The following is a 55166-nucleotide window of genomic DNA, read 5'->3' as shown; positions in this document are numbered from 1 at the left end:
AGGTGTGAGCCGGTGCGCGCCATAGGCAACGGGCGCTGTCACGCGCAGCACGCCTTGCGGCATGGCGCGCAGCGACTCGGCCACGCCGTCGGCCGTGTGCACGCTCGCGAGCACGTCGCGGCAGCGCTCCAGGTAGGCGGCGCCGATTTCCGTGAGCGCGTGGCGCCGCGTGGTGCGCTCAAGCAGGCGAGCGCCGAGCTGATCTTCAAGTGCGCGGATGTGCTTGCCGACCATTACGGCCGAGAGATCGAGCGCCTCGGCCGCTGCGGCAAAGCTGCCCGCGTCCACCGTGGCGACGAAGACTTCCATTGCGCGCAGCTTGTCCATATTAAGAACCCAAAGTTTCGAATTGCCTAACCGGATGGCAATTTATCAAACTATCGATTCGCAAAACAATGGAGCCTTCCTGATTCATTTGGCGAGGTTTTCATGAAGGTTCTTGTTGTGGGCGCGACGGGTGCGGTGGGCAGTGCCGTGGCACAGGCGCTGGCCAATCGCGGGCACGAGGTGGTGCGTGCTGGCCGCACGCGCGGCGACCGGCAGGTCGACATCACGAGCGACGCGAGCGTCGAGGCGCTGTATGCCGCAGTAGGGCGCGTCGATGCGATCGTCTCGGCGGCTGGCGGGCTGTTCTTCGGGCCGCTGGCCGAAATGCGGCCGGCCGACTTCAACATCGGCCTGCAGGACAAGCTGCTCGGCCAGGTGCGCCTCGCGCTGCTGGGCCAGCACCTTTTGGCAGATGGCGGCTCGATCACGCTGACCACGGGCGTGGCGGCCGACGATCCGGTTCGCGGCGGAGCCAATGCGGCGGCAGTGAATGCGGCGGTCGAGGGTTTCGTGAAAGGCGCAGCCATCGAGCTGACGCGCGGCCTGCGCATCAATGCGGTCAGTCCGACGCTGCTGACCGAATCGTCGGAAGCATATGGCGCGCTCTTTCCGGGCGTCGAAACCGTACCGGCCGCGCGCGTGGCGCTGGCTTATGTGCGCAGCGTCGAAGGTCCGCTGACGGGGCGCGTGTTTCGCGTGTGGCAATGAGCGGGCGTACACGAATGGCCGGCGCGCTGCTCGCGCTCGCCTTGACGCCCGAGGGGAGTGCGTTCGGCATATAGCACTCATACGCGCATGGAAATTGCGGCGCTGCGGGGCTGGTTTACCCTCCGCAGCAACGATGAAAAAAGCCTACCGCGCCTCCCTCCTGCGATTCGACGACGCCGGCCTGCCCGTTTTCGATGAAGACGGCCTGCTGGTCGTCGCCCCCGACAGTGCCGGCCGCCAGCGCGTGCTCGACGTGGGCAGCCACGCCGCCGTGTCGCCGCGCCACCCCGATGCCGAGCTGACCCACCTGCCGGGCCGCATCCTCGCGCCGGGCTTCGTGGACATGCACATCCATTTTCCGCAGACGGACATCATCGGTTCGCCCTCGCCGGGGCTTCTGCCCTGGCTGGAGAACTACACCTTTCCCGCGGAAGCCAAGTTCATCGACCCGTCGCATTCGAACGAAGTGGCCGACGTGTTCTTCGACGAGCTGCTGCGCAACGGCGTCACCACGGCGCTGACCTTTGCCACGTCGCATGTGGCGTCGGTCGATGCTTTCTTCGAAGGCGCCCAGCGCCGGGGCCTGCGCATGATCAGCGGCAAGGTGCTGCAGGACCGGCATTCGCCGGACGGCGTGCGCGACGAGACCGAGCAGAGCCTTATCGACTCGGAAGCGCTGATCCGCAAGTGGCACAACAACGGCCGCCTGGGCTACGCCATTACCCCCCGCTTTGCACCCGCGAGCACCGACGCGCAGATGCGCGGCGCCGGCGAACTGGCCGCCAAGTATGCGGACACATGGATCCAGTCGCACGTGGCCGAAAACCGCGACGAGGTGGCGTGGGTGCGCGAGCTGTATCCGCAGGCGCGTTCGTACCTCGATGTGTATGCCGGCTTCGGGCTGATGCGCGAACGCGCCGTGTATGCGCACTGCATCTACCTGGACGACACCGACCGCGAGCTGCTGCGCGACACCCGAACGGCCGCCGCGGTAAGCCCCACCAGCAACCTGTTCCTAGGCAGCGGCTTCTTCGATTTCGGCGCGGCCGACCGCGTCGGCTACCCGTATGGGCTGGCCAGCGACGTGGGCGGCGGCACCAGCTTCAGCCCCTTCCACACCATGATGGCGGCCTACTACGTGGGCCGCGAGGGCCAGACCAAGGCCGGCCTGAGCATCGCGCCTTCGCAGCTGTGGTGGCGCCATACCGGCGGCGCGGCGCGTGCGCTGGGGCTCGAAGGCGTGGTCGGCAACCTGCAGCCCGGCTGCGAGGCCGACTTTGTGGTGCTCAACCCTCAGGCCACGCCTCTGATGGCGCGCAAGGCCGCCCGCGCAAACAATCTGGAGGAACTGCTGTTCTCGATGATCGTGCTGGGCGACGACCGGCTGGTCGAGCGCACGGTGATCTCGCAGGCGGGATAGCCGCAGGCGCGAGCCTCAGTCCAATCAACCGCCGGCCGCGGCCACGCCGCGCCAGATCTCGAATGCGACCGCTGTGGCCAGCACGGACACCAGGCCGCAGAACCAGAGCGACGCCTTCACCAGCCGCCAGTTCATGGCCCCGCACAGGACCAGCACGACCCCGTAGGCCGCAGCGATCAGCGAGACGACGCCCTCGACAAGCGCCTGGTGGAATTGCGCGCCGGCCGCCGCCGCCCTTTCGCCGCCGATGAAGAGTTCCGCGTAGAGCATGCCTGGCGTATGGAAGAGCATCACCAGCAGCCGGGTTCCCACGACCCAGACTCCGCCGGCGACCAGCGCGGCACCCAGCACCAACTGGACGGTGCGCCACGGGCGCTTGCCCAGTGGCGTCGAACGGGAGGGAAGGGGCTGCGGATCGCGGGTCTGGGGCATGGCCGGCAGGATAGCCCACTGCCGTCGGCAGGCCGCGCGCGCCGGTCGCCATGCCACAATTCGTGCCATTCCTCCCCCCGCAGCAGCATCAGCGACCGCATATGAGCATCAAGAGCGACAAATGGATCCGGCGCATGGCCGAGCAGACCGGCATGATCGAGCCCTTCGAGCCCGGCCAGGTGCGCGAGGCCGCCGGCCACAAGATCATCAGCTACGGCACTTCGAGCTACGGCTACGACATCCGGTGCGCGCCTGAATTCAAGGTTTTCACCAACATCCACAGCACCGTGGTCGACCCGAAGAACTTCGACGAGAAGAGCTTCGTCGACATGCACGGCGACTACTGCATCATTCCGCCCAACAGCTTTGCGCTGGCGCGCACGGTCGAGTACTTTCGCATCCCGCGCAACGTGCTCACCATCTGCCTGGGCAAGAGCACCTATGCACGCTGCGGCATCATCGTCAACGTGACCCCGTTCGAGCCCGAATGGGAAGGCTACGTGACGCTCGAGTTCAGCAACACCACGCCGCTGCCCGCCAAGATCTACGCGGGCGAGGGCTGCGCGCAGGTGCTGTTCTTCGAGAGCGACGAGGTCTGCGAAACCAGCTACAAGGACCGCGGCGGCAAATACCAGGGCCAGCGCGGCGTCACGCTTCCCAAGACCTGAGAGGCCGCGCGGAGGGTACCCCTCGCGTCCCTCCGCTTCCGACGGCGTCACCACAGGCATGCAAATGCCTGTTTTGCTTACAAGGCACCGGTGCGGACAAAGTACCATCCAGCGACGCTCCGGCACAACGGCCCGGCAAGGAGACTGCGATGAGATGGGAAGGCAACGAACAATCGGACAACGTCGAAGACAGGCGCAGTGGGGGCGGCGGAGGCGGCGGCTTCATCGGCGGCCGCAGCATCGGCATCGGCACCATCGCGGTCGCGCTGATTGCCGGCTGGATCTTCGGCATCAACCCGCTCACGGTGCTCAGCCTCCTGAGCGGCGGTGGCGATCCCGTCCAGGTACAGCAGCAGCAACAAGGCCCAGCGCCCAAGCTGCCATCGGGCGACCGCGAGGCGGCCTTCGTCTCGACGGTGCTCAAGAACACCGAGGTGGTCTGGACCAACATCTTCCGGCAGAACGGCGGCACCTACCAGCCGCCCCGGCTCGTGCTGTTTCGCGGTGCCACGCCCACGGCTTGCGGCACGGGGCAATCGGCCATGGGGCCGTTCTACTGCCCGGGCGACAAGAAGGTCTACATCGACCTGGGTTTCTACGACACGCTCAAGAACCAGCTCGGCGCGCCGGGCGAGTTTGCACAGGCCTATGTCATTGCGCACGAGGTGGGCCACCATGTGCAGGACGAACTCGGCGTGACCGCCAAGGTAGACGGCATGCGCGGCCGCCTGAGCCAGTCGCAGAACAATGCGCTGAGTGTTCGGGTCGAGCTGCAGGCCGACTGCTTTGCCGGCATCTGGGCGCACCATTCGCAAGAGTCGAAGAAGTGGCTCGAACCAGGCGACATCGAGGCGGCCATGAACGCCGCGCAGAAGATCGGCGACGACGCCTTGCAGCGTTCCGCGGGCCGCGCGGTGGTGCCCGACAGCTTCACCCACGGCTCCAGCGCACAGCGCCAACGCTGGTTCGGCGCGGGGTATCAGAGCGGCGATATCAAGTCTTGCGACACCTTCAACGCGCGCACGCTTTGAGCCTCGTCGCGCCGCGGGGCGCATGGTTGCTGCATTCGATGCTATGAAATAAATAGCAATACGACCGGCGCGGACGTTGTCACGGCGCCGTCACTGCCATTTTTTGCGGCAATGCGACAATAGAGGGCTTAATGACAAGCTCCTTCTCCAATCTATCGCTGGCGGAACCGCTGGCGCGCGCCGTAGCCGAAATGGGCTACGAGACCATGACTCCCATCCAGGAGCAGGCCATTCCGGTCGTGCTTTCGGGGCAGGACGTGATGGGGGCCGCGCAGACCGGCACCGGCAAGACCGCGGCGTTTTCGCTGCCGCTGCTGCAGCGCATGCTCAAGCACGAGAACGCCTCCACCTCGCCTGCGCGGCACCCGGTGCGTGCGCTGGTGCTACTGCCCACGCGCGAGCTGGCCGACCAGGTGGCCCAGCAGGTCAAGCTGTACGCCAAGTACACCAACCTGCGCAGCACGGTGGTGTTCGGCGGCATCGACATGAAGCCGCAGACGCTCGAGCTGAAAAAGGGCGTCGAAGTGCTGGTGGCCACGCCGGGCCGGCTGCTCGACCACATCGAGGCCAAGAACGCGGTGCTCAACCAGGTGGAGTACGTGGTGCTCGACGAGGCCGACCGCATGCTGGACATCGGCTTTCTGCCCGACCTGCAGCGCATCCTGAGCTACCTGCCCAAGCAGCGCACCACGCTTCTGTTCTCGGCCACCTTCTCGCCTGAAATCAAGCGGCTGGCCAGCAGCTACCTGCAGAACCCCGTCACCATCGAAGTGGCGCGGCCGAACGAAACGGCTTCGACCGTCGAGCAGCACTTCTACAGCGTGAGCGACGACGACAAGCGCCGCGCGCTCAAGCAGATCGTGAAGCAGCGCGGCATCACGCAGGCCTTCGTGTTCGTCAACAGCAAGCTCGGCTGCGCGCGCCTCGCACGCTCGCTCGAGCGCGACGGTCTTCGCACCACGGCGCTGCACGGCGACAAGAGCCAGGACGAACGCCTGAAGGCGCTTGCCTCGTTCAAGGCGGGCGAGGTCGACCTGCTGGTGTGTACCGACGTTGCGGCCCGCGGCCTCGACATCAAGGACGTGCCGGCGGTCTTCAACTTCGACATTCCGTTCAACGCCGAAGACTACGTGCACCGCATCGGCCGCACCGGCCGTGCCGGCGCCTCGGGCCTGGCCGTGAGCTTTGCCAGCGGCGGCAACGATGCGCGCCTGGTGGCCGACATCGAGAAGCTGATCAAGAAGAAGATCGAGCTCGAACCGGTCGAGTTCGAAGAAGACAAGCCGCGCGGCCGCATCAACGACGGTCGCCGTCACTGGCGCGAAGAGGGCGAGGCCGGCGACGCACGCGACGTGCTCGACCAGCCGCGCGAGCGCAGCAGCATCGGCGCCGATGCGCGCCGCGGCGGCGGACGCCCGCATCGCGCACCTTCCGCCCCGCGCGATCCGTTCTTCGACAAGCCCTATGAGCCGGGCGAGCGCGAAGCCGCTCCCGACTGGGAAGCCGCCGCCAAGGCTGCGCCGGCGCGCGGCATCTCGAGCAACATCAAGACCAAGCGCAAGGTTGCGGCGCTGTTCAAGAGCGCCGAGACGAACTGACGAGGCTCGAGGGCCTGCTTCGGCGAGGTTTCCCGTCCACAAAAAAGCCGGCGAATGTCGGCTTTTTTCTTTGGGCCAATAGGCGGTGCGAAATGGTCAGATCACGTGAAAGTGATGCGTGCCGTCGCGCGCCAGTTGTGCCACCAGCCCGAATTCCCAATCCAGATACGCCTGCATTGCTTCGGCGGGCGCATCCGTGCCTTCGTAGGGGCGGCGATAGCGGTCGGTGCGGGGCGTGGCCAGTCGCGTCTCGCCTGACTCGGCCTCCAGGCCCGCGGCAAACCACGCCGCGTTGCCGCCCGCCAGCACCAGCACTTCCACATCGCTCTGGCCGCGCGCATCGAGCAAGGTGCGCAGGTCGGCCGCGGCATAGCGCGCGAGCAGGCTGCTGCCGCAGGTGAGCACATAGCGCTGCGATGGTGGAATTGCAGTGCCTATGGCCTGCGGCAACTGCGCGCGAATGGCATACCAGGCGCCGGGAATGTGCCGCTTCACGTAGTTGGCGCTGGTGGTCACGTCTATCACCGCGGTGCCGGGCTGTGCCATCAGCGCTGCCAGAGCCTTGGGCTCGACCTCCGCGACGGCGGCGGCGATGGGCGGATAGACAGGTGCAGGCGACCCGGTCTCGGTGAACGACGAGGCCGCGGGCACCGCATCGGGCACATACACCTCCCAGCCCATCTGCGCGAGCCACGACGCGCTCATCGATGCGCGAACGCCGTCGTCGTCCGCCAGCACGATGCGCGCGCCGCGCACCGGCACCTGGTGATCGGTTTCCTGCACCAGCTGACCGCCGGGTGCGCTCGCAAAGCCGGGCAGGTGGCCGGCCTCGTATTCCTCGGGCGTGCGCACGTCGAAGCGGTACAGCGTGCGCTCAGGGGCTTCGAGCGTGTGCAGCGCGTCGAGCGCGATGCGCCGTACGCCGGCCTTGTCCGCCACGCGGCGCGCAGTGGCCTCGGCCTGTGCGCGGTGCGCATCGGACACCGCGCCGGGCGCGCGGCGGCTCGCGCCATGGTCGAGCACCTGCCCTGCGAGCTTCCAGCCGATGGTGCCGTTGCGCAGGGCGGCCACCGGGTTCGGAATGCCCGCGTTCACCAGCGACTGCGTGCCGATGATGCTGCGCGTGCGGCCCGCGCAATTGACGATCACCTGCGTGGTGGGGTCGGGCGCGAGCTCCCGCACGCGCAGCACCAGCTCCGCGCCGGGCACGCTGGTGGCCGAGGGAATGCTCATGGTCTGGTATTCGTCGAAGCGGCGCGCGTCGAGCACCACCACGTTGGCCTTGCCCTCGACCAGTGCCTTCACTTCGGGCGCGGAAAGCGATGGCGTGTGCCGCTCGTGCTCCACAAGTTCGCCGAAAGACTTGCTCGGCACGTTCACGTCGCGAAACAGCTCACCGCCGGCCGCGCGCCAGCCTTCGAGGCCGCCTTCGAGCAGGTGCACGTTCGTGTAGCCGAGCGCGTCCAGCGTTCGTGCGGCGAGCGGTGCCAGGTCGATGCCGTCGTGCGTACCGTAGAGCACGATGAAGGTGCTGCGCCGCGGAATGCGCCGCCAGGCCTCGATCTCGATGCGCGAGAGCGGCAGGTTGGCGGCCCACAGCGGATGCTCCTGCGCGAAGGGATCTTCCTCGCGCACGTCTAGCAGCGCGGTTTCTTCTTCGCGTGCAAGCAGGCGCGCGCGCACGGCGGCAAAGGGCAGCAGGGGAAAGGCGGTGGTGCTTGTCATGCGAATGTCGATCGGAGTTCGGCGGAGCGGTCCCACAGGTTGGGAAGAAGCGTATTGGAGTAACCTGAAACGAAGGGCTTGCGTCCGCCCTCTGCAGGGTAAGTATGACGCTGCACGGCGCCGATGTTGGCGCCGTACACGTGAATGCTGATGGAGACGCGGTCATCGTGCGCGTTGTGCACGCGATGCAGGTCGCCCACGGTGGGCGACACGGCTTCGACATCGCCGGCGTCGAGCCGCACGGCCTCGCCCTGCGGCCGGGCCCGGCCGTCACCGCCAATCGCGTAACCCTGGCTGTATTCGGCGCCGCGCAACATGCCGATCAGGCCCCACACGGTGTGGTCATGCACCGGCGTGGCTTGCCCCGGCCCCCACACGAAGCTCACGACCGAAAAGCGTTCGGTGCTGTCGGCATGCAGCAGAAACTGCCGGTAGTGCACCGGGTCGGGTTGCGCGAAGGCATCGGGCAGCCAGTCATCTCGCGCGACCAGTGTGCGAAGCAGCGTGCGACCTTCGGAAAGAATGCGCGGCTCGTCGGGTGCGCTGTCGAGCAGCCGGCCGAACGCGCCGACGAATTCGCGCAGCGGCGCGATGGTGGCAACCTCGGGTGCCGTCATGCCGGCCGTTTCCAGAGCTGCGCATCGGTGATGGCGCGCACGTCCACGCGCACCGGCAGGATGCCGTCGCGCGCGGAGCGGTCGGCCACTGCCTGCAGTGCGACGATGTCGGCTTCGGCCACCGGCCGGCCCGTGACCGAGGCACGCGCGGTGATGATGCGCGCCGATTCGATCGGCAACCGCGTGAGCTTGCTGTAGGCCTGCGCATACGCCTCCGGGTTGGCCAGCGCCCATTCGCCGGCACGCGCCAGCCGGTCGAGAAACTGAACGATGGCAATGCGCTTGGCCGGATCGGCCAGCGAAGGCTCGCTGGCGGTGATGAAGCCCAGGGCCGTGTTGATGCCGCGCCCGTCGCGCAAGATGCGCCCGCCTTGCTGCAGCGCGATGGTGTAGTAGGGGTCGAACACGGCCCAGGCATCGATCTGTTTCGAAGCAAAGGCCGCGGCCGCATCGGTGGGCAGCACGAACTTCACCGTGACCTCGCTGCGCGGCACGCCGGCTTCTTCGAGCGCGCCGTACAGCTGGTATTGCGAGATGCTTCCGCGCGCGGACGAAACGATGACCGTCTTGCCGCGCAGGTCGGCCACGTTGCGCAAGGGTGAATCGGGCTGCACCACAATGCCCAGCGCATCCGCCTTGCCCACGCGCGTGGCGACGATCTTCAGCGGCGTGCGGCCGACGGCCGCGGCAAGCACCGGCAAGTCGCCGGCCACCGCGGTGTCCACCGCCGCGCTGCGCTGCGCTTCGAACAGCGGCGCGGCACCCTGGAAGTTGGCCCAGCGGTAGGCGAAGGGCGCGTCGTCGAGCGCCTTCGATGCCTCGAAGAGGGCGCGCAGGCCTCCGGCCTGGTCGCCGAGCACCAGCGTGATCTGCGGCTGCTGCGCAAAGGCGCGCATGGGGCCGGCAGCCGCCAGTGCGAGTGCGGTGCCCTGCTTGAGCCAGTTGCGGCGCGAAGCCCTGGAGAAGAGAAGGTCGGTCATGCGGCGGCTCCCGAGGACTGCAGTGCGCGCGCGCCCGCCGCAATCAATATGGCGTCGTTCTGCGGCGTGTGGATGCGGCTGCACAGCACGTCGCGGTGGTGCCGCTCCAGCGGATTCTGCCGTGCGAGGCCGTGGTTGCCGCTCAGTTGCAGCGCGATTTCGACTGCGCGCACCGCGTTGCCTGTCACGGTGTACTTGAGCAGCCCGCTCTCGGTGGCGGGCTGCGCGTGGCCTTCGTCGACGGCGCGGGCCGCATCGTCGAGCAGCACGCGGTTGGTGCGCAGCAGCGCGGCAATTTCTCCCACATGCTCCTGCACGCGCGGCAGGCTCGCAAGCGGTGCGCCCAGGCTGCCGGGTGCGCGCCGGTTCAGGAAGCCGGTCAACCAATTGTTGGCGGCCTGCGCTACCGCGTCGTACAGGCTGCCGAGCAGCACGGTCATCCAGGCCTGCTGCGTGGCATGCGAGTCAATGTCGGTCTGGCTGCCCGCGTCCGGCGCCCAGTCGGCCGGAGCGCGCAGGTCGACCGCGTGGTCAAGGTCGATGGCGACGTTCTCGAACACCACTTCATGGCTGCCCGAGGCCCGCAGGCCCAGGTGGTCCCAGCTTGCGATCACGCGCACGCCGGGCGCATGGCGCGGCACCAGGAACACGCCGGTGCGCGGCGCGGCCTCGTCGGTGCGTGTCCATACCGCAAGCCAGGAGAGCCCCTCGATGCCGGTTGTATAGAGCTTGTGGCCGTCGATCTTCCAGCCGTTGCCGTCGCGGCGGGCAACAGTTGCGGGAAGGCCGCCACGCGCGGGCGAGCCGAGCGCGGGCTCCACGCGCAGCGCATTGATGAGCGCGCCGTGCTCTACCGCGTCGCGCAGCACGCGTTCGCGCAGGTGCGGTGGCCAGCGGCTGTCGCTGCGTGCGAGCGCATGGTGCTGCAGGTAGGTCATCGTCAGGATCAACGCGGTGGCGGGTTCGCCGCGTGCCACGGCCGCAATCACGCGACGCGCCATTGCCAACGTGGCACCGCCGCCGCCGTACGCCGCGGGCGCCACCAGGCCGATGAAGCCGTTCGATTGCAGCACCTCGAAGTTCTGGCGCGGAAAGGCGCCGCTCCGGTCGTGGTCGGCCGCGGTGGCGGCGAACTGGGCCGACAGGCGCGCGAGAAGGGCAGTGTCGACTCCGGCCGGGGCGACAGTAGGCGTGGGGTCTTCATGGATGGCCGGCGGGCGGCGCAAGGGGAGTGCACTCATGGTTGCGCACAGTACCGGCCCCGTGCCGCGGCGGAAACGACGCATCCCGCATATGCAAACTCGTTTTTCTGCGTTCGCTTTTGTCGTGTGCGCCGGTACGGTCCGGGGCATGAAACCTGAATTCCCACTCGATAGGCGCCGCCTGCTGCAGGCCGCCGCAGCCTGGAGCGCCATGGCTGCAGCAACCGGCACTGCACGGGCCGCGGCACCGGCGCGCGACCTTTCCGGCGTGACCCTGCGCGTGGGCACGTACAAGGGCCTGTGGCGGCCGCTGCTCACGGCCTCGGGCCAGGCCGATACGCCCTACAAGGTCGACTGGCGCGAGCTGAACAACGGCGTGCTGCACATCGAGGCCATCAACGGCGACGCGCTCGACCTGGGCTCGGGCAGCGAAATTCCGCCGGTGTTCGCCGCGCGCCAGAAATCCAGCGTGAAGCTGGTCGCCGTAACGCATGAAGACCTGAACAATCAGGCCACGCTGGCGCGCAAGGATTCGCCGATCCGCAGCATTGCCGACTTCAAGGGTAAGCGCGTCGGCTATGTGCGCGCCACCACTTCGCACTACTACCTGGCCAGGCAACTGGCCGAGGCGGGGCTCTCGTTCAGCGACATCCAGGCCGTGAGCCTGACGCCGGCGGATGGCCTGTCGGCCTTTGCGCGCGGCGATCTCGATGCATGGGCCATCTACGGCTACAACGGCCAGCTGGCGCGCACGCAGTACGGCGCGCGCACCATCAAGACCGGCGTGGGTTACCTCTCGGGCAACTTTCCCATCTACGCCAACCCGCGCGCGCTGGACGATGCGCTGCGCCGTGCGGCACTGAGCGACCTGCTGCAGCGCCTGCAGCGCTCCTTCGCATGGATCAACGGCAACTTCCTGGCCTATGCGCGCGCGCAGTCGGCCGAGACGCGCGTGCCCGTCGGCGACCTGGTCGAGCTCTTTAACGGCCGCAGCGGCGACTACAGCCTGGGCCCCGTCACCGACGCCGTGGTGCGCAGCCACCAGCAGGTGGCCGACACCTTCCTGAAGATCGGCGTGCTCGACGGCCCCGCCGACGTGAAGCCCCTGTGGGACCGCAGCTTCGAAAGCGTGCTGCGCCTGCCTGCCGCCTGAACAACCACGCATCCACCTGAAAACACGAGGACACCATGAGCCAGAACGACGTTGAATTCATCGGCATGATCCAGGGCCAGAAGGTCTCGGAGATCCATGCCGCCAAGGGCCCCGCGATCGACCGCGACTATGTGCGCGCCTTTGCGCAGGCGCACGAGCACGCAGGCTTCGACCGCGTGCTGGTGCCGCACCATTCCACCAGCCCCGACGCCACGCTGACGGTGGCCTACGCCGCCTCGGTCACTGAGCGCATCCATTTCATGCTCGCGCATCGCCCCGGCTTCGTCGCGCCCACGTTGGCTGCGCGGCAGTTCGCCTCGCTCGACCAGTTCAGCGGCGGCCGGCTTGGCGTGCACTACATCTCGGGCGGCTCCGACGAGGAACAGCGCCGCGACGGCGACTGGCTCGACCATGACCAGCGCTATGCGCGCACCGACGAATACCTGGAGGTGCTGCACAAGGTGTGGACCAGCGAGAAGCCCTTCGACCACGAGGGCGCGCACTATCGCTTCCAGAACGCATTCTCGGAAGTGAAGCCGGTGCAGACGCACAACGGCAAGCCGCATGTGCCGGTGTATTTTGGCGGAGCCTCGGAGGCTGCGATTCCCGTGGCCGGCAAGTACGCCGACGTGTATGCGCTGTGGGGCGAATCGCTCGATCAGGCGCGCGAGCTCACCACGCGCGTTCGCGCCGAAGCTGCGAAGCATGGGCGCAACGTGGGCTTCTCGGTGTCGTTCCGGCCGATCCTGGCGGAGACTGAAGAGGCCGCATGGGCGCGTGCGGACAACATCCTGGCCGAGACGAAACGCCTGCGCGTGGTGCAGGGCTACAACCGAGGAGGGCCGCAGCAGAGCGAAGGCGCCAAGCGCCTGCTGGCCGCGGCCGAGAAGGGCACGCGGCTCGACAAGCGGTTGTGGACTGCGGTGGCGCAGGAGATCGGCGGCCGCTCAAACAGCACGGCGCTCGTCGGCACGCCCGAGCAGGTGGCCGATGCGCTGCTCGACTACTACGACCTGGGCGTGACCACCTTCCTGATCCGCGGCTTCGATCCGCTGGAGGATGCGACGGACTATGGGCGCGAGCTGATTCCGCGCACGCGCGAGTTGGTGGCCCAGCGCCTGCAGTCTCAACGCAAAGCCGCATGACCTGACTTTCTCCCTCCCCCTCTGGGGGAGGGCAGGGGTGGGGGCTGACGGCCTTCACGACGCCGCAGCCCTGCAAGCGCCGACCGCCCCCATCCCAGCCTTCCCCCAGAGGGTGAAGGAGCAATACCCAACACGAGGAAATCTTTTATGAGTGCAGTTCTGTCGATCGACTGGGACGCCGGCTTCGCGCTGCGGCGCAACCCGAACCCGCAGCAAAAATACTGGTTCGACCCCATCCCGCCGCGCACCAGCGTGCAGGCCGAGCGCCGCCACCGGCAGGAACGCCTGGCAGGTGCCTTCCGCTTGTTCGCGCGCTTCGGCTTTGCGCAGGGCCTTGCGGGCCACATCACCGCGCGCGATCCGGAGCTCACCGATCACTTCTGGGTCAACCCGCTGGGCATTCATTTCTCGCGCATCAAGGTGTCCGACCTGCTGCTGGTCAACTCGAAAGGCGAGACCGTGATCGGCGACAGGCCGCTCAACAAGGCCGCCTTTGCCATTCACGCCGCCATCCACGAGCACAACCCGAAGATCGTTGCCGCGGCCCACACCCATTCGACCTACGGCAAGGCGTGGTCCACGCTGGGCCGCAAGCTGGACACCCTCACGCAAGACAGCTGCGTTTTCCACGAAGACGTGGCGCTGTTCGACGACTTCACCGGCATGGTGGTCGACACCAGCGAGGGCGACCGCATTGCACAGGCACTGGGCGACAAGAAGGGCGCCATTCTCAAGAACCACGGCATCCTGACGGCGGGCCCCACGGTGGAGTCTGCTGCGTGGTGGTACATCGCGCTCGACAACGCCTGCCACACGCAACTGCTGGCCGAAGCCGCCGGCAAGCCGCAGCCCATCGACGAAGCCACGGCGCGTCACACCCACAGCCAGATCGGCGGCCCGGAGGGGGCCATCCATTCCTTCGACAGCCTTTATCAAGGCCTCGTCGAAGCGGAACCCGAGCTGCTGGGCTGAAGATAAAAAACCAACGGAGTTCTCGATGACCGCATCCCTTTCACGCCGCAGCGTCTTGCGCGCCGGCGGTGCCGCCGCCGTGGTCGCTTCGGGCGGGCTGATCGCCTCGCAGGCGTTTTCGCAGCAGGCGCGCAAGCTCACCTTTGCCTGGAACGCCGCCGCGTTCTGCCTTTCGCCCGTGGTGGTGGCGCAAGAGCGCGGCTACTTCGAGCGCAACGGCCTGCAGGTGGACCTGATCAACTACACCGGATCGACCGACCAACTGCTGGAATCGCTGGCAACGGCCAAGGCCGATGCGGCGGTTGGCATGATCCACCGCTGGCTCAAACCGCTGGAGTCGGGCTTCGACGTGAAGATCGTCGGCAGCTCGCATGGCGGCTGCGTGCGGCTGGTGGGTGCGAAGAGCGCGGGCGCGACCAGCCTTGCAAGCCTCAAGGGCAAGATCATCGGCGTGTCGGACATCGCGAGCCCGGGCAAGAACTTCTTCTCCATATTGCTTGCGAAGAACGGCATCGATGCCGACAGGGACGTGACCTGGCGCCAGTACCCGGCCGACCTGCTCGACATTGCCGTGCAGAAGGGCGAGATCCACGCCATTGCCGACGGCGACCCGAACGTCTACCTGATCGAGAAGCGCAACAAGGGCGCTTTCGTGGAGATTGCGAGCAACCTCTCCGGCGAATACAAGGACAAGGTCTGCTGCATCGTCGGCGCGCGCGGCGAGCTGGTGCGCAAGGACAAGCCGACCGTCGCTGCGCTCGTGCGGGCCATCGCGCAGGCGTCGGACTACGTGGCCGAGAACCCCAACGAATCGGCCAAGCTCTTCGCCAAGTATTCGCCCAAGGTGCCGGTGGAAGACCTGCGCGCGCTGCTCGGCACGCTCACCCACAGCCATCATCCGCTCGGCAAGAACCTGCGCGACGAGGTGGAGTTCTATGCGCGCGATTTCCGCGGCGTCGGCGTGCTCAAGAAGACCACCGACCCGGTGCGCTTTGCCGAGCACGTCTCTTTCGATCCCCTCGCATGAGCACCCCCGACCCCGCATTGGGCTTCGATTCCCTCCCCTTCCGTGGGAGGGCCAGGGTGGGGGCAGCGACGCCCGAACGCGCACCTGCTCCCGCATCGACATCGCCCCGCATTCAAGCAGCCCTGCCCACATGGCGCATCGGCTTCGCCGCCGCTGTGACATGGCTTGCGCTTGGCCTGCTCACCATCTACTGGCCGAACCAGGCCGTGGGCTTCAGCGACTGGGCTTATACCGACGAGTTCGGCATCGCCGGCATTGCAGTCGGTGCGCTGCTCGTTGCCGTCGCATTGCTTGGGACGCGCGCCGGCCGGGTCGCACGCCTGCTCCGGCCCGCCGGCCCCTGGCTGGTTGCGCTGCCCGTGCTCTTCGCCATCTGGGAGATCGCCACGGCCAAGCTCGCGCTGCTCCCCACACCGTTCTTCGCGCCGCCGCAAAGCCTGGTCGAAACCTACATCGACGACTGGCGCCGGCTCGGCGAAAGCCTGCTGCACTCGGCGCGGCTGCTGGCGCACGGCTTTGTGCTGGGCGCGCTCGCGGGCTTTCTCACGGGCGTGACCATCGGCTGGTCGCGCATAGCGGGCTACTGGGTGCATCCGGTGCTGCGCTTCCTGGGGCCGGTGCCGGCTTCGGCGCTGCTGCCGCTTGCGTTCTTCTTCTTTCCGTCGAGCTATGCGGCCGCGGTGTTCCTGATTGCGCTGGCCACGGGCTTTCCGGTGGCGGTGCTCACCTGGTCCGGCGTGACGGGCGTCAACCGCAACTATTACGACGTGGCGCGCACCATGGGCGCGAGCGAGCGCTTCCTGGTGCTGCGGGTGGCCATTCCGGCGGCTCTGCCGCAGGTGTTCGTGGGCCTTTTCATGGGGCTTGGTGCCGCGTTCTCGGTGCTCGTCACGGCCGAGATGATGGGCGTGAAGGCCGGGCTCGGCTTCTATCTTTCGTGGGCGCAGGGCTGGGCTTCGTACTCGAACATGTACGCCGCGCTGATCGTGATGGCCGTGCTGTGCTCGGGCCTGATCACGCTGCTGTTCAAGGTGCGTGACCGTGTGCTGTCGTGGCAGAAGGGAACCGTCAAATGGTAGCCGCCGTTGTTGCAGAAGCCGTTGTGCGCCAGGCCGGCGCGCACATCGACATTCGCGGCGTAAGCCATTGGTTCGATGTGCCCGCGGGGCCGTTGCAGGTGCTCGACGACATCGACCTCACCGTCAAGCCCGGCGAGTTTGTCGCGCTGCTGGGTCCGAGCGGTTGCGGCAAGTCGACCTTGCTGCGGCTGGTGGCCGGGCTCGAGCCCGCCACGGCCGGACGCATCACGCAAGACGATGCGCCCATCACGCGGCCCGACCCGTCGCGCATCGTCGTGTTCCAGGACCCGACGCTCTACCCCTGGCGCAGCGTGTGGGACAACGTGGCGCTCGGGCTGCAGGCGCGCGGCGTGCTCAAGGCGCAGCGCGGGCGGGTCGATGAAGCCCTCAAGCTCGTGGGCCTCAGCGACTTTGCAAAGGTCTTTCCACACCAGCTCTCGGGCGGCATGGCGCAGCGCGTGGCATTGGCACGCGCGCTGGTCAATGATCCGCAACTGCTGGTGCTCGACGAGCCGCTCGGCAAGCTCGATTCGCTCACGCGCATTGCAATGCAGAGCGAGCTCGTCAACCTGTGGCAGCGCGCGGGCTTTTCGGCACTGCTGGTCACGCACGACGTGGAAGAGGCGCTGTTCCTTGCCAACCGCGTGATCGTGCTCAGCGACCGGCCGGCGCGCGTTGCGGCCGAGATCGTGGTCGACCTGCCGTATCCGCGCCACCGCGGCCATGCACGCTTGGCAGAACTGCGGCACGAAGCGCTCAGGCACCTGGGGCTCGACGCCACCTGGTGAGATGAACAGCACGCCCGAGGCCGATTGGCTCAACCTGCTGATCGGCCTGCTGCAAGGTGCGCAACTGAAGTTGCTGCGCGCGCTCGATGCGCTAGGGCTTGCGGAGCAGGTGCACGGCCATCCGGCCTGGCCGTGGTCGCATCGCCTCTCGGGCGAAAACCTGCTGATCGACCTGGGGCAGGCGCGCAGCCTCGCGTGGACGCTGGTCTTTGTTGCCTTGGCACTGCTTGCGCTGCTGCTCGCATTGCTGTGGCGACGCCCGCGCATCTACTTTCTGGCGGTGGTGCCGATGCTGCTGATCGCCGCGCCATGGCCAGCGGCGCACGTGGTGCTGGTGCCGGCAACGCCCACGAGTTTCCAGGCATCGCCGACCGGTTTCACGGCCGCTTCCATCGCCAAGGGCCGCGCGCTCTACGAACAGAACTGCGTCGCGTGCCACGGTGCGGATGGCAGGGGCGAAGGTCCGCTGGCGGCCTCTCTGGCGGTGTGGCCGCCGAACCTGAGCGGCCCCTTGCTGTGGCGGCGTGCCGACGGCGATCTGCTCTGGCGCATTCTTCACGGCACGCGCGATGCGCAGCATGGCCGGGCGACGATGCCTGGCTTCGGCGCGAAGATCGACGAGCCCGATGCCTGGGCGCTCATCGACTACATGAAGGCGCTGGGCGCGGGCCAGAGCCTGCGCGCGCTCGGCAGTTGGCCGCAGCCCATCGGCCTGCCCGACATGGCGGTGCGTTGCGGCTCGCAGCCTGCGCGGTCGCTCGCAAGCTGGCGTGGGCAGCGCGTGCGCATCGTTGCCGGCAATGCAGCGCCGGCTGAAGATCCGCGGCTCGTGACGGTGCTGCTCGTGCCGCCCTCATCAATGGCATCGAGCGCCGCTGCCGATTGCGTGGCGCAGTCCGCCGCCGCATGGGAGGCGCTGGCTTTGATCACCGGAACCGACCGCCTTGCCGGTACGCAGTTCATCGCCGACCGCGACGGTTGGCTGCGCGTGCGTGGCGAGCCCGGCAACGCGGGCTGGTCCGACGACGACCTGGTCTGCCGCAGCGAACGCGCGTCGGCCTTGGCGGGGCAGGGCGTCGCTTCTTCCGCCGATGGACTGGGCGCGCTGATCGCCCGCATGGACGCAGAGCCGGTGCGCTTCGTCAAGGGCGGCTTCATTCACTGACCGATTTTCTTATCTGCAACGAACACGGAGAACCCATGAACTCATCACACCTCGACCGATCGCGCCGGCGGCTGCTGACGCACAGCCTCGCTGCCGCCGCAGCCATCAGCTTGCCCGCCATCTCGTTCCAAGCCAATGCACAGGGTCGCCCGGTACTCAAGGCCGGCGACCAGAAGGGCGGTCTGCGTGCATTGCTTGAAGCGGCCAACGGCCTTGAGGGCTTGGGCTACGACATCCAGTGGTCCGAGTTCCCCGCGGCCGCGCCGCTGGCGGAGGCGCTGAACGCTGCCGCAGTCGATTCCGGCCCCATCGGCGATGCGCCGCTCATCTTTGCGCTTGCCGCGGGCACGCGCGTCAAGGCCATTGGTGCCAACCGCTCCGATTCCTACGGCACCGCAGTGCTGGTGCGGCCCGATTCGCCGCTCAAGACCGCGGCCGATCTCAAGGGCAAGAGCATTGCGACCAACCGCGGCTCCATCGGCCACTACATCACGCTCAAGGCGATTACCGCAGCCGGCCTCAAGCCCGAAGAGGTGAACATCCGCTTTCTTGCGCCTGCCGACGCCAAGCTCGCGCTCACGCAGGGCTCTGTCGATGCATGGGCCACCTGGGAGCCCTACACCGCAATGGCGGAGGTCAGCCAGCATGCGCGCGTGCTCGTCAGCGGGCGCGGGCTGCTGCCGGGGCTCAGCTACCTGGCGGCGACCGATGCCGCCATTGCCGCCAAGCGCCCGGTGCTGCAAGACTTCTTGCAGCGCGTGGTGAAGGCGCAGCTCTGGTCGTACCGCAACGTCGATGCCTACTCGGCCGCACTCGCGCGCATCATCGGCATTCCACCCGAGGCGGCCAAGCTGCAGTTCGAGCGCCGCCGGCAGAAGTGGATAGCGATCGATGCGCAAGTCATTGCCGACCAGCAGGGCACGGCGGATTTCTACCGGCAGGTGGGGCTCATCAAGCAGCCGCTCGATGTGAAGAGCACCTTCGACACCGGCTTTGGTGTGGCGACTGCCGCGGGCGCCTAGCCGCGCGGGTCGGTCAGCCCGGCTTCTGCGCCTGCTCGCACGTCACCTGGATCAGCTCGCGCTCATCCAGCGTGGCGCCGATGCGCACCGCGCTCAGGCAGCCGCCCCAGACGCAGCCGGTGTCGGTCGAAAGCAGGTCGGGCCGCGAAAGCCAGCCCAGCGTGGACCAGTGGCCGAACGCAACGGTGGCATCCGCGGTCTTGCGGCCGGGCACGTCGAACCAGGGCATGAAGCCTTGGGGCGCGGTGGCGGCGCCGTCCTTGCTCTCGAACTCCATCACGCCATCGGCCGAGCAGAAGCGCATGCGCGTGAGCGCGTTCACGATGGCGCGCAAGCGCGCGCTGCCGGTGAGCGAATCGCTCCACTGCGCCGGCTCGTTGCCGTACATGGTGAGCAGGAATTCGCCCAGCGCCGGCCCGCGCAGCACCGATTCGACTTCGGCCGCCAGCACCAGCGTGTCGCCCACCGTCCACTGCGGCAGCACGCCCGCATGCACCATGAGCAGGTCGCCGCCGTCAATTTGCATGTGCAGCGCCATGTGCTGCTGGCGCACCCATTCGAGCATGGCTTCGCTGTCGGGCGCCTCGAGCAGGCCGGCCAGCGTGTCCTTGCGGCTGGGCTTGCGGGCGCCGTGCGCCACGCCCAGCAGGTGCAGGTCGTGGTTGCCGAGCAGGCTCAGCGCGGAGGCGCCGTAGCCCTGCACGCGGCGCAGCACCGCGGCTGAATCGGGGCCGCGGTTGACCAGGTCGCCGAGCAGCACGACGGTGTCGCGGCTGGGAGAAAAACCGATCTTGTCGAGCAGTTTCTGGAGGGCGTCGTCGCAGCCTTGGATGTCGCCGATCAAGTAAAGTGCCATTTCCTTATTTTCACCCCCTGTTCATGGATGTTCTCCTGCTGGCCTTGCTGACCTCGCTGAATGCGTTGTTCGCAATGTCCGAAATGGCCCTTTCAACCAGCCGGCGCGCGCGCCTTGCCGCGCTGGCCGAGACGGGAGATACCGGCGCGGAAGCCGCGCTCCGGTTGATGGAGGAACCCACCCACTTCCTCTCTACCGTGCAGATCGGCATCACGTCGATCGGCATGCTCAGCGGTATCGTGGGCGAGGCCGCCTTTGCCGCGCCGCTCGCGCTCTGGATGGAAAACCTCGGCATGGGCCGCGGCACGGCCAGCGTGGTTTCCACCGCGGTGGTTGTGACCGGCATCACTTTCTTCACCATCATCTTCGGCGAGCTGGTGCCCAAGCGCATCGGCCAGCTCTACCCCGAGCCCGTCGCGCGCTGGGTGTCGCGCCCGATGCGCGGGCTGGCCAAGGGTGCCAAGCCTTTCGTGTGGTTGCTGGCGGGCGCCACGGCCACCGTGCTGAAGCTGCTGCGCATCGACGCCAACGCCGCCCGTTCCATGACCGAGGAAGAAATCTCGGCCAGCCTGGAAGAGGGCGTGGACGCCGGCGTGATCGAGCAGCACGAGCACCAGATGGTGCGCAACGTGTTCCACCTGGACGACCGGCGCCTGTCGTCGCTGATGATCCCGCGCGCCGACATCGAATGGCTCGACGCATCGGACACCGTGGAGCAAGCGCTGAAGAAGGTGGCCGACGCGGGCGCGCTCAACATCGTGCATTCGTGGTATCCGGTGTGTCGCAATTCGCTCGACGACGTGGTCGGCGTGATCAGCGTGGCGCATCTGCTGCGGCTGGGCACCGAGCACGCCGGCGTGCTCGGGCAAGAGGCCGCTCCGGCGGTGTTCGTGCCCGAAACCCTTACCGGCATGGAACTGCTCGAGCAGTTCCGCGAACGCGGCGGCCGGCTGGTGTTCGTGGTCGACGAATACGGCGTGGTGCAGGGCCTCATGACGCCGCGCGACATGCTCGAAGCCATCACCGGCGAGCTGCAGCCCGGCACCCTTACCGACGCCTGGGCGCGCGAGCGGCCCGATGGCGTGTGGGAGCTCGACGGGCTGATGCCTGTTTCTGAGCTGCGCGCGCGGCTCGGCATTCGCGAGCTGCCCGACGAAGAGCGCGGGCGCTACAACACCGTTGCAGGTTTGCTGATGGCTGTTTCGGGCCATCTGCCCAAGGCCGGCGAGGTGATCGAATGCGTGGGCTGGCGCTTCGAAATTGCCGCGCTCGAGGGCCGCCGCATCGACCGCGTGCTGGCCGCGCCCGACAAGTCGGCCGCGCACGGCGACTAGCGCCTGCCCGCTTTATCAGAATTTCAATAAGACCCCACCCAGCGATCGCATGATCGCCAGCCCCACCATGACCGAAGACATCTACACCGAGCCGAATGCCGACCCCGACACCCTTGCCAACCTGGGGCCGCTGCGCGCCATGGCCGGCATTTGGGAGGGCAGCCGCGGCGTGGACGTGAAGCCCAAGCGCGAAGGCCCCAAGACGCAGGTCTACGTCGAGCGCTACGAGCTGCAACCCATCGATCCGCAGACCAACGGCCCCCAGCTGCTGTACGGCCTGCGCTACCACACCTACATCCACAAGCCCGGCCTCACCAAGATGTACCACGACCAGGTGGGCTACTGGCTCTGGGAGCCGGCCACCGGCACGGTGATGCACACGCTGGCCATTCCGCGCGGCCAGGTGGCCATGGCGAGCGGCCACGCCAAGGCGGACGACACGCGCTTTACGCTCAGTGCCGAGCGTGGCAGCCTGGTGAACGGCATCGTGTCCAACCCGTTCATTGAAGAGGCCTTCACCACGCTGGCGTGGAACATCACGGTCACCATCAACGCCGACGGCACCTGGTCTTACGACCAGGACACCGTGATGCAGATCCAGGGGCGGGCCGAGCCTTTTCATCACACCGACCGCAACACGCTCACGCGGGTGGCTGAGCCCGGGCTCAACCCGCTGGCCATGCCCGACGCGCCCGCGGCGGTGGTGGTCTCGCCAAGGCAGTAGCGGCCCAGTAGCGGCCCAGAGAGCGTCGGCAAGCCCTACCAGCGGATCTTCACGCCCACGCTGCCGTTCAGGCCGCTCTTCGTGCGCGCCCCGCCGCCCGAAGCCCAGTACTTGCCCAGCTCTCCGTACAGGCTCATGTTCTGGGTCAGGCGCAACGTGGCGCCGGCCGCCAGTTCGGTGCTCGTGCCGCCGGTGCGGGTTGCAATGTCGGTGTAGCCCGCGGGCCCTGTGAAGCGGGTCACGTCGGTGCCGCTGCTGCTGCGGTAAAGGTTGAGCCGCGCATACGGTTGAAGCGGCCCGGCGGCGGTGGTCATCTCGCCCTTGATGCGCACGCCGGCGCGCACCAGCCAGCCGCTGTGGCTGTCCTGCTGCACCACGGCGCCGACGATGCCGGTGTCGTCCAGGCTCACGCGCTGGTGCACCAGTTGCAGCTGCGGCTCGACGATCCACTCCGGCGAAATGCGGAAGGCCTGGCCCACCTCGATGGAGGCCAGCAGGCTGCGGCCCTTGCCCGAGCTGGAGGCGCCCAGGTCCGTTGCCGCGGTGTAGCGGTGGCGTCCGGCCTGCAGCACGCCGTCAACGTACAGGCCGCCGTCGTTCTTCCAGGTGGCATAGGCGCCCAGGTACTGGCTGCGCAGGTCGTTGGAGCCGGCCGCATAGCCCGGCACGCCGCGCGCAAAGCCGCTCACGCGCACGTCGCCCTCGAGCTGGCCGACGTAGATGCCGACGCGCCAGTTCGGATCGGCCCACAGGTCGTTGCCGGCCTGGAAGCCCGTGAGGCGTCCTTCGCTGGTGGGGCTGACGGTGCCGCCCTGGCTCGTGGTGCGGTCCATGCTGATGATGCGGGCCCAGCCTTGGCGGAGGCCCTGGTTGGGCGCGGCTATGCCGGCCCCGCCCGCGTTCTCGTCGCCCACGCGCTGGTGAAGGTTGCCCACCATGGCCAGGTTGGACTGGCGGAACTGCTCTGGCAGCGCAGCGTAGAGCGGTACCTCGGCGCGGTAGGTGGGCACGGTAATGCCCGCCGGCGCGCTGGGAGAGGCGCCGTCATCGCTCAGCGGGCTGCCGTCGTCTGGTGCAGGCGCTGGTGCCGGTGCAGGCGATGGCGATGGCGATGGCGATGGCGATGGCGAGGGTGCCGGAGGCGGCGGCGGAGGAGGGGGAGGCGGTGGCGGCGCAACGATGATGCCGGACCGCAAATACCAGTTCTCCCCCGCCCCCGAAGCATCCCCCGCATGCAGCCGGTACTCGTACGCCCCCGCATCCACGTGCCCGCCGGCCAGGCGGAACGCATCGCGCGTGGTCTGCGCCGTCGTCGTGGCCCCGTTCATCGCCGTCACCACCTCGATGCCGCTGCCCACCGTCAGCGCCCCCAGCCCGCCCAGGTTCGTCACCTGGATGTTCGTCGTGCCGCTGGCAATTGCCGTGCAGCCGCTCAGGATCAGCCGGTCGCTCAGGCTGCCGCTGCCCCCCAGCGCCGTGCCCAGGCGCAGCGTGCCGCCATTGCCCACCCAGGGCCCCTGCACCGTCAGCGTCGCCCCCGGCGAGCCGCTCAGCAGCGACACCGTGCCCGCGCTGGCCATGCCCGCAATCGTCTGGCTGTGGCCCGCCAGGTCCAGCACCGCCCCCGCGTCCACCGTGAACGCGCTCGCGCTGCTGAAGGTGCCCGCCGCCCCCGCGCGCAGGCTGCCTGCCGCCACCCGCGTGGCGCCCGTGTACGTGTTCGCCCCGCTCAGGGTCAAGGTGCCCGCGCCCACCTTCACCAGTTCGCCCGCGCCCGAGATCGGGCCCGACCAGCCCAGCCCGTGGCCGTTGCTGTCGATGGTGCCCGTGCCGCCCAGCAGCAGCGCATTGCCGAGGTCCAATCCGTTGGCGCCGGCCACGATGCGTGCCGCCGCGCCGCTGTCGATCGCCACCGCGCCGAGCAGCGTGCCGCCCGCGTTCAGCAGCAGGCGGTTGCTGCTGCCGCCGGTGAAGGCCACCGCGGGCGCGCGTGTGACGCCGTCGCCGCCCAGCCCGCCGGCCAGGGTGCCGCTGTTCTGCAGGTCCAGGTCGGCGCCCGTCACCCCGGCGCCGCCGGCACCGGGCAGGCCCGCGGGCCCGCCGTTGCTGCTGGCGCCGCCCAATCCGCCCGACCCGCCGGCGATGGTGCCGCTGTTGACGATCACGCTGCCCGCGACCCCCGCACCGACCGAGGCCAGCCCGGCCCCGCCGTCGCCGCCGTTGCCCGGCGTGCCGGTGCCGCCCACCCCGCCGCCGCCGGCACCGCCCGCGCCCCCGGCGCCGCCCAGGAGCTGGCCGGTGTTGATCACTGTCAGTGCCGTGCTGCCCGCCAGCGTGAGGCCGGCCCCGCCGGCCCCGCCGCCGCCGCCCGCGGCGTTGCTGCGCGCCGGCAACAGTTCAGAGCCGCCCGCGCCGCCGGCGCCGCCCGCCGAGGTGCCGCCGTGGGTCAGCGTGAGCCCTGGGGTGGCCGTGCGCAGCCACAGCCCGCTGCCGCCGCTGCCGCCGCCGCCGGCCTGGGAAAAGGCATCGCCGCCCGCGCCACCGGCGCCGCCGGTGAAGACGCCGATGGCAGTCACATCGGCCAGCGGGTCGAGCAGCGTGGCGCCATGGCCGCCCGCGCCACCGCCGCCCGCGGCCCAGTAGCCGTTGCCGCCGTTGCCGCCCGCCCCGCCGGTGGCGGAGAAGGTGGCCGCGGTGGTGGCGGGGCTCATGGCATTGCCGATCTGGCCGCCGCCGCCGCCACCGCCATAGCCGTTGCCGCCGCCGAGGTCGCCGGTCTGGGACTGGCCGGCGCCGCCCGCGTCGCCCTGCCACACGCCGGGCGAGACCTCGGTGGTGGCGGCGCCGGCCGCACCGCCCGCGCCCGGGGTGGCGCCGGCGAAGCTGCCGATGTCGGCGGCGCTGCCGTCGCTGGGGCCGGCTTCGGTGGAGGCGCCGCCGTCGCCGCCATGGGCGTTGACCGTCGTGTCGTTGAGCCCGCCGCTGCCGCCCTGGCCGTCGCTGCCGCCGTCGCCGGCGTGCAGGGTGGTCTCGCCCACGGGCTGGCCGCCGGTGCCGCCGGCGGCGCCCGCGGGCAGGGCCAGGGCTGCGCCCAGCAACAGCACGGACAGCGCGATGGCGTGCAGGCGGAGGTCGGGCATTGGGCCTGCGCGGCTGCGTTCTTCGACACTGCCGCCGCCGCCGTCGCGGCTTGGCCGGGTATGGCCGCGCGAGATTTCGGGTGCCGCCACCCATGTGCCGAGCGACGGATTCCAGAGGGTTCGAAAAATTCTGTTCATGGCTCTACCTTTGGCGGCGTGTTCCCCCGCTGACCTGCCAACGGAGGCATCGCCTGGCGCCCGGATCGGACTGCAAGCGTTCTCTTTGCCGTGGAGCCAATGTAAAAATTGCGTCACATCCGGACATGAGCGGTGCGCCCCTTTTCCGGGGAGACAAACGCCCCGCGCGTGCTGGTGCGAACCATGACAAATCGCCTGCCGATGCGGGCAGTCCTGCCTCTCGTCCTACAGGCACGGCGCCGCCGAGCCCGCAGGATCGGGTCATGAGCAAATGGATCTTTGCAAGCGTGAGCGTGGCCGCCTGGTGCGCGGCCGTAACCGCAACGGCGGAGCCCGTAAGGGTGCCGGTCGACAGCGACGACAAGGGCACCGTCTACGTGGCGCCGAACGTCAATTCCACCGAAACCTCGGCCTACACCAAGGGCGCGACCATCGGCGTGGAGCGGCCCGACGGCAGCGGCACCTACATAGGCACCGACACCTCCACGCCGCGGCCGACCTACTCGCTGGGTGCGAGCACGGGCGGCAATGTGTCGCTCACGGGCGGCGTGCTGAGCGACGGCAAGAACAACAACGGCGTGAAAGCCGGCGTCACCATCAAGTACTGACTTTCAGGCGATCAGACGAGCGTGCCGTACACGATGAACCCGTCGTGCGAGGCCATCTTGTCGTAGAGCATGCGCCCCGCGGTGTTGGTGACGTGCGTCTGCCAGTACACGCGGTGCGCGCCCACGCGCTTCACGTGCGCGTACACGCCTTCGATCAGCTGGCGCCCGACGCCGCGGCCGCGTTCCGAAGGCAGCGTGAACAGGTCTTGCAGGTAGCAGTTCGGCTCGATGCGCGTGGTGCTGCGGTGAAACAGGTAGTGCGTCAGCCCCACCAGCTGGCCGTCGCGCTCGGCCACCAGCGCATGCATCGGCTCATACGGGTCGAAGAAGCGCTGCCACGTGACCCGCGTGATCTCGTCGGGCAGTGCCGTGGGGCCCTCGCGCTCGTAGAAGGCGTTGTAGCCGTCCCATAGCGGCTTCCAGCCGGCGTAGTCTTCCGGCACCGGAGGGCGAACCAAAAGGGAAGAAGAAGCTGAGGAGGAAGAGGTCGTAGTCATGCGTCGTCGGCTGCCTGCACATTGAAAACATGCGATTGCAACACGACTGCAGCCGGCTCAGCGTCCGAAGAAAGGGTTCAGCATTTCTTCTTCGGCCGGCGACTTGTTCTTTCGGGCCTTGCCCGGCACCGAAAGATTGCATGCGGTCGGCACCACCGCCGTCAGCGGCGGAATGGGCGGCAGCACCGGCGGCTCGCCGGCCGGCCCCATCGACAGCTCGAGAAAGTCGAGCATCGCGCGCATGGCGGCGCTGTTGTGCCGGCGCTGCGAATAGGCCGCGTAAAGCCAATGGTCCTTCGGCATGTGCTCGCGCAGCACCGGCACAAGGGCGCCGCGCTCCAGGTGCGACTGCGCCAGCGGCTCGGGCACATAGGCCACGCCCGCGCCGCGCAGCGCCAGCTCGATGAGCGCAACGGCGTCGTTGGCTTCCATGCGGCTGTGCACCTGCACTTCGACCGGCTTGCCCTTGGTCTCGAAAGGCAGGTGGGTGGTGGGCTTTGCCGAATAGCTCAGCACGTCGTGGCGGGCCAGGTCTTCGGGCACCTTGGGAATGCCGCGCTGCGCCCAATAGCCGGGGCTTGCGCACACCACCATGTCGAACGGCACCAGCCGCCGCACGATCAGGTTCATGTCGTCGATGCGCCCGCCTGTCAGGTGAATGTCGATGCCTTCCTCGATCAGGTCGATCTCGCTGTTGGTGAACACCAGGCTCACATACACCTCTGGGTAGAGCTTGATGAATTCGGCAATCACGTCGGACAGCCAGCCCGCAATCAGCCCGTGCGGCGCGCTCATGCGCAGGCGCCCGCGCGGATGCGAGCCGTGGGCCTGCAGGTCGTTCAGCGTGTTCTCGGCCATGGCCACCAGCTCGGCGCTGCGGTCGAGCAGCACCTGCCCCGCATCCGTCAGGCTCAGCGAACGGGTGGAGCGGTTGAGCAGCCGCACGCCGCTGCGCTCCTCGAGCTCGGCCACATAGCGGCTGACCGTGGCTTTCGACATGCCCAGCGAAATGGCTGCACGGGAGAAGCTGCGCCGGAACGCCACTTCGCGGAATGTTTTGATGAGATCGAGGCCGTCCATGGTGGCTGCATTGTTTCAGTTTCCCCGCGCGGCTGCAGATCCAACCGGCGGAATCCCGCGTATCACGGCAGGCGGCTCCTTCCGGTGCCGCGAACAAGGATTCACGCGCATGCCGCAAACCACTGAAGCTGCCATTCGCTCGGTCGAGCGGGGCCTGGTGCCCGACACCCTCGTGCGGATGGGCATCCGGCGCTTGTTGAGGGCCAGGCTGGCCGAACTCGAAGGCGGCGCTGCGGAAGAAACCGCCGAGCTCACCGAAATGTTTCTGCGTGAAATGAGCGCCGCACCGCTGGCGCCCCTGCCCGAGAAAGCCAACGAACAGCACTACGAAGTGCCGGCCGGTTTCTTCGGTGCCGTGCTGGGGCATCACCGCAAGTACAGCAGCTGCTTCTGGCCCGAAGGCGCAAAGACCTTGATGCAGGCCGAATCGGCCGCGCTCGAGGCCACCTGCGAGCGCGCGGGGCTGCGCGACGGGCAGGACGTGCTCGAACTCGGCTGCGGCTGGGGCTCGCTCACGCTGTGGATGGCCGAGCGCTACCCCGCAAGCCGCATCACGGCGCTGTCCAACTCGCAGTCGCAGCGCGAATACATCGAGGTGGAGGCCACGCGCCGTGGGCTGCACAACGTTCGCGTCGTCACGCGCGACTTCAACGAGTTCTACACGGCCGACCGGTTCGACCGCATCGTCTCGGTCGAGATGTTCGAGCACCTGCGCAACTGGCCGCGCGCCTTTGCCAACGTGGCGCGGTGGCTGCGGCCCGAGGGCCGCTTCTTCATGCATGTGTTTGCGCATCGCGATGCGCCCTACGCCTTCGAGGAACGCGATGCGAGCGACTGGATGAGCCGCCATTTTTTCTCGGGCGGCATGATGCCGTGCGACAGCCTGGCGCTGCGCTGCCAGGACGATTTGCGGGTGCTGCAGCAATGGCGCTGGGACGGCACCCACTACCAGCGCACCGCCGAAGCCTGGCTCGCCAACATGGACGGGCGCCGCATGATGCTGTTTCCGCTCTTCAGAAGAACCTACGGCGCCGATGCCGAACTGTGGTGGATGCGCTGGCGGCTCTTCTTCATGTCGGTGGCCGAGCTCTTCGGCTACGAGAGCGGGCAGCGGTGGTGGGTGAGCCACTATCTTTTCGAGCGGCGCACATGAGCCGGCCCACGCGCGCCATTCAGCTGGCAAACCTGGTCGTGTTCCAGCTGGCATGGTTTGCGGCGGTGCTGGGCGCGGCGCACCAGTTGCCGCTCGCAGGTGCGGCCTGTGTCGCGGCTGCCGTTGGGTGGCATCTTCTCGTTTCGGCCCGGCCGGCGCGCGAAGCGCGGCTCGTGGCGGTGGCTTGCGCCGTGGGGTTCGTCATCGAGACGGCCGTCGTCCTGCAGGGCCACGTGGTCTATCCGTCGGGGCAGCCCGTGCCGTACCTGGCCCCTTACTGGCTGGTGGCGCTCTGGGGGCTGCTTGCCATTGCGCTGAACGTGACGATGCGGTGGCTGCGCGCGCGCCCGTGGCTGGCATGCGTGCTCGGCGCCGTTGCCGGCCCGCTGTCGTTTGCCTCGGGCGTGCGGCTTGGCGGCGCCGAGTTTGTGCATCCGGAGCCCGCGCTGCTCACGCTGGCAGTGGTCTGGGCGGTGCTCATGCCGGTGCTGATGCGGCTTTCGATTCGCTTCGACGGCGTCGGCGTTCCGCAGGTGAGCCATGGGTGAGAACCCAAGCCTCGTGGCCGTGGCCCTGGCCGGACTCACGGGCACCGCCGTGCTGGCATTCGCAACCTGGCTCGCCAGCCTGGCACGGCGCGACGCCAGCCTGATGGATCGCGTCTGGTCGCTGTGCATCCTGGCCGCGGCGGTGATGTACTTTTTTCTGCTGCCGCCGCAAGCGGTGCCGCGCGGGCTTTGCATGCTGCTGATCGCAGCCGTGTGGGCATTGCGGCTCAGCGCTTTCATCAGCTGGCGCAACTGGGGGCATGGCGAAGACCGGCGCTACCGGCAGATCCGCGAACGCAATCAACCGAACTTCGGGTTCAAGAGCCTCTACCTGGTGTTCGGCCTGCAGGCCGTGCTGGCGTGGATTGTCTCTGCCCCTTTCCTGGCCGGCATGTCGGCGGGGCGCGAGCTGAACATGCTCGATGCCGCAGGCATTGCGCTGGCGCTGTTCGGCGTTGCGTTCGAGAGCATCGGCGACGCGCAGATGGCGCGCTTCAAGGCTGATGCGGCAAACAAGGGGCAGGTGATGGACCGTGGCCTCTGGCGCTACACGCGGCATCCCAACTACTTTGGGGAGGCCTGCGTCTGGTGGGGGTTGTGGCTCATGGCCATCGCTGGAGTCGGGTGGGGCGGCGCGTGGGTCGCCGTGTCTCCGGTGCTCATGACGGTGCTTCTCTTGAAGGTGTCCGGCGTGAGCCTGCTCGAGAAAGACATCGCCGAACGGCGCCCGGCCTACCGCGACTACATCGCGCGCACCAACGCCTTCGTGCCCGGTCCTCGGCGTGGGGAGCCTCGATGAAAACGGCCCGCTACCGCGCGGCGGCGTGCCTTGCCTGCGCGCTTGCGGTTTCGTCGGCAGCAGCCGCGCCGGCAAGCGACTCGACCTTCAGCGTGTTTCTCGACGACAAGCCCATCGGCGAGCATCGCTTCAGCATTGGCGGCACCGAAGACGCGCGCAGCGTGGTGAGCGAGGCGAGCTTTACCGTCAAGTTATTGGGGCTCACGGTCTACCGCTATCGCCATCGCGCTGTCGAGAAATGGCGCGGCGATTGCCTCAGCGAATTGACCGCCACGACCGACGACGACGGCAAGGCCAGCCGCGTGCGAACCGAGGTCGAAGGCGACGGGCTTGCTGTCGTCACCGACGCGGGCCGCCAGGCGCTCAAGGGCTGCGTCATGAGCTTTGCCTACTGGAACCCCGCCATCCAGCGCCAGCCGCGCCTGCTCAATGCGCAGACCGGCCGCAGCGAGAGCGTGCAGGTCAGCCGCGCCGGCGGCGGCACGGTCGAGGTGCGCGGCCGGCAGGTGGCGGCAACGCGCTGGCGCATCGACGGACCGGCGCGGCCCATCGACGTCTGGTATTCGGCGCAGGGCGAATGGGTCGGACTCGACTCGATGGTCGACGGTGGGCGCAAACTGGTCTATCGGCTGAAGTGATGCGACGGTCTTTCATCCAAACCAACAAGGGAACATTCATGTCCATCCGGCAATTCGCCATCGCCTATGCGGCGTCGGCCGTGGTCTTTTTGGTGCTCGATGCCATCTGGCTGACCGTCATGGCCGACCGGCTCTATCGGCCGGCGCTCGGCCACTTGATGCTGGAGCGTTTTTCGCTGGGGCCGGCCGCCGCGTTCTATGCCATTTACCTGGCGGGCGTGGTGGTGTTTGCCGTGTCGCCCGCGCTCGGCAGCGGGCGCTGGCTCACATCGCTGGGCCTTGGCGCGCTGCTCGGGCTCATGGCCTACGCCACCTACGACCTGACCAACCAGGCCACGCTGAAAGACTGGTCATGGACCGTGACCATCGCCGACCTGTGCTGGGGCACTTTCGTCACCGCCGTTTCGGCGGCCGTGGCAGCCAAGGTGGTGCTGGCGGCTAGCCGCTAGCCGCTAGCCGCTGACGCGCGGCTGCTACATGCCGACCAGCGCGCCCAGGGTGCGCGCCACCACGCCGTTGAAAAGCACCCGGCCGCGCACCGAGGCAAGGCAGATGCATTCGCCGCCCGCCTGCACCACCGGCTGATGGTGAAAGCTGCCGTCCGCCTCGTCGAAATCGCCCGGGCCGAACAGCGCGCGTCCGTCGTGGAAGGTGCCGTAGAGCACCTGCGTAAGTTCGGAGTCGCTGTGCGTGTGCATCGGCAGGTTCTTGCCCGCGCCAATGCGCAGCAGAAACACATTGGCCGCCGGATCGTCGGGCAAGGTCACGCGGCTCCAGCGCATGCCCGGCCCCAGCCAGCGCCAGCGCGTGGCGGGGCATCCCGTAAGCGAGCGCGGCCAAGTCATGCCGGGCGGAAGCACGGGATGCGGAGCCGGTACCGGCACCGGCAGGGCGCGTGGTGCGGGCGGGGTGTCGATGGCCGCCATCGTGCGCGCGAGCGCATCGGGTGCCATGGTTGCGGGCGGCAGTTCGTCCAGCAGCGCGCCGCCCACGGCCTCGAACACGCGCATGCGTTCGCGGCAATGCGCGCAGTTCTCGACATGGCTGGCAACGACCACCGAATGGCCGCGGTCAAGGCTGCCCGCCGCATGGGCCAGCAGCAACTCGTCGTCTGGGTGATGTTGAATCGTCGTCATGGTTCGAGTCCATCGAGCAGCCGCCGCAAATGGCGAACGGCCAGGCGCACGCGCGACTTGACGGTGCCGAGCGGAAGGCCCAGCGCCTTTGCAATCTGCGAGTGCGGTTGCTCCTCGTAAAAGGAAAGGCGCAGCACCTGCGCCTGTTCGTCTGGCAATTGCGCCATGGCCGCGCGCACGCCGGCTTCGCGCTGCCGCGTCAGCAAAAGTTCGTCAGGCTGGGGAAGCGTGTCGGGCATGTCGTCGCCATCGAGCTCCTCCGCGTCGGCCGTGCGGTTGCCAATGCGCCTGAAATGGTCCACCCGCAGGTTGCGCGCAATGGTGAAGATCCAGGTCGAAACATTGGCAATGGCGGGGTCGAAGCTCGGCGCCTTGCGCCAGACGCTCACCATGGCTTCCTGGGCCAGTTCCTCGGCCAGCCCTTCGGAGGTGCCGAGCCGTATCAGGTAAGACTTTACGCGCGGCGCGAAATGCTTGAACAGCGCGGCAAAGGCTTGCCGGTCGCCGTTGCGGGCCACTGCCTGGGCCAGGTTGTTGAGTTCTTCGCTTGTCGGCATCGCGTCCCGGCCTTGATGCAGTGTCACGATCGACAGCCAAGGCGCTCGCGGTCGAACGCGCGAGGAGACCGGTGCCGTGGTTTGTCGGACGGTGTTCATGCTGCTCTTACGCACCGCCGGCGGCATTAGATCACAGCGGTTCTTTGTAATAGGGGCAAATCCAAACCGGCCCGGGCCGCGTACAAGTTGGCACATCTTTCTTTTCCGGAGCCCCCATGACGATTGCAGCAGCCTCCGACACGCCCGCGCCGCACATCCAGGCTCCTGGCGGGCCGGCGCTCGATATTGCGGTCATCGGCAGCGGCATTTCGGGGCTTTCGGCCGCCTGGCTGCTGTCGCAGCGGCACCGGGTCACGTTGTACGAGGCCGACAACCGGCCCGGCGGCCACAGCAACACCGTGCAGGTCTCGAGCGGGGCGGGGGTGACCCCGGTCGACACGGGCTTCATCGTCTACAACGAATCGGCCTACCCGAACCTCACGGCATTGTTCGCGCACCTGGGCGTGGCAACGCAGCCTGCGGAGATGTCTTTTGCCGTGAGCCTGGACAACGGCGCGCTCGAGTATTCGGGCAGCGGCCTGGGCGGCCTGTTCGCGCAGCGCGGCAACCTGGCAAGTCCGCGTTTCTGGTCGATGCTGTACGACCTGGTGCGCTTCTACCGGCAGGCGCCGGGCGATGCGGCGCAATACGGCCTGCTGCCGCTCGATTGCTACCTTGATGCGCGAGGCTACGGCCAGGCCTTCAGGGAAGACCACCTGTACCCGATGGCGGCGGCCATCTGGTCGACCCCCGCCGCGCGCATCGGCGACTACCCGACCGAGGCCTTCGTGCGCTTTTGCGAGAACCACCACTTGCTCAACCTTGGCGGCCGGCCGCTGTGGCGCACCGTGGCGGGCGGCAGCGTGCGCTACGTGCAACGGCTCACCCACGGCATGGGCGACCGGCTGCGGCTGGACACTGCCGCCGTGCAGGTGCGGCGCGAGGCCGACTCCGTTCTTGTGCTGACCGAAGGCGGAGGCGCGCCGAGGCGGTTCGACCATGTGGTGCTGGCCACGCACGCCGACCACGCGCTGCGCCTGCTGCCGGACGCAAGCAGCGCTGAAACTCGGCTGCTCGGCGCCTTCGGCTACAGCCGCAACCGCGCGGTGCTGCACAGCGACCCGAGCCTCATGCCTCACCGGCGCGCGGTGTGGTCCAGCTGGAACTACATGGCCGACCGCAGCCGCGGCGGCGCGCTGTGCGTGACCTACTGGATGAACAGGCTGCAGAGCATTCCGGAAAGCACGCCGCTCTTTCTCACCCTCAACCCCGTGCACGAGCCGGCGCGCGAGCATTTGATCGGCAGCGAGGTGTACGAGCACCCGGTGTTCAACTCGGCCGCCATGCGCGCGCAGGACGAACTCTGGTCGCTGCAGGGGCAGCGCCGCACCTGGTTCTGCGGGGCCTACTTCGGATCGGGCTTCCATGAAGACGGGTTGCAGGCCGGCCTGGCCGTGGCCGAGGCGCTGGGCGGCTTGCGCCGCCCGTGGACTGTGCCGAACGAATCGGGTCGCATCAAGCTGCGTCCCACCGCTGCGGCGGAGGCTGCTTGAAGCAAGGCTCCGCCCTCTATCTTGGCCGCGTAACGCACCAGCGGCTGCGCCCGGCGCGCCACCGGCTGGGCTACCGCGTGTTCTCGCTGCTGGTGGACGTCGACGAATTGCCGGCGCTTTCGCGCAGGCTGCGGCTCTTTTCATTCAACCGCTTCAACCTGTTCAGCCTGCATGAAAGCGACTACGGCGCGGGCGACGGCATGGCGCTGCGCGGGTATGTGGAACGGCAGCTCGATGCCGCGGGCCTGCGCACCGGCGGCGCCATTCATCTGCTCAGCATGCCGCGCATCCTGGGCTACGCGTTCAATCCGCTCAGCGTGTACTTTTGCGGCCACCCGGAGGGCGGTGGCCTGCAGGCCGTGCTCTACGAGGTGAGCAACACATTCGGCCAGCGCCACAGCTACCTGATTCCGGTGAGCGAGGCCGAGCGCCATGGCGAGCGCATCGCGCAGCAATGCGCCAAGCACTTTCATGTGTCGCCGTTTCTTGATATCGACATGCGCTACGACTTTCGCGTCGAGCCGCCTGATGCAGAGCGCAAGGGGCTACGCATCGGCATTACCGCGCGCGATGCGGAAGGCGCAGTGCTCACCGCGAGCCTGGATGCGCAGCGCCGACCGCTGGGCGATGCGGCACTGGCGCTGGCCTTTTTCTCCCACCCGCTGCTGACCTTCAAGGTCATCGCCGCCATTCACTGGGAGGCGCTGCAGCTGTGGGTGAAGGGCGCGCGCTTCCGCTCTTGCCCGCCCGCGCCCGCGAAGCCGGTCACCATTGCTGGAACCAAGGACTCATGAGCAATTCAACTTCTTCCACGTCCAGCGGCCTCGAGGCTGCGGCACTTGGCTCGCCCGTGGGGCTTGCTCCAACGTCCTGGATTCGTCGGCCGCTGCGCCGGCTGCTGGCGCGCCTGCTGCGCAGCGTGCACTGCGGCGCCATTTCCGTGGAACTGCCCAATGGCGAGCGCGTGGAAGGCCGCGGCGCGGCGGCCGGCCCGCATGCCGCCATCAGGCTGCACCGCTGGCGGCCGCTCGCGCGCATGCTGCTGCGAGGCGACATCGGCCTTGCCGAGTCTTACCGCGATGGCGACTGGTCGAGCCATGACCTGACGGCGCTGCTCGAATTCGGTATTCGCAACGAGGCCGGCTGGGGCCGCGTCTTCGAGGCCTCGCTGCCCGCGAAATGGTTCGGCCGCGCCGTGCACCGCATGCGCGCCAACACGCGCCGCGGCAGCCGGCAGAACATCTCCTTTCACTACGACATGGGCAACGCCTTCTATGCCCAGTGGCTCGATGCCGACCTGATCTATTCAAGCGCGCTGTATGCCACGGGCGACGAATCGCTCGAAGAGGCGCAGGCGGCCAAGATCGATCGCATTGCCGAACTGCTTGCGCCGGCGCCCGGCGACTCGGTGCTCGAAATCGGGTGCGGCTGGGGCGCACTCGCACTCGCGCTGGCGCGGCGGCACGGTGCACAGGTCACGGGCCTCACGCTTTCCGCCGAACAGCTCGCGCATGCGCAGCAGCGCGTGCAAGAAGAGGGGCTGTCAGCGCAAATCGACCTGCGCCTGCAGGACTACCGCGACGTGCAGGGCCGCTACGACCGCATCGTGTCCATCGAAATGCTCGAAGCCGTGGGCGAGCGCTACTGGCCGGTGTACTTCGACACGCTTCGCGAGCGCCTGGCGCCGGGCGGCACGGCGGTGGTGCAGGTCATCACCATTGCGGACCAGCACTTCGAACAGTACCGCCGCAGCCCTGACTTCATTCAGCGCTTCATCTTTCCGGGTGGCATGCTGCCGACGGTGCGCGCGCTCGAGGCCGAGGCTGCCCGCGCGGGCCTCACGCTGGAGTGCGCCGAATCGTTCGGGGCCAGCTACGCGGCCACGCTCGCGGAATGGCGGCACCGCTTTCTTGCAGCATGGCCGTCCATCGAGCCGCTGGGATTCGACGCCTCGTTCAAGCGGCTGTGGGAGTACTACCTCTGCTACTGCGAGGCGGGCTTTCTGTCGGGGCGGGTGGACGTGGGGCTCTTCACGCTGAAGCACGCGCCGAGCCAGGCCGAGCCTATACCGATCGCCCGTCGAACTGCGTGACCGGTATCGCCTGCAGATCGATGCCTTCGATGCAGCGGATGTTGATGGCCGCCATCGGCTCGCCCGACGGGGCCTTGGCCTCGCCATAGGGATGAATGCCGCACTCGGGGCAGAAGCGGTGCTTGATCACGTGCTTGTTGAAGAGGTAGACGCTGGTGTCTTCTTCGGGCGTGAGCAACTGCATGTTGCCGCGCGGCACAAACCACATCAGCGTGCCCTTGCGCTGGCACATGGAGCAATTGCACGACAGAGCCGAAGCGATCTCGCCCTCGGCCTCGAACTTGATGCGGCCGCAGTGGCAGCTTCCCTGGTATTTCATGCGGAGTGTCCTCTCATTCAATAGTTAACCGTTGGGTTGAGTATTGGATAAGTGCGGCGGTATTGTCAAGCGCCGGCGGCACGCTTCAATTCGGCCGGCGCGTGCCCATACGCCCTGGAGAACGCCCTCGAAAAAGCCGCGGCGCTCCCGAAGCCGGCCCGCCGCGCCGTCAGCTTCACGGCGTCTCCGGCCGCCAGGTGCCGGCGTGCCAGCGTGAGCCGCCAGGAGCTCAGGTACGCCATCGGAGTCATACCCACCGTCGCGCGAAACGCCGACATGAATGCGCTCCTGGACATGGCCGTTCGGTCCGCCAGGTCGTCCACCGTCCATTGCCGCGACGGCGCTTCGTGAATCGACACCAGCGCGCGATGCAGCACGGGGTGCGCAAGCCCGGCAAGCAGACCCGGCTTCTGCGCACCAGTGTCGATCGCGCTTCTCAGCACCATCAGCATGAGCACTTCGGCAAGGCGGTTCAGGGCGGCGCTGCGGCCGCATCGGCTTTCAATGGCCTCTGAAAGAAATGCCTTCGCGGTGGCCTCCAGCGCCAGCGACTCCTTCAGGGGCACCGATATCTCGTCGGGCATGGCGCTCATCAGCGGGTTGGTGTCGTTGTCGAAATCGACATGCGCCGCAACACGCAGATCAGGCGGCAACGCGCTGAAGCCATGCAGCCGAAAGACGACCCGGGCACCGGCTTCACCGTCCATTCCGTCCTCGCCCGCAAGCAGCAAAACCGGTCCGCGTGTGTGAGGCTCGGCGAGCACGGCAACCCGCAGCTTGAACACCTCGATGAACGCCGCAAGACGGTCGGCCTTGGCCGGCTTTGGACTTTGAATCATGGAATCTGGACTCTTCATGATCGCAAGCATGCGATCTTTGAGGCTCGTTTGCAACCACCTCAAAGGAACACCCACATGCTGACCCCCCGCCAACAAGCCCCGGAACTCGTGGTCGATACCCTCGCCGGCGGCCCCTTTCGCCTGGCCGACGACGCACCCGAGCGAATGACGCTGCTGTGCTTCTACCGGGGCCTGCATTGCCCGATTTGCGCCACCTACCTGAAGGAGCTTGAGCGGCTGACCCCGTCATTCGCCGAGCGCGGCGTCAGCACCATTGCCATCAGCTCGGACGGCGAAGAACGCGCACGCGCCATGGCCGAGAAGATCGGCGCAGCCAACTTGCGCATCGGCTACGGGCTTTCGCTGTCGAAGGCCAGGGAGTGGGGCCTGTACGTTTCGGCGTCTCGCGGCAAGACGTCCATCGGCATCGAGGAGCCGGCGCTTTTCTCGGAGCCAGGCTTGTTTCTCGTCAGGCCCGACAACACCGTTTACTACCTCTCGGTGCAGTCGATGCCTTTTGTACGCCCCAACTTCGCGGAGATGGTGCAGGCGCTGGATTTCGTCATCAAGAACGACTATCCGGCCCGGGGTGAGTACACAGGCCCGCTGCACGAGCAACCGGCCTGAACAGGTAGCGCTGCCTATTCCGCCGCAATGCCCGCGGCCTTGATGATCTGGCCCCAGCGGCTGAGTTCGGCCAGCTGGAACCGCGCCAGCTCTTCGGGCGTGGAGAGCGCGGCTTCCATGCCGGCCTGCTCGACCAGTTTTTGCACCGCGGGCGTTTCGATGGCGCGGTGCATGAGCGCATTCAGCCGCTGCACCACCGGGGCCGGCGTGCCGGCGGGCGCATAGAGCGCGTTCCAATAGCCGAACTCGTAGCCCGCCAGCGATTCGGCAATGGCCGGAACGCCCTGCACCAGCGGCAGGCGCTTGGGGCTGCTCACGCCCAGTGCACGCAGCTTGCCCGCCTTCACGTGGGGCAGGGTGGTGGCAAGGTCGGCAATCATCAGGTCGGTTTGGCCCGCCACCAGGTCGAGCACCGCCGGCGGGTTGGCCTTGTAGGGCACGTAGTTGAACTTGGTGCCCGTCATCTGCTGAAACAGTTCGGTGGCCACCTGCGCGGACGAACTACCCGAGCCGTAGTTGAGCTTGCCCGGCGCGGCCTTGGCGGCGGCAATCAGTTCGGCCACGTTGTTGGCCTTGACCTGCGGGTTGACCACCAGCAGCTGGTAGCCCTTGGTCAACAGCGACACCGGCGCGAAGTCCTTGATGGGGTCGTACGAAAGCTTTTTCTGCAGATGCGGGTTGGCCGATTGCGTGGTGTTGGTGGTCATGAACACCGTGTAGCCGTCGGGCTGGGCACGCGCGACAAACTGCGCCGCAATGCCGCCGAACGCGCCGGCCCGGTTGTCGACGATCACGGGCTGGCCCGTTTCCTTGGTCAGCTCCAGCCCGATGGCGCGCGCCAACCCGTCGGTGGCACTGCCGGCGCTGGAGCCCACCACGATGGTGATGGGCCGCGCGGGAAAGTTCTGCGCGCTGGCGGCGCCGCAGAGCGGAAGGAGCATGGCAAGGGCCAGGAGCGATCGGCGATGGTTCATTGGTTTGTCCTTAATAGTTATGGAGAGAGAAAAAGAAAGAGAGAGCGGCAACTTCGAATCCGCGCACTGCCGCAAGAGATCAGCGCAGCAGGTTCCAGCCCGACATGAGTGCATGCAGCTGCCGGTGCTGGTGGTCCGTCAACGGCCAGGCCGAAGGCGGACGGGTCGCGCCGCAGTCGTTGCCCATCAACTGCAGTGCGGTCTTCACCACGGTCACGTTGGTGCCGTTGTTTTCTTGCGCGCGAAGCTCTTCGAAGGGCAGCATCTCGCCGATGAGGCGCATGGCCAGCGCATGGTCGGCCGCTTCGAGCGCGTTGTAGATGGCCACCGAGCGCTCCGGCAGCACGTTGATGAGGCCCGAGGTAAACCCGCGTGCGCCCACGGCGTAGAAGGGCGGTGCCCACACTTCGGCCAGGCCGCCCACCCAGGCCAGCTGGCGGTCGGCGGTGCGGCGCATGGCCTCGGCCAGCACCAGCGGCGTGGGCGAAGCCCATTTCACGCCCACGATCTCGGGGATGCGGCAGAGCTCTTCGATGGCGGCCAGGCCGATGTTCTCGTTGCGCAGGTACAGCACCATCGGCAGGCCATCGGCCGCGTCCGCGATCTTTCGCAGGTACGCCACCACGCCGCGCGGCGCAACGAAGGGGTCGGGCGGCTGGTGCACCATCAGCGCGTCGGCACCTGCCTGGCGCGAGGCACGTGCCAGGGCGCAGGCCTCGTGAACGCTGCGGCCCACGCCCGCCAACAGGGGCACGCGGCCCGCAATGCATTCGGCTGTGGCATGCACCATGCGCTCGGCCTCGTGCGCCTGCAGGCCGTAGAACTCGCTGGTGTTGCCGTTGGCAACCAGCACATGCACGCCGGCCTGCACGGCGCGGTCGACCACCGGCTTGAGCGGTGCAACGCTGATGGCGTCGCTGGCGTCGAAGGGCGTTACCAGAATGCCGGAGATGCCGTTGAGTGCCTCGCGCAACGCGCGGCCTTGGAAAGAACTCATGTCGAATACAGGATTGGAAAATGGATGAAGCGCGGAGAACGGCTACTCTAGGAGCCACCGGCAACAGCGTCCAATCCATACATGGGATGCCGCCATTCAAGATTTGAATCGTGTTCCAGCTCACCCAACTCCGCTGCTTTGTGGCCGTTGCCACCGAATTGCATTTCGGCCGCGCCGCCGCATCGCTGAACATGACACAGCCGCCGCTCACCCGGCAGATCCAGCTGCTGGAGCATGAAGTGGGCGTGCTGCTGCTGGAGCGTGCCGGCGGCAGCGTGCGGCTCACGCCCGCCGGCGAGGTGTTTCTGCGTGAGGCCGAAGACATCTTGCGCCGCAGCCAGGCGGCCACGCTGGCCGCGCGTCGCGCCATGCGCGCCGATGCCGGCAGCGTGACCATGGGGTTCATTCCCGCGGCCAGCTTCACCATGCTGCCGCAGCTGCTGGCCACGGTGCGCGCCCAGTTGCCCGACGTGCAGGTGATGCTGCGCGAGATGCAGACCGCCGACCAGATCGAGGCCATTGGCGCCGACCGAGTCGAGCTGGGCATCGTGCGGCCGTTTGCGCCGCGCAGCTTTACCGAATCGGCCGCGATATTCCGCGAGCCCTTTGTGCTTGCAGTACCGGCGGAGCACCCGCTGGCGCAGCTTGAATCGATTCCGCTGGACGCGCTCGAAGGGCAGGCCTTCATCGAGTTCTGCCCATCGGAGTCGCGCTACCTTTACGAGCTGGTGGCCGGGCGGCTGCGCGCCGAAGGTGTCGCGCCCGAGGTGGTGCAAACGCTGAGCCACACCCATTCGATACTGTCACTGGTGAACGCGGGGGTGGGCGTGGCGGTGGTGCCGCACTCCGCGCACAGGCTGCGCTATGCCGGCGTGGTGTTCAGGCCGCTGCAGGATGCGAGCGGCTTCGATGTCGAGCTGCACCTGGCATGGCGCCGCGGCGGCCGGCATGGCGTGGCGGATACGCTGCGCATGCTCATCCAGCAGGCGTATCCGGCCCCTGCAAGGCCGTAGGGCCGCCTACCTGGGGGCGGGCACTCGCCGGAGCACGTCGTCGTAAGGCGCCAGGTCGAGAAAGGCGACGACCTCGCTCGCGCGCCTGTCCTTCATGCGGAAGATCCACACATAGCTGTTGTTGTAGGGCACGCCGTCGGCCGCGGTGGTGGCGCCGTCCCAGTGCACGACCACGTCGTTGCCGTTGGCCCAGATGTCTTTCACCACCGGGCGTATGGGCGCGGACAACCGGTCGGCAAAAGGCTTTACCGCACGGTCGAGAAAATCTTGCCGGCCGCGGTAGGTGCCGGCCATGGGGCTCGTGCCCTTGATGGTCCACACCACGTCGGGCGACAGCACATCATGAAAGAAGGTTTTGCCGCCTTGCTGCCACTGCGCGAATGCATCGGCAATGAACTGGCGGTTGCTCTCCGCCACTTGCTGCGAAGCTGCGGTATTGGCCGCCGCGTGCAAAGGCACAAGAGCGCCAAGGCTGAGCAGCGCCGCGGCCAGGGCGGGCGCCCACAGCCGGGAAAGATATCGTGGCTTGGTCATGCAGAACTCCTTTGTGTCGGGTTGAGGGTCAAGCGAACGGGGCCCTAAAGCCGAAGACAAGTCTGCCGCCGCAAGCCCCGCGCCGTTAGCAAGGTTGTCCAGCTTTCTTGTACGATCCTCCGAGAAAACGGGCCCGCCTCAACACTCTTTTCATGACCGATTCGCTGCTTACGCTGAATGCCGGCTCGTCATCGATCAAGGTCGCGCTGTTCGACGCGGCCGAGGGCGGTGGCTCGCTCCCCGTTGCGCGCTGGTCGGGCCAGGCCGATGGCCTCGGCACTGGCCTCAAGCCCAGGCTGCGAGTGCACGATGCAAGCGGCGGCATGCTGCACGATGCTGCGCTCGAAGGCGACCAGGCTTCGCACCAGGGCGCGCTGGCCGCGCTGCTTGAGTGGCACGCCCGCCAGCATGACGCCAGCCGCATTGCCGCGGTGGGCCATCGCATCGTGCATGGCGGCGGCAGCTTCATGGAGCCGGTGCGCGCCGATGAGTCGGTGCTTGCCGAACTGGCAGCGCTGGAGCCGTTGGCACCGCTGCACCAGCCGCACAACCTTGCGGGCGTGCGGGCTGCCATGCAGGCATTCAACGGCGTGCCGCAGGTGCTGTGCTTCGACACCGCTTTTCACGCCACGCAGCCCGATGTGAACCGCCGCTTCGCGCTGCCGCGCGCACTGCACGATGCGGGCGTGCGCCGCTACGGCTTTCACGGGCTGTCTTATGAATCCATCGTGGCGCAGTTCGCCGAGCACGCGCCGCAACTCGCGCAACAGCGCGTGATCGTCGCGCACCTGGGCAATGGGGCTTCGATGTGCGCCATGGCGCAGGGCCGCTCGGTGGCAACGACGATGAGCTTTTCTCCGCTCGACGGCCTCACCATGGGCACGCGCTGCGGCCGGCTCGATGCGGCCGTGGTGCTGTACCTGATGCGCTCGCGCGGCATGTCGGCGGACGAGGTCGAGAAGCTGCTGTTCCGCGAGTCGGGCCTGCTGGGCCTTTCGGGCGTGTCCAGCGACATGCGCGAGCTAGAGGCTTCAACCGTGCCGGCAGCCGCAGATGCCATTACGCACTTTGCGGAGCAGGTGCTCCAGCACATGGGCAGCCTTGCCGCGGCGCTGCGCGGTGTCGATGCGATCGTCTTCACCGGCGGTATCGGCGAAAACGCCGCCGCGCTGCGCGAGCGCATTCTCGAAGAATGCGACTGGCTGGGCGTGAACGTCGATACGGCTGCAAACGCTGAAGGCGCCACGCGGCTGACCACGCCCGAGAGTCCCGTCAGCGCCTGGGTGATCAAGACCGACGAAGAGGCCGTGATTGCACGGCACACCGCGCGAACCCTCAGGCCTGGTAGTTGAGCCTGAGCCCCGGCGTCGGCCAGTCGTCGATGGCAATCAGCCGTCCGCTGCCCGACAGCGTGACGTAGGCCGTGCGCATGTCGCGCCCGCCAAAGCAGATGTTGGTGGTGTAGCGGTCGGGCAGCGGCACGTGCTCGCAGGTGCTGCCGTCCGGCGCGACGATGGTGATGCCGCCGTGCAGCAGCGTGGCCACGCACAGGTTGCCCAGCGCGTCGGTCGCCATCGAATCGAAGCGCTGGTAGTGCCCGCCGGGCGATGCGCACAGCATGCGGCCGCCGTGCGGGGAGGGCCAGCCGTCCTTGCGCAGCCGGCCCGGTGCCGTGATGTCGAAGGCCCAGAGCCGCGCGCCTTCGGTTTCCGCGTAATAAAGCGTGCGGCCGTCCGGCGACAGTGCGATGCCGTTGGGTGTCATGGCCGGGCACACGACCGCGTGCACGCCGCTGCCATCGCTGTGGCCATGGAACACGCCGCCGCGGTCCATGTCGCGCTCGCGCGTCTTGCCCAGGTCGGTGAAGTAGAAGCCGCCTTGCGCGTCGAACACGATGTCGTTCGGTCCGCGCAGCGCGCTCCCGTCGACCGTGTCGTACAGCCGCTCGGCCTGCCCGGTGGCAAGGTTCACGCGCTCGATGCGGCCGCCCGAATAGTCTTCAGCCTGGCCCACGGGGCGGTGGCAGCCATCGGCTTCGGTGTGCCAGCGAAAGCCGCCGCTGTTGCACACGTACACCGCGCCGTCGGGGCCAATGGCCGCACCGTTGGGGCCGCCGCCCAGGTCGGCCACCACCTGCACCAGCCCGTCGTGCCGCACGCGTGTGAGCGTGCCGCGCGCAATTTCAACCAGCAGCACCGAGCCGTCGTCCATGGCAATGGGCCCTTCGGGAAACTGCAGGCCGGTGGCGAGTTCGCGGATTTGCATCGGAGGCCCTTTCTCTTGCTGGGGCCGCCTTTTTACACCCGCGGTTGCGTTTCAGTCGCCGCCGCAGCCGCTGCGCTCCAGCACCGGCAGCAGCTGCGGCCCCAGCGACTTGAGCAACTGCGTTGGCAGCGCGCTGGTGAACTTGTAGCGCGCGGCATGGGGCTCGTGCACGTAGGCCATGATGGTGCCGAAGTAGCGGTCGCCAATGGTGAACGCGAAGGTGGCCGAGCGGCTGATCTTGCGCTCTGCAGACTTGCGCCCGCCGCCCGTGTGCCCGTAGCGATGATCACCCGTGCCGGTCTTGCCGCCCACTTCGAGCGCGCGGCCGTTCGCATCGACCAGCACCCCCTTAAGCCGACGGGCCGTGCCGTCTTGCACCACCTGGACCAGCGCTTGGCGCACGGTGGCGGCCACCTCGGCGGGCAGCACCTGCTCGGCGCTTGCGTTGCGGGGCTCCAGCCGTGTTTCGTATGGCGTGTCGCGCGCAAAGTGCAGAGAGCCCACGCGCTGCACCGGCTGGCGCATGCCGTCGCTGGCGATGATGCCCATCAGCTCCGCCAGTGCGGCCGGCCGGTCGCCCGATGCGCCGATCGCGCTTGCATATGAAGGCGTGAGCGATTCGAACGGATAGCCCAGGCGCTGCCACGAGCGGTGGATTTGCGCGAAGGCGTCGATCTCGATCAGCTCGCGCAGGCGCGTGTCTTGCGCGCTCTTGTGGCGCGTCTTGAAGAGCCAGGCGTAGACCTCTTGTCGTTCGCCGGTGCTTGCGTTCAGCACCTCGGCCAGCGTGGCGCCGGGGTGCTTTCGCAAATAGCCCACCAGCCACAGCTCCAGCGGATGCACGCGCGCCACGTAGCCGCGGTCGGCCAGCGAAAGGTTGGCGTAGGTGGTGCGCAGCGCCCGCAGTTCGCGCGGCGAGCCGTCGTATGCGCGGCCCAGCTTCTGCGAGAGCAGTTCTTCGAGCCGTGCCTCGTCGGCCTCGGGCTCCACGGTGAACAGCACGCTGGCCAGGCGCGGTGCCGAAGGCCTTACGCCGCGCAGCAGCAAGGCCTGGGCATCGGCAGCCGGCAGGCGCTGGTACTTGCGATAGAAGCGCATCAGAAAGGCCGAGCCTTCGCGGTCGGCAAAGCGCACGAGCAGTTCGCGCCGGCGCGGGTCGGCCGGGTCTTTGAGCAATTGCTCCGCGTCTGATTCGCCGCCGAACATGCGGTGACGCACCACGTCGCGCATCAGGCGAATAAACACCAGGTTGATCGAATGCTTGAAGCCTTCGCGCACCGTGATGAACTCGTTGTTGCGCGAGCGCTCGAAATTTTCGAACTGGTGCAGGCCGCCGCCGGTAAAGAAGGCTTCGCCCGGGTTAGCCGAATACTTTCGCTCCATGGCCGCTTCGAGCATGGGCGCCAGGCGCTTGTCCTTGGCGCGCAACAGGTACTGCCGCGCCCACACGCCGAGCGGGTCGCGCGGGCTGGGCGCAAGTGCCGTGAGCTGCGCGGTGCCCAGGCCGGCCCAGCTGGCGTGCAGCTCGGCCACCAGTTCTAGGTAGCTCACCAGCGTGCGCAGCTTGGCGGTGGAGCCAAGGTCGAGCCGCGCGCCCTGGTTCACGTCGAAGGGCTGGTCGATGCTGTCTGCCTGAACCCGCAGCAGGCTGCCCTGCGGGCCGCGCTCGAAAAGCGTGAAGCTGTAGACCAGCGGGCTCGGATCTGCGCCCGCATCCAGCAGGTGCGGGCCGTACAACCCCGCCGCCTTGGCCGCAGCCGGCGTGCGCAGCCCGGCCAGCACCTGTGCCGCCAGCGCTTGCGCCTCGCCGTCCAGGCTGGTTTCGGCCTCCAGGTCGAGCCGCTCCAGGTCATAGGCGCGCGGCACGTCGAGCAGGGTGGAAATGTGGGTGCGCAGCGCGCTCGTGGCCTTGCGCTGAACGAAGTCGGGCCGCGCGGTCGGGGGCAGCTCGGGCCGCAGGTGCAAGGGCAGGGGCAGCGCCGCATCGCGCAGCGTGGGCGAAATAACGCCCGCCTCGGCCATCAGCCGCAGGTAGCTATTGGTGAGCCGGCCCAGGCTTGCGCCGTCGCCCAGCAGGTGCTGCGACGGGCGGCGCTGCGCAATCATCAGCGACAGCGCCTGCTTGAAGGCCTGCGCTTGGCGCCGCAGCGCATCGGGCGTGGGCGCGGCGCCCTCCGCCTGGTCGGCAAGCAGGCGGTTCACCTCCCGAAAGTCGCGCCCATACCAGGCCCACAGCCCGTCGCCCATACCGTGCACCTCGCCCATGCCGGCGCGCGCGGCCAGCGGCACCGTGTCGAGGTAGTCGACCACGATCTGCCGGCGCCGCGCCAGCGTGTCGTCGCCGTCTTGATAGGCCCGCACAGATGCAGACGCCATTTGCCGCAGCTTTTCGCGCACCGAGCCCGTGCGGCCGTGCGGCGAATGGCGGTACTTTTCGATTTGCGTGGCCAGCGTGCTGCCGCCCGTGGCCGACTGGCTGGGGCTGAACACCCGCAGCCCATGCTCCAGCGCGGCCTTGGCAAAGCGTTCGGGATCGAGCGCCGGGTTGCGCTGCGGCGGCTCCGCGTCGAGCAGGTGGCGGTCTTCGACGAACAGCAGGCTGCTCACCAGCAGCGGCGGCACCTCTTCGAAGCGCTCGTACGCGCGCTGCGGCACCCGCGTGTGCAGCAGCGCCGTGTTGCGGCAGTCGCGCACCGTAAGGCCGGCCTGGTTCTTTTCGCGGTAGGGCGTAAAAAGCCCGTGCTCCTGCAGCTCGATGAGCCGCGGCGACATGCGCGCCTGCCGGGTGATGGTGAAGCCATGCGGCCCGAGCCGCTCGATGAAGCGGGGCAGGTCGTGATAGCCCATCCGTTCGTCGTAAGGCCCCGTTTGGGGAAAGCGAATGGCATTGCTGGGGCCCGAATCGACGCTGAAGGTGGCGCCGGCGGAAAAGTCGCGCCACAGGGCGGATTGCAGGCGCGAAGTCTTCAGTTCATTGACCACCAGAAAGGCACCGAGCGCACCCAGCACGGCGAGCCCAGTGCCGATCCAGAAGACCTTCTTGAACCTTGTCATGCTCTGCCTCGCACACGGTCTGCAACGCGGGTTCGCCCAAGGCGATGATGCGCCTTTGGCAGCAGTTTGGGTGGTGCGGGGCAGCCTGAAACGAGGGAGAACTACCTATAGGGGGTTAGCGGTGTGCCGGCATACAAATGCGGGTTGCCGCCGGGCTTCGAAAAGGGGCGTCAGCCCACCGCCTTGATGAGTCGCTCGCGCCCCGCCTTGGCCAGCATCGACGCCACCGCGCAAGAGGCCAGGCGCGCCGGCTCCGAGTCGGCCCGGCTCGTCAGGATGACCGGTACCCGCGTGCCCAGCACAATGCCCGCCGCATACGCCCCGCCTAAGAAGGTGAGGCTCTTTGCCAGCATGTTGCCCGCGTCCAGGCTGGGCACGATCAGCACATTGGCGCGGCCCGCCACCGGCGACACGATGCCCTTGATGTGCGCCGCCTCCGCGTCGATGGCGTTGTCCATGGCCAACGGTCCGTCGACCTCTGCGCCGGTAATCTGCCCGCGGTCGGCCATCTTGCACAGCACCGCCGCATCCAGCGTGGAAGGCACCTTGGTGCTCACCGTTTCAGTGGCCGAGAGAATTGCCACCCGCACCGCGGGCATCTGCAGCGCATGCGCAAGGTCGATCGCGTTCTGCACGATGTCGACCTTTTCATCGAGCGTGGGCGCAATGTTGATGGCCGCGTCAGAAATGATGAGCGGCTGCGGGTGCCCCGGGACGTCCATCACAAAGCAGTGGCTGATGCGCCGCGACGTGCGCAGCCCGCCCTCGCGCCGCACCACCGCGCCCATCAGCTCATCGGTGTGCAGGCTGCCCTTCATCAACGCATCGACCTCGCCGCGCAAGGCCATGGCTACGGCCGCGTCGGCTGCGGCGTGGCTGTGGGGGTGTCGACGATGGGGATGTTGGAGAGGTCTGCATTCGCCTCGCGTGCTGCGGCTTCGATTTTTGCGCGGGGGCCGATGAGTGTTGGGGCGATGAGGCCGAGTGCGGCTGAGGCGAGGGCTGCTTCGAGGGATACGGCGTTGGCTGGGTGGACGACTGCGACGCGCAGGGGAGGGAGGGCGCGGGCTGCGGTGATGAGGCGGTCGTAGTGGGGGTGGGTGGTGGAGGGGGAAGGAGACGGGGAAGAGGGCGGCATGCGGGCTCCGGTGGACGGGCGTTCCTGGATTACGACATTGCCCTGATCAACTCAAGCGCGCGACCACGCGCATCGGGCGCGAGCGCGTAGAAGGCGAGCAGCAGTTCTGCCGCATCGTCATCCGTGGCGTAGAAGTAAGCGACCGGGACGTTGAGCACAGCAGCCAACCGTTCTACGGTCAACCAATCCGGCGCGTGTTTGCCCCGCTCATATTGGTTCATTCTGGCGCTCGATGACATCTCGTCGATGCCGGCCATGATTCCCAACTTCTCCTGCGACAAGCCGGCCCGAAGTCGAGCGGCCTTTAGGCGCTTTGCAAGTACCGACAAAAAAAGCACCCCTAACAAATTCGATCAGGGATGCTCAAAGTTTCTGGCATTGGCTACACTAAGGATTGCTTAGTAAAAGCGGAGGCTCCCCTTGGACGCGTCAGACATTCTTGAGAACAAGGTGTCCCAATTGCAATCTCTTTTGAGTTGCTGCTATGGGGATGGGGGTGAGTGGTTCGAAGTGATCGGGGCGAGGCATCGGGACAACATCATGTGGATTGCTTCGGATCTGGCGGATGAGGTCGGCCGGCTCTCTCAAGAAATCTTGAAAGGAACCAATTCGATCTCTAGCGAAACACCGAAGCGTTGCGCGAGGTCGCAGAAAAAGCCGATGAGTGATGCCGCGCTTGCGGCCTTCGAAGCGAGCCAGGACATCGAGGCTTTGCTCGTGCAATCGGCTCGCGAAATGGGCACTAGGAAAACGCACACGGTCTACGTACCTGTTGTTGCCGCAACGTGTGGTCGGTCGTGTGAAGGCCAAATAGAAGCAGATTAAGGCCCGAGCTTCTGCAACTCGGACGCTCAAGAAGGCACAGTCATTTGCTCATCGGGACAATCATGTGGATTGCTGCGACGTTGGCAAGTAGTGCAGCGCAGTTGTTTCAGGAACTCGCGAATGAAGATCTCGGGTCGCAGCGCATTGGGTAATTTCATCGTTCGCTGCGGATCAGCATTGCCAGCCTTTCCCCGGTGGCTTTAGCTTTGGCCACAGAAGCAACTTCGCACTCCCATGCCACAAGGACTTTCCAGCCTGCTTCTTCAAGTGCCTTTGTCACGCGAGCATCCCGAGCCATGTTCTTTTGGAACTTCTCGATCCAGAATGATGTATTGCTCTTGGGCGTAGTGGCGATGCTGCAATCGGCATGTCGATGCCAGAAGCAACCATGAACGAAGACCACTGTCTTGTAGCGTGGCAGCACGAGATCGGGCTTGCCCGGCAAACCCGCTCCGTGTAGCCGATAGCGAAAACCCAACCCGTGCAAGACCCTCCGCAGTGCCAGCTCGGGTCGCGTATCTTTGCCCACGATCCGCGACATTCTTTCCGATCGTTCTTTGGGGGAAAGAAAGTCAACCATGCCTGATCCTCGAGCTACGGATTGTCGGGGGGCTGCTTCTCTAGCTCGTAGAACGGAAGTCCACGAATGACTTCGCCCGCCACATCGAACGACTTGTATAGACAATGGTGGTTTGGCAGTGTCTTGACACGATCGGATAGTTCCCCAAGGTCTGAAGTAAGGCCAAGCGCTCCCAACTCCGCGGGCGTCGCATTTGGCACCTTATGGATGAACCATGTCAAAAGCGGTTCCCTGTAGTCCGTAGCGCTGGTCTTGAAGTGCCGCAGGTATTGCGATGCCAGAATCACCCCGGCTCCAAACTCGCGACCTTGGAGTAACAGCTTGCGTAGAACGTCGAACTCATAACGCATGATGTTGTCGGCTTCGTCGACAAGCAGGTAGGAATCGATCACACGCAGCTGAGGGGAGGTGCCTACAAAAGGACGTTTGGGCGTCTTGAGCATGTTCTCATAGAACATATTTAGCATGATCGCAACCAGCATGTTTTTGCTTCGATCGTCTTGACCCATAGCGTCGAGCGATATCACGACAATCCCATCAAAAAAATCGTCGAAGGGCTTTGTCTTGGATGGGTCCTTCTCAAACACTTCCATATCCACAAGATCATCGATGATTGCCATCGGCGAATCAGACTTTCCACCTAACAGCTCGCGGTATTCCGCATGGATATCGTAGATGGTTGGCTGTCGCCCTTGGGTGGAGCAAGTCTCGTACGCATTTCGAACTGCGCCCTTGAGTTTGTCGCGTTGAACCGGTCCGATACCTGAATAGACCTTGTCGAGCACATCAGTAAAGAAGCGGAACCGATCCAGCCACGGCGCAGCGGACTCCCCCATGGATGCTGTATCGAAGAGGTTGAGTGGCAAGCGTGTCGGTTTAACTACTCGTGCGCCGGTTGCCTGCACGAAGTCGGGGCTGCTGTAGTCTTTCTTGTAGTCGAATATCAGGAGCCTGGGCTTGATACCTCGATTGTCCTCACGTGCCGTGGCAATCTGGAAGATCAACGACTTGAGCAACTGTGTCTTGCCCGTTCCCAAGTCGCCGACCACCCCGATGTTGAGCTGGTTAAGCCTCGTATCCGAGATGTTTAAGGACAGGGGGCGGGGCTCGAAGCCATCGACTGTTCGACCAACGGAGAGGACGATTCCACGTGAGACTTCTGATGTAGCGTGGGCTGGAACGATATCCGGGGAACCGGTCGGTGAAGAGGGTCTGATCGATCCGGCCGATGGATCGTCGGTCGCTTTGCCGATTGTGGACAGTTCCTGCGTAGGCCTCTCCGCTGTCCTATCGTTGTCGGCACCAGTATCGACTCGGGAGAGGGCGGAACTCTCACCTGAATTCCCAGCCTCGTTTGCTTGGTCCGTCGACGGTAGCAGATTCCAGCTCCCGACTTTGGTGCGAACAGCATCGTAGAAACCTTGCGCATCTCCTGCGACCATGCGACCCGCATCCTTGGGCGAGATGAATACGCTCTCAGCGAAGCCATCACTATCGTGATCACGCGCCTCGCTGTCCGATGAACCATCCATAACTATGAGACGACCGTTGGCGTCGATCGTAATAGAGGCGTCAGGACCGAGGATCGCCGCAGCGATGCGCTCGTGATAACCCGCCCATCGTCCGGCCTGTTTGGCGACGAGTTCGTGCTGACTGTAGACGCGCAGGCCAAACCCGATCATCGATAGCAACAGGTGCTGGTACGCGAGCCGCCAGGCAACGGATCTGCTCGCGCGCTCCTTGACACCTTTTAGAAGCGAAGACAACGACTTGGCCTGTGCAATGGCTTCCCTCGCATCGTTCGGGCTGAAGGTACTTCCTTGCCTGCACTTCACCTCTATTGGCGTGAGGTGAATGCGGATTTTGGTTTCACTGGCGTGGATGCCAATGACTAGAAGGTCCGGGCGCGAGAGCGACGCATCCTTTCGTTCCTTGCCTAGCGACCGGGCGAGGTCCGCCAGATAGCCGCGGAAGGGATCGACCGGAATAATGAGCGCAATAGAAGCGTCGTCGGACGAGCCGGAAAGGACCGGCAGCAAGCTATCGACGTTGCCTGATACCCGGAACTGGTCTTGCAGCAACCTCACTGCTAGGAATAGGCCCAGGTCGCCGGTCGCCCCAGTGTCGTCACCGGAGAGGCCGCGTACGGTAGGAATGCCACGCCTCGCAACCTCGAGGAGTATTTGTTCGACTTGCGTATCCGGAAGTTCCCTGCATCCGGGTAACGGCTCAAGCACTCTTCCAAGGGCCTCGCGGTCAGCGCCTCTTACTTGGGACAGCAGGTAGTAGCCGCTGGTGTCGCCGGCGCGATGCGAGTAGGCCGGCAAATCGTAATCCCATAAATAGGTCCCCTTGATCCAACCTCCGAGGAAGCAGGCAGGGTCGATCGCCGATGAAGAAACCGCTACGAAGCCCGCCTTTTTTTCCTCGAGCATGTTTGAAATCGCATGCACGTTCGGTGCGAATTGAAGTCCGATCTTTCCGTCCTGACCGCCCTCCAAGGCGACTATGCAGGCGGACACCTTGTCGGCGAATACGTCGCCCGATGGCGGCATGAGCAATCCTTGTCGTGACTCGCTCAAGAAAGATCCATGCAGCTGGCGCCGAACCCTATGCCGGATCAACCCCCCAAAACCGAGGGGCGATCGCATCCCGACCTCCGTAGACTCGGGCTGGGCGGAGTCCAGCTGGGCGATGATTCCCAGGTCGGGCTGAGTTCCCGGTGGCTGCCCTTCGAACCATCGCACATGGTTGCCCGTATCCTCGGAGAGGTTGGCGATTGCAGCCTGATCGGGACGCGAGCTAAGGGGACGCGTATCAAAGACCTCTAGTATCCGTGGGCCCACACCTTGCCTAGACGTAGTTTTTTGCCCGCTGCCGAATCTTTGAGAACACCAAACAGCCAATCCTTCGTTGCAAGCGTCGGTAGCTCCGCCAGCGCTGGACACCACAAGGCTGACCACAGGCTTTGCCGCGAGCAAGTCCGAGACATCCTCGAGCGCCCTCGCGACTTGCGCAGGACTGAATCCACTCGAGATACCGCCTACTACTAGGCCGAAGGTGTGGTCGAAAGGGGCTTGCCGTGACTTGATCGCGATTTCGCTAAGTCGCGAACCGTTCCACAGCACTGACCAATAGTCCGAGTTGCACTCGACGGACAGGAAGTCGATTCGGTCTATACCCGCAGGCCCCCCTGGGGCCTGCAGAGACATTGCCAGTAAGTCGGGGACACAGTCGGGATCTAGGATGCTGGCTGCGGGACAGGGGCGCTTGTCGTCTCCCTCCACTTCGTCGAAGAGCGCCTGCTGAGCAAGGCAATGCCACGCCAGCCGCAGGGGATGCAACGGGGAAAGGATGATTGCGTCTGGTATGCGGCCGAGGGTGCGACCGTCCGCTTCCCGCGGGCACACGGCAATGGCATCGACCCAGCATGCTATGTCCCGATCGGCAGCGAGCCAGATCATGTATGCATCTAGGTAGACCTCAACAAGGGCACGAAAGCCGGGATCTTGAGAAATCCACTTGCCTAGCGGTGCTGACTCGAGGAGGCCAGCCTGTTCACTGGTTTGCCTTATGCGCGCGGCGATCTTCTCGCGAGCATCGACAAAGCCCGGCGGAGCTTGGAACAATGTTGCCTCTGGTCGGGGATCATGCAGGAACCGGGCTTGCGACAAGATCGGTCCGTGGGACGCATTCCAGTCTGGCGGGGCCCACTTGGACGCATAGTCATCAGCAAGCACAAGCGGAATGAAAGATGTCGCGACGTTCTGTTCGTCAAGGATCCATGATTGCAGGCTCGAAGATCGAGCATGACGATCAAGTTGAACGACGGCCTTCGTATCGAATTTTTCTAGGTGTTGGCGGTTGAGCTTGATAAGTCGCTCGAACTCGCTCCTGCAGCCTTCCTCTTTGGCCTCTTCGCAGGTGATGTAGACCCTGCAGTTCTCAATCCCGGGCCGTCCGACGGGGTGGAAGGAAATCTCAAGCTGATACTTACCATCTGCATCTATCTCCACCTGGAATTCGCCCGGCCTGACCTCATGGACAAGCAAGTCTTCGCGGCCTTCGCTGAGCCTATCGGTCGCATCGTCGGGGACGCCCGCCGCTGCGGCGATGCTCACGCCCGGTGAGACAAGTAGGAGCAGTTCGTAGCGCCCTGAGCCGGGCAACGACAAGGAGGCTTCCCAATCTGCTCCTGTGTTGGTCTTGGTGGGCTTCTTCGGTGGCGAGAGTTTATTCGCCATCCTGCATGTAACCAGGATGCCTGGAAGCCAACTCGCGAGCGAGATAACCCGGGCCGTTGCAGCCTTTCGGCCAGAAGCTGCAACCTTATAGGTGATTGGCGTCTTCTGTCCCGACAGCGAAGGCGTATCGTGGTGTGCGACGGTTCCATCGACTTGGATCGGTAGCGCTGTCTTTCCCATGGATCCACCAGTGAGGAGTACCTGGACCGGCTCCTTCCCCTCAATGGGATCGACGGATATGGAAAGTTCGACGCAATCACGCACGACTGCCGGCATGCCTCGGGTCACGGGAAGAATGGCATTGGCGCAAGCGACGGTCAGATCCCCTGTGGCCTCGTCTAGTTCTTCCGAGAGAAGTTCGGACCAGCATTCGGTTGTAAGGGTTGTCCACCATGATGGAGGCGGTTCAAGTTCCAGCGAGTCCTGCGGTAAGTAGAAGGCTTGTGTCGCGCGCTCGAAGGTCGTGGGTATTTCGCAGCCCGCTTGTATATGGGTGAGGAAAACCGGGAGTGCCTTCTTGGCGGCTTCGCTGGCACTGGGGCTGTTCAACATGCGATCCACACCAGTCTTAAAGCCATCTGCCATCTCATCGGCGATTTGTTCCAAGATGCGTAGGGATGGCTTGGCGGCGGTCCCACCATCCTGCATCGGGGGAATGCCGCAAGCGAGTGACAGCGCAGAACCGGGTGACAGCCCTAGTGTGTTGCCTTGAATGGAATAGATGCGGGACAGCAAACGCCAGACGGCCATGCGGCTGCCCTCGTCCCGATCTACTTCGTCGATCGCAGCGGCCGCATGCTCGACGAGCAGCTTCCCGTCATCGAGAGCACCCTCTTCCAATCCAGCGTTCTTCAAGCCCTGGATAACTAGATGTTGGACAAACCCGTCTTCCCACCACTCATCGAAGGTCGCATGTCCGGTGTTGCTGGAGGCGTTCATTCCGAACTCCTCAGTCGTTGATGCCACCGACCTGTTGTTGTGCTGCCCAGGGGGCATGAGCGCTACAAAGCTAGGACTGCTGGGGTTATTGCGGATGTCGAGCAAGTGGTTTTCGTCACACTTGCCCGACACACCTATTCCGGGGTTGGAACCTGCGGTCTGGCCAGCGGGAAGCTGGAGTAAAACCGGCGGACTTACCTGGTGAGGACCTTGTCCCGATAAGGGAGGCATACCGCCCAGACGGGCAAGCTCTTCGAACACACTTTCAAGGAGATCAAGTGGCGGCCCATGGAAGATGAATCGCGCTTCAAAGTTGTTGCTGCCCGTGCGTCCCTTTGCTGAATCCTCGATCTTGTCGCGGACGATGGCGGCAAGTGCGTGTACCAGTCTGTTCATTATTTAGGTCGTGGCCTGGGTGATGGGAAACGGCGGTAGCAAGAGCATGCCGCTCTCTGCATCAGGGCTGTCGAGCACGAGGCCAAGCATCCTTAGTTGTTGGCCCAAATCATTCCTCGCGATGTCGTAGCGGTCGACCACGATGCCATAAGCTGCTAGGTGCTGGCCGAGCCGATGAATAGAGCGAGGCCCACCCATGCCCGCTAGGGCACAGTGCACAAGTGCGAGCACGGCGACAGGGCCAAGAGATACGACCCAGGGGCTGGCCGGACTGCTGCCCTTTTTCCTAAGGACATAGCCCTGGTCATATCCTCGCAGCAAGTGGACCGCGGTCTGGCGTTGGCCGAGAGCGTGTCTGGCGAACTCAAGCAGGTTCGCCCCGATACCCTTCTTGCAGTTGAGTGCTCGGGCCTCACGCTCCCGGATGTCGACTAGGGTTGCCGCTATTCCGACTGCCTCTAGGGCCGCTCC

The 55166-nt window shown here is 66.5% G+C and carries 51 protein-coding genes and 1 pseudogene (2 of these 52 only partly in view); 28 read left to right on the top strand and 24 right to left on the bottom strand.

Annotation, left to right across the window (positions count from 1 at the left end):
• Window positions 1–309, bottom strand: partial view of a LysR family transcriptional regulator gene (locus tag V9L21_RS11180; RefSeq protein ID WP_337311827.1) — the beginning only. It extends 555 nt beyond the left edge of the window; 309 of the gene's 864 nt are visible here — the first part of the coding sequence; its start codon is at window positions 307–309; the stop codon falls past the left edge of the window.
• A gap of 120 nt (window positions 310–429) precedes the next feature.
• Here V9L21_RS11180 and V9L21_RS11175 point away from each other — a divergent pair, with 120 nt between their 5' ends.
• Both V9L21_RS11175 and guaD read left to right on the top strand, forming a co-directional pair.
• On the top strand, window positions 430–1035 hold the full coding sequence (locus V9L21_RS11175) for a short chain dehydrogenase (protein WP_337311825.1): 606 nt from the start codon (window positions 430–432) through the stop codon (window positions 1033–1035).
• Window positions 1036–1168: 133 nt separating this feature from the next.
• A complete protein-coding gene (gene guaD / locus V9L21_RS11170; protein ID WP_337311823.1) occupies window positions 1169–2455 on the top strand; it encodes a guanine deaminase in 1287 nt (428 codons plus the stop codon).
• Between the two features lie 24 nt (window positions 2456–2479).
• Here the strand turns inward: guaD and V9L21_RS11165 are convergent, their stop codons facing one another.
• Window positions 2480–2887, bottom strand: coding sequence for a hypothetical protein (locus V9L21_RS11165; protein ID WP_337311821.1), 408 nt, complete (start codon window positions 2885–2887; stop codon window positions 2480–2482).
• A 101-nt stretch (window positions 2888–2988) separates the two neighbouring features.
• Here V9L21_RS11165 and dcd point away from each other — a divergent pair, with 101 nt between their 5' ends.
• The 3 genes from dcd to V9L21_RS11150 all read left to right on the top strand — a co-directional run bounded on the left by dcd (window position 2989) and on the right by V9L21_RS11150 (window position 6184).
• Complete coding sequence (gene dcd, locus V9L21_RS11160) at window positions 2989–3555, top strand: dCTP deaminase (protein ID WP_018905384.1); 567 nt, start codon at window positions 2989–2991, stop codon at window positions 3553–3555.
• Window positions 3556–3704: 149 nt separating this feature from the next.
• Window positions 3705–4586: a KPN_02809 family neutral zinc metallopeptidase gene (ypfJ, locus tag V9L21_RS11155; protein ID WP_337311806.1), complete on the top strand. Its 882-nt coding sequence runs from the start codon at window positions 3705–3707 to the stop codon at window positions 4584–4586.
• Between the two features lie 131 nt (window positions 4587–4717).
• Window positions 4718–6184, top strand: coding sequence for a DEAD/DEAH box helicase (locus tag V9L21_RS11150; protein WP_157615040.1), 1467 nt, complete (start codon window positions 4718–4720; stop codon window positions 6182–6184).
• 96 nt (window positions 6185–6280) lie between these two features.
• Here V9L21_RS11150 and V9L21_RS11145 read toward each other — a convergent pair whose 3' ends face one another.
• From V9L21_RS11145 to V9L21_RS11130, 4 genes are read right to left on the bottom strand one after another with little or no spacing between them, the layout of a single operon-like run.
• Window positions 6281–7909: a rhodanese-related sulfurtransferase gene (locus V9L21_RS11145; RefSeq protein ID WP_337311803.1), complete on the bottom strand. Its 1629-nt coding sequence runs from the start codon at window positions 7907–7909 to the stop codon at window positions 6281–6283.
• Window positions 7906–8526 (bottom strand): cysteine dioxygenase, encoded by a 621-nt coding sequence (locus V9L21_RS11140; protein ID WP_337311801.1) that lies wholly within the window; start codon window positions 8524–8526, stop codon window positions 7906–7908. The genes V9L21_RS11145 and V9L21_RS11140 overlap by 4 nt, the downstream gene beginning before the upstream one ends.
• Entirely contained in the window at window positions 8523–9506 is a 984-nt protein-coding gene (locus V9L21_RS11135; protein WP_337311799.1) for an ABC transporter substrate-binding protein, read from the bottom strand. Before V9L21_RS11135 ends, V9L21_RS11140 begins: the two co-directional genes overlap by 4 nt.
• Window positions 9503–10747: an acyl-CoA dehydrogenase family protein gene (locus V9L21_RS11130; protein WP_337311798.1), complete on the bottom strand. Its 1245-nt coding sequence runs from the start codon at window positions 10745–10747 to the stop codon at window positions 9503–9505. Before V9L21_RS11130 ends, V9L21_RS11135 begins: the two co-directional genes overlap by 4 nt.
• A 109-nt stretch (window positions 10748–10856) precedes the next feature.
• Between V9L21_RS11130 and V9L21_RS11125 the strand changes: the two genes are divergently transcribed.
• The 8 genes from V9L21_RS11125 (at window position 10857) to V9L21_RS11090 (ending at window position 19059) form a co-directional block, all read left to right on the top strand.
• Window positions 10857–11861 carry an ABC transporter substrate-binding protein gene (locus V9L21_RS11125; protein WP_337311796.1) on the top strand — a complete coding sequence of 335 codons (1005 nt, stop codon included), beginning with the start codon at window positions 10857–10859 and terminating at the stop codon, window positions 11859–11861.
• Window positions 11862–11896: 35 nt separating this feature from the next.
• The gene (locus V9L21_RS11120) at window positions 11897–13006 is read left to right on the top strand and encodes an LLM class flavin-dependent oxidoreductase (protein ID WP_337311794.1); all 1110 of its coding nucleotides are present in this window, start codon (window positions 11897–11899) and stop codon (window positions 13004–13006) included.
• Window positions 13007–13153: 147 nt separating this feature from the next.
• The gene (locus V9L21_RS11115) at window positions 13154–13978 is read left to right on the top strand and encodes a class II aldolase/adducin family protein (protein ID WP_337311792.1); all 825 of its coding nucleotides are present in this window, start codon (window positions 13154–13156) and stop codon (window positions 13976–13978) included.
• A 25-nt stretch (window positions 13979–14003) separates the two neighbouring features.
• Window positions 14004–15005 (top strand): ABC transporter substrate-binding protein, encoded by a 1002-nt coding sequence (locus V9L21_RS11110; RefSeq protein WP_337311791.1) that lies wholly within the window; start codon window positions 14004–14006, stop codon window positions 15003–15005.
• Window positions 15002–16084, top strand: a complete 1083-nt coding sequence (locus V9L21_RS11105) for an ABC transporter permease (protein ID WP_337311788.1) — start codon at window positions 15002–15004, stop codon at window positions 16082–16084. Before V9L21_RS11110 ends, V9L21_RS11105 begins: the two co-directional genes overlap by 4 nt.
• A complete protein-coding gene (locus V9L21_RS11100) occupies window positions 16078–16872 on the top strand; it encodes an ABC transporter ATP-binding protein (RefSeq protein WP_337311786.1) in 795 nt (264 codons plus the stop codon). Before V9L21_RS11105 ends, V9L21_RS11100 begins: the two co-directional genes overlap by 7 nt.
• A gap of 1 nt (window position 16873) precedes the next feature.
• Complete coding sequence (locus tag V9L21_RS11095; protein ID WP_337311784.1) at window positions 16874–18037, top strand: c-type cytochrome; 1164 nt, start codon at window positions 16874–16876, stop codon at window positions 18035–18037.
• Between the two features lie 35 nt (window positions 18038–18072).
• Window positions 18073–19059, top strand: a complete 987-nt coding sequence (locus tag V9L21_RS11090) for an ABC transporter substrate-binding protein (protein ID WP_337311782.1) — start codon at window positions 18073–18075, stop codon at window positions 19057–19059.
• A gap of 13 nt (window positions 19060–19072) precedes the next feature.
• On the opposite strand, the gene V9L21_RS11085 is transcribed toward V9L21_RS11090, so the two are convergent.
• Window positions 19073–19915, bottom strand: a complete 843-nt coding sequence (locus V9L21_RS11085) for a symmetrical bis(5'-nucleosyl)-tetraphosphatase (protein ID WP_337311780.1) — start codon at window positions 19913–19915, stop codon at window positions 19073–19075.
• A gap of 23 nt (window positions 19916–19938) precedes the next feature.
• Between V9L21_RS11085 and V9L21_RS11080 the strand changes: the two genes are divergently transcribed.
• Window positions 19939–21249 (top strand): hemolysin family protein, encoded by a 1311-nt coding sequence (locus V9L21_RS11080; RefSeq protein WP_337311779.1) that lies wholly within the window; start codon window positions 19939–19941, stop codon window positions 21247–21249.
• 49 nt (window positions 21250–21298) lie between these two features.
• Window positions 21299–21973, top strand: a complete 675-nt coding sequence (locus V9L21_RS11075; RefSeq protein ID WP_337311778.1) for an FABP family protein — start codon at window positions 21299–21301, stop codon at window positions 21971–21973.
• 35 nt (window positions 21974–22008) lie between these two features.
• On the opposite strand, the gene V9L21_RS11070 is transcribed toward V9L21_RS11075, so the two are convergent.
• Window positions 22009–25251: an autotransporter outer membrane beta-barrel domain-containing protein gene (locus V9L21_RS11070; RefSeq protein ID WP_337311777.1), complete on the bottom strand. Its 3243-nt coding sequence runs from the start codon at window positions 25249–25251 to the stop codon at window positions 22009–22011.
• A 263-nt stretch (window positions 25252–25514) separates the two neighbouring features.
• Between V9L21_RS11070 and V9L21_RS11065 the strand changes: the two genes are divergently transcribed.
• A complete protein-coding gene (locus V9L21_RS11065; protein ID WP_337311776.1) occupies window positions 25515–25859 on the top strand; it encodes a hypothetical protein in 345 nt (114 codons plus the stop codon).
• Between the two features lie 11 nt (window positions 25860–25870).
• Here V9L21_RS11065 and V9L21_RS11060 read toward each other — a convergent pair whose 3' ends face one another.
• Both V9L21_RS11060 and V9L21_RS11055 read right to left on the bottom strand, forming a co-directional pair.
• The gene (locus V9L21_RS11060; RefSeq protein WP_337311774.1) at window positions 25871–26356 is read right to left on the bottom strand and encodes a GNAT family N-acetyltransferase; all 486 of its coding nucleotides are present in this window, start codon (window positions 26354–26356) and stop codon (window positions 25871–25873) included.
• 57 nt (window positions 26357–26413) lie between these two features.
• On the bottom strand, window positions 26414–27436 hold the full coding sequence (locus tag V9L21_RS11055; RefSeq protein ID WP_337311772.1) for a LysR family transcriptional regulator: 1023 nt from the start codon (window positions 27434–27436) through the stop codon (window positions 26414–26416).
• A 109-nt stretch (window positions 27437–27545) separates the two neighbouring features.
• On the opposite strand from V9L21_RS11055, the gene V9L21_RS11050 reads away from it, so the two are divergent.
• The 5 genes from V9L21_RS11050 to V9L21_RS11030 are packed head-to-tail and all read left to right on the top strand — an operon-like array spanning window position 27546 to window position 31023.
• Window positions 27546–28589, top strand: a complete 1044-nt coding sequence (locus tag V9L21_RS11050; protein WP_337311770.1) for an SAM-dependent methyltransferase — start codon at window positions 27546–27548, stop codon at window positions 28587–28589.
• Window positions 28586–29137 carry a DUF2878 domain-containing protein gene (locus V9L21_RS11045; RefSeq protein WP_337311768.1) on the top strand — a complete coding sequence of 184 codons (552 nt, stop codon included), beginning with the start codon at window positions 28586–28588 and terminating at the stop codon, window positions 29135–29137. Before V9L21_RS11050 ends, V9L21_RS11045 begins: the two co-directional genes overlap by 4 nt.
• Window positions 29130–29936 carry a DUF1295 domain-containing protein gene (locus V9L21_RS11040; protein ID WP_337311766.1) on the top strand — a complete coding sequence of 269 codons (807 nt, stop codon included), beginning with the start codon at window positions 29130–29132 and terminating at the stop codon, window positions 29934–29936. The genes V9L21_RS11045 and V9L21_RS11040 overlap by 8 nt, the downstream gene beginning before the upstream one ends.
• On the top strand, window positions 29933–30574 hold the full coding sequence (locus V9L21_RS11035; RefSeq protein WP_337311764.1) for a DUF6134 family protein: 642 nt from the start codon (window positions 29933–29935) through the stop codon (window positions 30572–30574). The genes V9L21_RS11040 and V9L21_RS11035 overlap by 4 nt, the downstream gene beginning before the upstream one ends.
• 38 nt (window positions 30575–30612) lie before the next feature.
• Window positions 30613–31023 (top strand): DUF2177 family protein, encoded by a 411-nt coding sequence (locus V9L21_RS11030; RefSeq protein WP_337311762.1) that lies wholly within the window; start codon window positions 30613–30615, stop codon window positions 31021–31023.
• A 24-nt stretch (window positions 31024–31047) separates the two neighbouring features.
• Here V9L21_RS11030 and V9L21_RS11025 read toward each other — a convergent pair whose 3' ends face one another.
• Window positions 31048–31710, bottom strand: coding sequence for a ChrR family anti-sigma-E factor (locus tag V9L21_RS11025; protein ID WP_337311760.1), 663 nt, complete (start codon window positions 31708–31710; stop codon window positions 31048–31050).
• The gene (locus V9L21_RS11020) at window positions 31707–32267 is read right to left on the bottom strand and encodes a sigma-70 family RNA polymerase sigma factor (RefSeq protein WP_337311758.1); all 561 of its coding nucleotides are present in this window, start codon (window positions 32265–32267) and stop codon (window positions 31707–31709) included. The genes V9L21_RS11025 and V9L21_RS11020 overlap by 4 nt, the downstream gene beginning before the upstream one ends.
• A gap of 215 nt (window positions 32268–32482) precedes the next feature.
• Between V9L21_RS11020 and V9L21_RS11015 the strand changes: the two genes are divergently transcribed.
• The 3 genes from V9L21_RS11015 to V9L21_RS11005 are packed head-to-tail and all read left to right on the top strand — an operon-like array spanning window position 32483 to window position 35951.
• A complete protein-coding gene (locus V9L21_RS11015; protein WP_337311756.1) occupies window positions 32483–33859 on the top strand; it encodes an NAD(P)/FAD-dependent oxidoreductase in 1377 nt (458 codons plus the stop codon).
• Window positions 33856–34653, top strand: a complete 798-nt coding sequence (locus V9L21_RS11010; protein WP_337311754.1) for a DUF1365 domain-containing protein — start codon at window positions 33856–33858, stop codon at window positions 34651–34653. Before V9L21_RS11015 ends, V9L21_RS11010 begins: the two co-directional genes overlap by 4 nt.
• Window positions 34650–35951, top strand: coding sequence for a cyclopropane-fatty-acyl-phospholipid synthase family protein (locus tag V9L21_RS11005; protein ID WP_337311752.1), 1302 nt, complete (start codon window positions 34650–34652; stop codon window positions 35949–35951). Before V9L21_RS11010 ends, V9L21_RS11005 begins: the two co-directional genes overlap by 4 nt.
• On the opposite strand, the gene V9L21_RS11000 is transcribed toward V9L21_RS11005, so the two are convergent.
• Complete coding sequence (locus tag V9L21_RS11000; RefSeq protein ID WP_337311750.1) at window positions 35923–36270, bottom strand: GFA family protein; 348 nt, start codon at window positions 36268–36270, stop codon at window positions 35923–35925. The two genes, V9L21_RS11005 and V9L21_RS11000, sit on opposite strands and share 29 nt — an antisense overlap.
• Before the next feature lie 65 nt (window positions 36271–36335).
• On the bottom strand, window positions 36336–37109 hold the full coding sequence (locus V9L21_RS10995) for an AraC family transcriptional regulator (protein WP_337311748.1): 774 nt from the start codon (window positions 37107–37109) through the stop codon (window positions 36336–36338).
• A 75-nt stretch (window positions 37110–37184) separates the two neighbouring features.
• Between V9L21_RS10995 and V9L21_RS10990 the strand changes: the two genes are divergently transcribed.
• Complete coding sequence (locus V9L21_RS10990; protein ID WP_337311746.1) at window positions 37185–37736, top strand: peroxiredoxin-like family protein; 552 nt, start codon at window positions 37185–37187, stop codon at window positions 37734–37736.
• A gap of 14 nt (window positions 37737–37750) precedes the next feature.
• Here the strand turns inward: V9L21_RS10990 and V9L21_RS10985 are convergent, their stop codons facing one another.
• Window positions 37751–38710, bottom strand: coding sequence for a Bug family tripartite tricarboxylate transporter substrate binding protein (locus V9L21_RS10985; protein WP_337311744.1), 960 nt, complete (start codon window positions 38708–38710; stop codon window positions 37751–37753).
• A gap of 79 nt (window positions 38711–38789) precedes the next feature.
• Window positions 38790–39707, bottom strand: a complete 918-nt coding sequence (locus tag V9L21_RS10980) for a dihydrodipicolinate synthase family protein (protein WP_157615009.1) — start codon at window positions 39705–39707, stop codon at window positions 38790–38792.
• Between the two features lie 110 nt (window positions 39708–39817).
• Here V9L21_RS10980 and V9L21_RS10975 point away from each other — a divergent pair, with 110 nt between their 5' ends.
• Window positions 39818–40720 (top strand): LysR substrate-binding domain-containing protein, encoded by a 903-nt coding sequence (locus V9L21_RS10975; RefSeq protein WP_337311742.1) that lies wholly within the window; start codon window positions 39818–39820, stop codon window positions 40718–40720.
• Between the two features lie 6 nt (window positions 40721–40726).
• Here the strand turns inward: V9L21_RS10975 and V9L21_RS10970 are convergent, their stop codons facing one another.
• Entirely contained in the window at window positions 40727–41254 is a 528-nt protein-coding gene (locus V9L21_RS10970; protein WP_337311741.1) for a nuclear transport factor 2 family protein, read from the bottom strand.
• A gap of 152 nt (window positions 41255–41406) precedes the next feature.
• Between V9L21_RS10970 and V9L21_RS10965 the strand changes: the two genes are divergently transcribed.
• A complete protein-coding gene (locus V9L21_RS10965; RefSeq protein ID WP_337311739.1) occupies window positions 41407–42606 on the top strand; it encodes an acetate/propionate family kinase in 1200 nt (399 codons plus the stop codon).
• Here the strand turns inward: V9L21_RS10965 and V9L21_RS10960 are convergent.
• From V9L21_RS10960 to V9L21_RS10945, 4 genes and pseudogenes are all read right to left on the bottom strand, one after another.
• Window positions 42590–43519 (bottom strand): SMP-30/gluconolactonase/LRE family protein, encoded by a 930-nt coding sequence (locus tag V9L21_RS10960; RefSeq protein WP_337311737.1) that lies wholly within the window; start codon window positions 43517–43519, stop codon window positions 42590–42592. The genes V9L21_RS10965 and V9L21_RS10960 overlap by 17 nt on opposite strands.
• A gap of 51 nt (window positions 43520–43570) precedes the next feature.
• The gene (locus tag V9L21_RS10955; protein ID WP_337311735.1) at window positions 43571–46573 is read right to left on the bottom strand and encodes a transglycosylase domain-containing protein; all 3003 of its coding nucleotides are present in this window, start codon (window positions 46571–46573) and stop codon (window positions 43571–43573) included.
• 170 nt (window positions 46574–46743) lie between these two features.
• Window positions 46744–47711: pseudogene (locus V9L21_RS10950) on the bottom strand (bifunctional enoyl-CoA hydratase/phosphate acetyltransferase).
• Between the two features lie 29 nt (window positions 47712–47740).
• A complete protein-coding gene (locus V9L21_RS10945; RefSeq protein ID WP_337311733.1) occupies window positions 47741–48049 on the bottom strand; it encodes a helix-turn-helix domain-containing protein in 309 nt (102 codons plus the stop codon).
• 82 nt (window positions 48050–48131) lie between these two features.
• On the opposite strand from V9L21_RS10945, the gene V9L21_RS10940 reads away from it, so the two are divergent.
• Complete coding sequence (locus tag V9L21_RS10940; RefSeq protein WP_337311732.1) at window positions 48132–48536, top strand: hypothetical protein; 405 nt, start codon at window positions 48132–48134, stop codon at window positions 48534–48536.
• A gap of 154 nt (window positions 48537–48690) precedes the next feature.
• Here the strand turns inward: V9L21_RS10940 and V9L21_RS10935 are convergent, their stop codons facing one another.
• The 3 genes in view from V9L21_RS10935 to V9L21_RS10925 are tightly spaced (at most 14 nt apart) and all read right to left on the bottom strand, a layout consistent with a single transcriptional unit that may run on beyond the window.
• Complete coding sequence (locus V9L21_RS10935) at window positions 48691–49116, bottom strand: very short patch repair endonuclease (protein WP_337311730.1); 426 nt, start codon at window positions 49114–49116, stop codon at window positions 48691–48693.
• 14 nt (window positions 49117–49130) lie between these two features.
• Window positions 49131–54695 (bottom strand): ATP-binding protein, encoded by a 5565-nt coding sequence (locus V9L21_RS10930; RefSeq protein WP_337311728.1) that lies wholly within the window; start codon window positions 54693–54695, stop codon window positions 49131–49133.
• Between the two features lie 3 nt (window positions 54696–54698).
• On the bottom strand, window positions 54699–55166 hold the end of the coding sequence (locus tag V9L21_RS10925) for a hypothetical protein (RefSeq protein ID WP_337311726.1). 1065 nt of this gene lie beyond the right edge of the window; only the last 468 of its 1533 coding nucleotides appear in the window; the start codon falls outside the window, past its right edge; its stop codon occupies window positions 54699–54701.

The organism is Variovorax sp. CCNWLW235 (genome assembly GCF_037204085.1).
GTDB lineage: Bacteria > Pseudomonadota > Gammaproteobacteria > Burkholderiales > Burkholderiaceae_C > Variovorax.
This window is presented reverse-complemented; position numbering and strand designations above follow the sequence as displayed.

Bases quoted from the DNA above. Each gene is read 5' to 3' on its own strand.
- V9L21_RS11065 (WP_337311776.1), top strand. From the start codon at position 25,515: ATGAGCAAATGGATCTTTGCAAGCGTGAGCGTGGCCGCCTGGTGCGCG.
- V9L21_RS11175 (WP_337311825.1), top strand. From the start codon at position 430: ATGAAGGTTCTTGTTGTGGGCGCGACGGGTGCGGTGGGCAGTGCCGTG.
- V9L21_RS11095 (WP_337311784.1), top strand. From the start codon at position 16,874: ATGAACAGCACGCCCGAGGCCGATTGGCTCAACCTGCTGATCGGCCTG.
- V9L21_RS11070 (WP_337311777.1), bottom strand. From the start codon at position 25,251: ATGAACAGAATTTTTCGAACCCTCTGGAATCCGTCGCTCGGCACATGG.
- V9L21_RS11035 (WP_337311764.1), top strand. From the start codon at position 29,933: ATGAAAACGGCCCGCTACCGCGCGGCGGCGTGCCTTGCCTGCGCGCTT.
- V9L21_RS11060 (WP_337311774.1), bottom strand. From the start codon at position 26,356: ATGACTACGACCTCTTCCTCCTCAGCTTCTTCTTCCCTTTTGGTTCGC.
- V9L21_RS11090 (WP_337311782.1), top strand. From the start codon at position 18,073: ATGAACTCATCACACCTCGACCGATCGCGCCGGCGGCTGCTGACGCAC.
- V9L21_RS11005 (WP_337311752.1), top strand. From the start codon at position 34,650: ATGAGCAATTCAACTTCTTCCACGTCCAGCGGCCTCGAGGCTGCGGCA.
- V9L21_RS11000 (WP_337311750.1), bottom strand. From the start codon at position 36,270: ATGAAATACCAGGGAAGCTGCCACTGCGGCCGCATCAAGTTCGAGGCC.
- V9L21_RS11015 (WP_337311756.1), top strand. From the start codon at position 32,483: ATGACGATTGCAGCAGCCTCCGACACGCCCGCGCCGCACATCCAGGCT.
- V9L21_RS10970 (WP_337311741.1), bottom strand. From the start codon at position 41,254: ATGACCAAGCCACGATATCTTTCCCGGCTGTGGGCGCCCGCCCTGGCC.
- V9L21_RS10930 (WP_337311728.1), bottom strand. From the start codon at position 54,695: ATGAACAGACTGGTACACGCACTTGCCGCCATCGTCCGCGACAAGATC.
- V9L21_RS10990 (WP_337311746.1), top strand. From the start codon at position 37,185: ATGCTGACCCCCCGCCAACAAGCCCCGGAACTCGTGGTCGATACCCTC.
- V9L21_RS10965 (WP_337311739.1), top strand. From the start codon at position 41,407: ATGACCGATTCGCTGCTTACGCTGAATGCCGGCTCGTCATCGATCAAG.
- V9L21_RS10995 (WP_337311748.1), bottom strand. From the start codon at position 37,109: ATGATTCAAAGTCCAAAGCCGGCCAAGGCCGACCGTCTTGCGGCGTTC.
- V9L21_RS10960 (WP_337311737.1), bottom strand. From the start codon at position 43,519: ATGCAAATCCGCGAACTCGCCACCGGCCTGCAGTTTCCCGAAGGGCCC.
- V9L21_RS11055 (WP_337311772.1), bottom strand. From the start codon at position 27,436: ATGGACGGCCTCGATCTCATCAAAACATTCCGCGAAGTGGCGTTCCGG.
- V9L21_RS11110 (WP_337311791.1), top strand. From the start codon at position 14,004: ATGACCGCATCCCTTTCACGCCGCAGCGTCTTGCGCGCCGGCGGTGCC.
- V9L21_RS11165 (WP_337311821.1), bottom strand. From the start codon at position 2,887: ATGCCCCAGACCCGCGATCCGCAGCCCCTTCCCTCCCGTTCGACGCCA.
- V9L21_RS11120 (WP_337311794.1), top strand. From the start codon at position 11,897: ATGAGCCAGAACGACGTTGAATTCATCGGCATGATCCAGGGCCAGAAG.
- V9L21_RS10985 (WP_337311744.1), bottom strand. From the start codon at position 38,710: ATGAACCATCGCCGATCGCTCCTGGCCCTTGCCATGCTCCTTCCGCTC.
- V9L21_RS11050 (WP_337311770.1), top strand. From the start codon at position 27,546: ATGCCGCAAACCACTGAAGCTGCCATTCGCTCGGTCGAGCGGGGCCTG.
- V9L21_RS11125 (WP_337311796.1), top strand. From the start codon at position 10,857: ATGAAACCTGAATTCCCACTCGATAGGCGCCGCCTGCTGCAGGCCGCC.
- V9L21_RS11115 (WP_337311792.1), top strand. From the start codon at position 13,154: ATGAGTGCAGTTCTGTCGATCGACTGGGACGCCGGCTTCGCGCTGCGG.
- V9L21_RS11075 (WP_337311778.1), top strand. From the start codon at position 21,299: ATGATCGCCAGCCCCACCATGACCGAAGACATCTACACCGAGCCGAAT.
- V9L21_RS11020 (WP_337311758.1), bottom strand. From the start codon at position 32,267: ATGCCGACAAGCGAAGAACTCAACAACCTGGCCCAGGCAGTGGCCCGC.
- V9L21_RS11150 (WP_157615040.1), top strand. From the start codon at position 4,718: ATGACAAGCTCCTTCTCCAATCTATCGCTGGCGGAACCGCTGGCGCGC.
- V9L21_RS10955 (WP_337311735.1), bottom strand. From the start codon at position 46,573: ATGACAAGGTTCAAGAAGGTCTTCTGGATCGGCACTGGGCTCGCCGTG.
- V9L21_RS11025 (WP_337311760.1), bottom strand. From the start codon at position 31,710: ATGACGACGATTCAACATCACCCAGACGACGAGTTGCTGCTGGCCCAT.
- V9L21_RS11140 (WP_337311801.1), bottom strand. From the start codon at position 8,526: ATGACGGCACCCGAGGTTGCCACCATCGCGCCGCTGCGCGAATTCGTC.
- V9L21_RS10980 (WP_157615009.1), bottom strand. From the start codon at position 39,707: ATGAGTTCTTTCCAAGGCCGCGCGTTGCGCGAGGCACTCAACGGCATC.
- ypfJ (WP_337311806.1), top strand. From the start codon at position 3,705: ATGAGATGGGAAGGCAACGAACAATCGGACAACGTCGAAGACAGGCGC.
- V9L21_RS11040 (WP_337311766.1), top strand. From the start codon at position 29,130: ATGGGTGAGAACCCAAGCCTCGTGGCCGTGGCCCTGGCCGGACTCACG.
- V9L21_RS11105 (WP_337311788.1), top strand. From the start codon at position 15,002: ATGAGCACCCCCGACCCCGCATTGGGCTTCGATTCCCTCCCCTTCCGT.
- V9L21_RS11145 (WP_337311803.1), bottom strand. From the start codon at position 7,909: ATGACAAGCACCACCGCCTTTCCCCTGCTGCCCTTTGCCGCCGTGCGC.
- V9L21_RS11135 (WP_337311799.1), bottom strand. From the start codon at position 9,506: ATGACCGACCTTCTCTTCTCCAGGGCTTCGCGCCGCAACTGGCTCAAG.
- V9L21_RS11130 (WP_337311798.1), bottom strand. From the start codon at position 10,747: ATGAGTGCACTCCCCTTGCGCCGCCCGCCGGCCATCCATGAAGACCCC.
- V9L21_RS11030 (WP_337311762.1), top strand. From the start codon at position 30,613: ATGTCCATCCGGCAATTCGCCATCGCCTATGCGGCGTCGGCCGTGGTC.
- V9L21_RS11100 (WP_337311786.1), top strand. From the start codon at position 16,078: ATGGTAGCCGCCGTTGTTGCAGAAGCCGTTGTGCGCCAGGCCGGCGCG.
- guaD (WP_337311823.1), top strand. From the start codon at position 1,169: ATGAAAAAAGCCTACCGCGCCTCCCTCCTGCGATTCGACGACGCCGGC.
- V9L21_RS11045 (WP_337311768.1), top strand. From the start codon at position 28,586: ATGAGCCGGCCCACGCGCGCCATTCAGCTGGCAAACCTGGTCGTGTTC.
- dcd (WP_018905384.1), top strand. From the start codon at position 2,989: ATGAGCATCAAGAGCGACAAATGGATCCGGCGCATGGCCGAGCAGACC.
- V9L21_RS11080 (WP_337311779.1), top strand. From the start codon at position 19,939: ATGGATGTTCTCCTGCTGGCCTTGCTGACCTCGCTGAATGCGTTGTTC.
- V9L21_RS11085 (WP_337311780.1), bottom strand. From the start codon at position 19,915: ATGGCACTTTACTTGATCGGCGACATCCAAGGCTGCGACGACGCCCTC.
- V9L21_RS10935 (WP_337311730.1), bottom strand. From the start codon at position 49,116: ATGGTTGACTTTCTTTCCCCCAAAGAACGATCGGAAAGAATGTCGCGG.